The sequence below is a fragment of the Brevibacillus jepli genome, from assembly GCF_047229145.1.
Taxonomy (GTDB): domain Bacteria; phylum Bacillota; class Bacilli; order Brevibacillales; family Brevibacillaceae; genus Brevibacillus.
On the sequence record NZ_JBFEFW010000005.1, the window covers coordinates 230,686 to 288,356 of the forward strand.

Annotated in this window: 48 protein-coding genes (2 of these 48 only partly in view); 4 read left to right on the forward strand and 44 right to left on the reverse strand. The window is 50.3% G+C overall.

The window, feature by feature from the left end:
• On the forward strand, positions 1-707 hold the 3' portion of the coding sequence (locus AB1L17_RS08020) for an SDR family oxidoreductase (RefSeq protein WP_412846519.1). It extends 160 nt beyond the left edge of the window; the window shows 707 of its 867 coding nt (coding positions 161-867); its start codon lies beyond the left edge, outside the window; it ends in the stop codon at positions 705-707.
• Positions 708-985: 278 nt separating this feature from the next.
• Here AB1L17_RS08020 and AB1L17_RS08025 read toward each other — a convergent pair whose 3' ends face one another.
• The 20 genes from AB1L17_RS08025 to AB1L17_RS08120 all read right to left on the reverse strand — a co-directional run bounded on the left by AB1L17_RS08025 (position 986) and on the right by AB1L17_RS08120 (position 26,180).
• On the reverse strand, positions 986-1,723 hold the full coding sequence (locus AB1L17_RS08025; RefSeq protein ID WP_412846520.1) for a PIG-L deacetylase family protein: 738 nt from the start codon (positions 1,721-1,723) through the stop codon (positions 986-988).
• A gap of 10 nt (positions 1,724-1,733) precedes the next feature.
• Complete coding sequence (locus AB1L17_RS08030) at positions 1,734-2,750, reverse strand: N-acetylglucosamine kinase (protein WP_412846521.1); 1,017 nt, start codon at positions 2,748-2,750, stop codon at positions 1,734-1,736.
• The gene (gene argH, locus AB1L17_RS08035) at positions 2,750-4,258 is read right to left on the reverse strand and encodes an argininosuccinate lyase (protein WP_412846522.1); all 1,509 of its coding nucleotides are present in this window, start codon (positions 4,256-4,258) and stop codon (positions 2,750-2,752) included. Before argH ends, AB1L17_RS08030 begins: the two co-directional genes overlap by 1 nt.
• Positions 4,259-4,366: 108 nt before the next feature.
• On the reverse strand, positions 4,367-6,898 hold the full coding sequence (locus AB1L17_RS08040; RefSeq protein WP_412846523.1) for an NEW3 domain-containing protein: 2,532 nt from the start codon (positions 6,896-6,898) through the stop codon (positions 4,367-4,369).
• Positions 6,899-7,019: 121 nt separating this feature from the next.
• Positions 7,020-9,539, reverse strand: a complete 2,520-nt coding sequence (locus tag AB1L17_RS08045; protein WP_412846574.1) for an NEW3 domain-containing protein — start codon at positions 9,537-9,539, stop codon at positions 7,020-7,022.
• 53 nt (positions 9,540-9,592) lie between these two features.
• Positions 9,593-11,320 carry an ABC transporter permease gene (locus AB1L17_RS08050; protein WP_412846524.1) on the reverse strand — a complete coding sequence of 576 codons (1,728 nt, stop codon included), beginning with the start codon at positions 11,318-11,320 and terminating at the stop codon, positions 9,593-9,595.
• 14 nt (positions 11,321-11,334) lie between these two features.
• Positions 11,335-12,411 (reverse strand): ABC transporter ATP-binding protein, encoded by a 1,077-nt coding sequence (locus AB1L17_RS08055; protein WP_412846525.1) that lies wholly within the window; start codon positions 12,409-12,411, stop codon positions 11,335-11,337.
• 123 nt (positions 12,412-12,534) lie between these two features.
• On the reverse strand, positions 12,535-13,653 hold the full coding sequence (locus AB1L17_RS08060) for an extracellular solute-binding protein (RefSeq protein ID WP_412846526.1): 1,119 nt from the start codon (positions 13,651-13,653) through the stop codon (positions 12,535-12,537).
• Between the two features lie 24 nt (positions 13,654-13,677).
• Positions 13,678-14,856, reverse strand: a complete 1,179-nt coding sequence (locus tag AB1L17_RS08065) for an ROK family protein (protein ID WP_412846527.1) — start codon at positions 14,854-14,856, stop codon at positions 13,678-13,680.
• A gap of 779 nt (positions 14,857-15,635) precedes the next feature.
• Entirely contained in the window at positions 15,636-15,914 is a 279-nt protein-coding gene (locus AB1L17_RS08070) for a hypothetical protein (RefSeq protein WP_412846528.1), read from the reverse strand.
• Between the two features lie 129 nt (positions 15,915-16,043).
• The gene (locus AB1L17_RS08075) at positions 16,044-16,925 is read right to left on the reverse strand and encodes a LysR family transcriptional regulator (protein WP_412846529.1); all 882 of its coding nucleotides are present in this window, start codon (positions 16,923-16,925) and stop codon (positions 16,044-16,046) included.
• Positions 16,926-17,055: 130 nt separating this feature from the next.
• Positions 17,056-18,024, reverse strand: a complete 969-nt coding sequence (locus AB1L17_RS08080; protein WP_412846530.1) for a threonine ammonia-lyase — start codon at positions 18,022-18,024, stop codon at positions 17,056-17,058.
• A 16-nt stretch (positions 18,025-18,040) separates the two neighbouring features.
• Positions 18,041-19,186: a M20 metallopeptidase family protein gene (locus AB1L17_RS08085; protein ID WP_412846531.1), complete on the reverse strand. Its 1,146-nt coding sequence runs from the start codon at positions 19,184-19,186 to the stop codon at positions 18,041-18,043.
• Positions 19,187-19,202: 16 nt separating this feature from the next.
• Positions 19,203-20,618 (reverse strand): YfcC family protein, encoded by a 1,416-nt coding sequence (locus AB1L17_RS08090; RefSeq protein WP_412846532.1) that lies wholly within the window; start codon positions 20,616-20,618, stop codon positions 19,203-19,205.
• A 111-nt stretch (positions 20,619-20,729) separates the two neighbouring features.
• Positions 20,730-21,851: an aminotransferase gene (locus AB1L17_RS08095; RefSeq protein ID WP_412846533.1), complete on the reverse strand. Its 1,122-nt coding sequence runs from the start codon at positions 21,849-21,851 to the stop codon at positions 20,730-20,732.
• Positions 21,852-21,885: 34 nt separating this feature from the next.
• Entirely contained in the window at positions 21,886-22,935 is a 1,050-nt protein-coding gene (locus AB1L17_RS08100; RefSeq protein WP_412846534.1) for an ornithine cyclodeaminase family protein, read from the reverse strand.
• A gap of 130 nt (positions 22,936-23,065) precedes the next feature.
• Positions 23,066-23,797: an IclR family transcriptional regulator gene (locus tag AB1L17_RS08105; RefSeq protein WP_412846535.1), complete on the reverse strand. Its 732-nt coding sequence runs from the start codon at positions 23,795-23,797 to the stop codon at positions 23,066-23,068.
• A gap of 27 nt (positions 23,798-23,824) precedes the next feature.
• Positions 23,825-24,514, reverse strand: coding sequence for an amino acid ABC transporter permease (locus AB1L17_RS08110; protein ID WP_412846536.1), 690 nt, complete (start codon positions 24,512-24,514; stop codon positions 23,825-23,827).
• Positions 24,515-24,578: 64 nt separating this feature from the next.
• Complete coding sequence (locus tag AB1L17_RS08115) at positions 24,579-25,391, reverse strand: ABC transporter substrate-binding protein (protein WP_412846538.1); 813 nt, start codon at positions 25,389-25,391, stop codon at positions 24,579-24,581.
• 66 nt (positions 25,392-25,457) lie between these two features.
• Positions 25,458-26,180 (reverse strand): amino acid ABC transporter ATP-binding protein, encoded by a 723-nt coding sequence (locus AB1L17_RS08120; protein WP_412846539.1) that lies wholly within the window; start codon positions 26,178-26,180, stop codon positions 25,458-25,460.
• Between the two features lie 213 nt (positions 26,181-26,393).
• Here AB1L17_RS08120 and AB1L17_RS08125 point away from each other — a divergent pair, with 213 nt between their 5' ends.
• Positions 26,394-26,993, forward strand: a complete 600-nt coding sequence (locus AB1L17_RS08125) for a hypothetical protein (RefSeq protein WP_412846540.1) — start codon at positions 26,394-26,396, stop codon at positions 26,991-26,993.
• A gap of 263 nt (positions 26,994-27,256) precedes the next feature.
• Here AB1L17_RS08125 and ybiA read toward each other — a convergent pair whose 3' ends face one another.
• From ybiA to AB1L17_RS08150, 5 genes are all read right to left on the reverse strand, one after another.
• Positions 27,257-27,808, reverse strand: coding sequence for a riboflavin biosynthesis intermediates N-glycosidase (gene ybiA / locus AB1L17_RS08130; RefSeq protein ID WP_412846541.1), 552 nt, complete (start codon positions 27,806-27,808; stop codon positions 27,257-27,259).
• A 105-nt stretch (positions 27,809-27,913) separates the two neighbouring features.
• Positions 27,914-28,264 carry a DUF6463 family protein gene (locus tag AB1L17_RS08135; protein WP_412846542.1) on the reverse strand — a complete coding sequence of 117 codons (351 nt, stop codon included), beginning with the start codon at positions 28,262-28,264 and terminating at the stop codon, positions 27,914-27,916.
• A 25-nt stretch (positions 28,265-28,289) separates the two neighbouring features.
• Positions 28,290-28,487 (reverse strand): hypothetical protein, encoded by a 198-nt coding sequence (locus AB1L17_RS08140; protein ID WP_412846543.1) that lies wholly within the window; start codon positions 28,485-28,487, stop codon positions 28,290-28,292.
• On the reverse strand, positions 28,484-29,668 hold the full coding sequence (locus tag AB1L17_RS08145) for an ArsA family ATPase (protein WP_412846544.1): 1,185 nt from the start codon (positions 29,666-29,668) through the stop codon (positions 28,484-28,486). Before AB1L17_RS08145 ends, AB1L17_RS08140 begins: the two co-directional genes overlap by 4 nt.
• Positions 29,669-29,744: 76 nt before the next feature.
• Positions 29,745-30,221 (reverse strand): MarR family winged helix-turn-helix transcriptional regulator, encoded by a 477-nt coding sequence (locus AB1L17_RS08150; protein WP_412846545.1) that lies wholly within the window; start codon positions 30,219-30,221, stop codon positions 29,745-29,747.
• A 145-nt stretch (positions 30,222-30,366) separates the two neighbouring features.
• Here AB1L17_RS08150 and AB1L17_RS08155 point away from each other — a divergent pair, with 145 nt between their 5' ends.
• On the forward strand, positions 30,367-30,555 hold the full coding sequence (locus tag AB1L17_RS08155; RefSeq protein WP_412846546.1) for a small acid-soluble spore protein H: 189 nt from the start codon (positions 30,367-30,369) through the stop codon (positions 30,553-30,555).
• 70 nt (positions 30,556-30,625) lie between these two features.
• Here the strand turns inward: AB1L17_RS08155 and AB1L17_RS08160 are convergent, their stop codons facing one another.
• From AB1L17_RS08160 to AB1L17_RS08220, 13 genes are all read right to left on the reverse strand, one after another.
• Positions 30,626-31,645: an aromatic acid exporter family protein gene (locus AB1L17_RS08160; RefSeq protein WP_412846575.1), complete on the reverse strand. Its 1,020-nt coding sequence runs from the start codon at positions 31,643-31,645 to the stop codon at positions 30,626-30,628.
• Between the two features lie 78 nt (positions 31,646-31,723).
• Entirely contained in the window at positions 31,724-33,367 is a 1,644-nt protein-coding gene (locus AB1L17_RS08165) for a YcdB/YcdC domain-containing protein (protein WP_412846548.1), read from the reverse strand.
• Between the two features lie 128 nt (positions 33,368-33,495).
• Entirely contained in the window at positions 33,496-35,721 is a 2,226-nt protein-coding gene (locus AB1L17_RS08170; RefSeq protein ID WP_412846549.1) for a YcdB/YcdC domain-containing protein, read from the reverse strand.
• Between the two features lie 124 nt (positions 35,722-35,845).
• Positions 35,846-36,598: a hydrogen peroxide-dependent heme synthase gene (gene hemQ, locus AB1L17_RS08175; RefSeq protein ID WP_412846550.1), complete on the reverse strand. Its 753-nt coding sequence runs from the start codon at positions 36,596-36,598 to the stop codon at positions 35,846-35,848.
• A gap of 121 nt (positions 36,599-36,719) precedes the next feature.
• Positions 36,720-37,484 carry a glucosamine-6-phosphate deaminase gene (gene nagB, locus AB1L17_RS08180; protein ID WP_412846551.1) on the reverse strand — a complete coding sequence of 255 codons (765 nt, stop codon included), beginning with the start codon at positions 37,482-37,484 and terminating at the stop codon, positions 36,720-36,722.
• A 27-nt stretch (positions 37,485-37,511) separates the two neighbouring features.
• Positions 37,512-38,405 (reverse strand): MurR/RpiR family transcriptional regulator, encoded by an 894-nt coding sequence (locus tag AB1L17_RS08185; protein ID WP_412846552.1) that lies wholly within the window; start codon positions 38,403-38,405, stop codon positions 37,512-37,514.
• Positions 38,406-38,548: 143 nt separating this feature from the next.
• Positions 38,549-45,103 (reverse strand): carboxypeptidase regulatory-like domain-containing protein, encoded by a 6,555-nt coding sequence (locus AB1L17_RS08190; RefSeq protein WP_412846553.1) that lies wholly within the window; start codon positions 45,101-45,103, stop codon positions 38,549-38,551.
• A gap of 158 nt (positions 45,104-45,261) precedes the next feature.
• Positions 45,262-45,627 (reverse strand): YisL family protein, encoded by a 366-nt coding sequence (locus AB1L17_RS08195; protein ID WP_412846554.1) that lies wholly within the window; start codon positions 45,625-45,627, stop codon positions 45,262-45,264.
• 154 nt (positions 45,628-45,781) lie between these two features.
• Positions 45,782-46,786, reverse strand: a complete 1,005-nt coding sequence (locus tag AB1L17_RS08200) for a proline racemase family protein (protein ID WP_412846555.1) — start codon at positions 46,784-46,786, stop codon at positions 45,782-45,784.
• 42 nt (positions 46,787-46,828) lie between these two features.
• A complete protein-coding gene (locus tag AB1L17_RS08205) occupies positions 46,829-48,268 on the reverse strand; it encodes an aldehyde dehydrogenase family protein (protein ID WP_412846556.1) in 1,440 nt (479 codons plus the stop codon).
• A 14-nt stretch (positions 48,269-48,282) separates the two neighbouring features.
• Positions 48,283-49,167 carry a dihydrodipicolinate synthase family protein gene (locus tag AB1L17_RS08210; RefSeq protein WP_412846557.1) on the reverse strand — a complete coding sequence of 295 codons (885 nt, stop codon included), beginning with the start codon at positions 49,165-49,167 and terminating at the stop codon, positions 48,283-48,285.
• Between the two features lie 28 nt (positions 49,168-49,195).
• On the reverse strand, positions 49,196-50,221 hold the full coding sequence (locus AB1L17_RS08215) for a 4-hydroxyproline epimerase (protein WP_412848865.1): 1,026 nt from the start codon (positions 50,219-50,221) through the stop codon (positions 49,196-49,198).
• Positions 50,218-51,414 carry an NAD(P)/FAD-dependent oxidoreductase gene (locus tag AB1L17_RS08220; RefSeq protein ID WP_412846558.1) on the reverse strand — a complete coding sequence of 399 codons (1,197 nt, stop codon included), beginning with the start codon at positions 51,412-51,414 and terminating at the stop codon, positions 50,218-50,220. Before AB1L17_RS08220 ends, AB1L17_RS08215 begins: the two co-directional genes overlap by 4 nt.
• 205 nt (positions 51,415-51,619) lie before the next feature.
• Between AB1L17_RS08220 and AB1L17_RS08225 the strand changes: the two genes are divergently transcribed.
• The gene (locus AB1L17_RS08225) at positions 51,620-53,329 is read left to right on the forward strand and encodes a sigma-54 interaction domain-containing protein (RefSeq protein WP_412846559.1); all 1,710 of its coding nucleotides are present in this window, start codon (positions 51,620-51,622) and stop codon (positions 53,327-53,329) included.
• 240 nt (positions 53,330-53,569) lie between these two features.
• Here AB1L17_RS08225 and AB1L17_RS08230 read toward each other — a convergent pair whose 3' ends face one another.
• The 6 genes from AB1L17_RS08230 to AB1L17_RS08255 all read right to left on the reverse strand — a co-directional run.
• On the reverse strand, positions 53,570-53,866 hold the full coding sequence (locus AB1L17_RS08230; RefSeq protein WP_412846560.1) for a hypothetical protein: 297 nt from the start codon (positions 53,864-53,866) through the stop codon (positions 53,570-53,572).
• A gap of 120 nt (positions 53,867-53,986) precedes the next feature.
• On the reverse strand, positions 53,987-54,703 hold the full coding sequence (locus AB1L17_RS08235) for an ABC transporter ATP-binding protein (RefSeq protein ID WP_412846561.1): 717 nt from the start codon (positions 54,701-54,703) through the stop codon (positions 53,987-53,989).
• Positions 54,700-55,476, reverse strand: a complete 777-nt coding sequence (locus AB1L17_RS08240) for an ABC transporter ATP-binding protein (protein ID WP_412846562.1) — start codon at positions 55,474-55,476, stop codon at positions 54,700-54,702. Before AB1L17_RS08240 ends, AB1L17_RS08235 begins: the two co-directional genes overlap by 4 nt.
• Positions 55,439-56,446, reverse strand: a complete 1,008-nt coding sequence (locus AB1L17_RS08245; protein WP_412846563.1) for a branched-chain amino acid ABC transporter permease — start codon at positions 56,444-56,446, stop codon at positions 55,439-55,441. Before AB1L17_RS08245 ends, AB1L17_RS08240 begins: the two co-directional genes overlap by 38 nt.
• A 3-nt stretch (positions 56,447-56,449) precedes the next feature.
• A complete protein-coding gene (locus tag AB1L17_RS08250; protein WP_412846564.1) occupies positions 56,450-57,352 on the reverse strand; it encodes a branched-chain amino acid ABC transporter permease in 903 nt (300 codons plus the stop codon).
• 41 nt (positions 57,353-57,393) lie between these two features.
• Positions 57,394-57,671: the 3' portion of a branched-chain amino acid ABC transporter substrate-binding protein gene (locus AB1L17_RS08255; protein ID WP_412846565.1), read on the reverse strand. 868 nt of this gene lie beyond the right edge of the window; 278 of the gene's 1,146 nt are visible here — the last part of the coding sequence; its start codon lies beyond the right edge, outside the window; the stop codon is at positions 57,394-57,396.

A 57,671-nucleotide genomic window follows, 5' to 3' on the forward strand; every position in this document is an offset into this window, starting at 1 on the left:
ATTTCCTTCAGCCCTCCACCTATCCAGCAGCGCTCAAGGACATAAATAAAATCTTCTTAATACGCCCGCCCCAACTAGCAAAACCAAAAAAGGAAATGCTCCCCTTCCTGAAAGCTGCTAAATCGGCTGGAGTTGAGCACATTGTATTCGTATCTTTAATTGGCGTGGAAAAGAATCCTGTTGTTCCACATTACAAAATTGAAAATTTGATCCTTGAATTAGGCTTTACCTACACTTTTTTGCGTCCAAGCTTCTTTATGCAGAATTTGAATACCACACACCGTGAAGATATTACGATTCGCAACGAATTGTACATACCTGTAGGAAAGGCAAAGACGAGTTTCATTGATACACGTGATATAGGTGAAGCTGCTGCGGTTTGTCTTACCCGTACAGAACACGAGAATAAGAAATATGAATTAACCGGTCCCGAAGCCCTAAGCTATGATGAAGTTGCTACCATAATGTCTAGAATTCTAGGTCGGAAAATCGTATATAAAAACCCAAATGTTTTTTCATTTCGAAAAACAAGTATTAAACGAGGCATGCCAAAGGGCTTCGCAAACGTGATGACGATACTCTACACGATGACTAGGTTTGGTACCGCAAAAAAGATAACTCATGATCTAGAAAAAATTCTAACTCATCAACCCATCACCTTTGAACAATATGTTAAAGATCATAAAAGAGACTTCAATAAGCTGTAGATATGATGGAAAACACGGAGATTGTCAATACGTTAAAGTAATCACGCACAAAGAACTTGGTGGGAACGAACCATCAGCAGAGTCGAGAATCTCTTTTGGTCAAGAATGTGTGGCACTGTGGGGATACGACCTTGAATTTTATCGGAACCGTCCGTACAAGCGTCGTGACGATTTTTATCGGGAGTTTTGAGCTGATTAATGGAAATGTAGTCGGGAGTTGACAAAAAAATCAGGCTGACGAGCGAGAAGCATGCTGGTCAGCCTGATTTTTTTCTCGACTATAATTCAATGACAGGAATACCGCCAGTTCCACTCTCAGGATCGACAGACTTCCCCGCTGACCGCACCAAAGTAAAATACTCATAGCAGCCAATGACGCCAAAATCCCCATCGATAACTCCCGGGTAAGCGCGATTCACGGAATACTCCTGACTGAGGTGAGCCCGCAGCGCCTCTCCTTTTTGCGCCCGATAGCCCGAGATATCGACCTTGCCTGTAATCGGAACGGCCGGCTTTGGGCCATGATCCGGGCAATGATCGTAATAGTGTGGGATCGAAACATAGTACAAATCAGGATATTCCGCTGGAACCATGCTCGCCTCCGCTTGTTCGACCGCCCGTGTCGTCGCCTCGCACGTGACGATATGATCGGGATGACCCGTCACGCCATCCGGTGGAAACGTGACGACGACATTAGGCTTCCAATCTTCAATCGCTTTGCGAATCCTGTTCACCAGCTCATCCAGATCGGCATTTTGCAAGGAGCCATCCGGGTACCGGAATAAGTCGAGACGACTGATCCCGAGTACTTCCGCCGCTGTTTTCAGCTCCAGCTCTCGATGTTTTGCCAGCTTTTCTCTGCAATCGATATCGAATGGACCGCTGCGTCCTTTGCAGCCGGAGGTAATGCACAAATAACACGTTTCATACCCAGCGTCCTTGCACTTTGCCAACGTCCCCCCACAGGCAAAAGACTCATCGTCGGGATGGGGAAAGACGACCATCACTCTTTTCATTTCTTGCACCTCACTTACTGCCGGATTGGCGTTCTAAATAAGCCAATCCTTTTGCTATGACACCGTATATCGGATCGTTTTGCGCGTTTTCGATGACGACCTGCGAAGCGTACCCTCGGACGCGCTCTACGACGATCTCTCGCACGCGATCATCGTTTTGCAAAACGCCCCCCTGCATGATCATCAGAAACGGCTTGGCTTTCATTTGCAGCGTATCAATGACAGCCCGAGCAGCATCGAAAAGCTCTTCGCCAGCTACCTGCAGGATCGCTGCCGCCACCTTGTCTCCGGCAAGTGCCGCTTGACTGACCAATGGCGACAGCTCTCCTACCTTCTCTACGGAATAATGCTCACTGTACGTCCAGTTAAACAATTCATCTACACGTCCCAGGCCTACGTGAGGAAGGAGCAGCTCCTTCAATACAGTCGGTTCGCCGCGACCATCTGCTGCTTTTAACACCGCCATGATCGCTTGCTTCCCGATCCAATATCCACTACCCTCGTCACCAACCCGATGCCCCCAGCCTCCTGCACGAGCCGTTTCCTGTTCATCGTTGACACCAAAGGCAATCGAGCCTGTTCCTGCGATAACCAGAATGCCGGGCTTGCCTCCGGTTGCACCGAGCAATGCCGCAAATCCGTCGTTTTCCACTATCAGATGCTGGACGCGAATGCCGAGCTGGTGCAGCACCTTGCTCACCATTCGCGAGATCACCTGACGATCATACTCCGTGTCCAAGCCAGCGAGCCCGAACACCGCGCACTCAATTTCCCATTCCATTGAACCATTCGGAGTCGGAGTGCCGCTCACAAATGGGGCGACTGTATCACGAGCAATTGCATCGTCAAACGCCTGCTGGATCGCTGCGACCAATTCGCGAGCTGCGGCTTCCTCTCCGATCCCCTGATAATTGCATGAGCCGGAGCGCCCTGCACCGACTTCGTTTCTGGAGCGGTCCACCAGTACCGCCAGACACTTGGTGCCCCCTCCGTCCACTGCCAGAAGAGGTATTCGCACCACTGCCATTACCCCACACTCCATTCGGCTGTCATCTGATCTAGCCCTTTCATCACATTCGCAATCGCCTGCTTTTTCTCCTCCAGCCATTCTGTTTCCTTCTGGAGAACAGCTCTGCGCTCTGCGATCATGCGCTTGATTTCGTCTGGATTTGGCCCCCCAGGAAGCTTGCGGAGCATTACGAAATGTACCGGGTCAAGTGCCAATCTCAGCTCTTCTGCTGTGAGCGACAGCTCCCGGCCGATCACCTCCACTGCTGCACGGTTTACCAGCTCTAGGCTGATCTGATTCGCTGCAAGCTGCTCGCTCATCGCTTCTTTTACCACACGACTTACGATGTGATGAGATTTGCGGAAGGAGAGTCGATCCGTGCGCACCAATGTATCCGCCAGCTCTGTTACGGTAGCAAAGCTGCCTTTTGCCCGCTCCAGGAGTACGTCCTTGTTCACTTCCATCGTACCCACGACGCACGCCATCAAGCGGTACATCTGCTCCAGAACGCCCATACTGCGCCACGCGTAAGGCTGCATGTCATCTTCCGTATCCACGATGTCGCCAAAAGGCGTATTGTGCATCATCGTAAGTACAGTCGTCGCGTTACCTGCGGCACTGGACAACAGGGAACGCATATGCTCAAAGGAAACCGGATTTCGTTTTTGTGGCATGATCGAGCTGATCTGCACGTATGGACTCGCGACTTTCAATCCCGCGAATTCTTGTGTGCACCACAACAGCATATCTTGAACGGTACGCCCCAAATTAATCGCTGCCAATTGAACCGCTGTTGCTACTTCACCCAAATAATCCGCGCCGCAGACAGCATCATAGGAATTTTCCACCAACTCATCAAATCCGAGCAATTCACGCATCCGCTCCCGGCTGATTGCAAAGCCAGAAGTCGTCAAGGCTGCTGCCCCCATCGGTGAGCGATTGACTGTGTGATAGGCTTGGATCAGTCGCTTGATATCACGACTGAGCATGTCAGTAGCTGCCATGATGTAATGTGCCATTGTTGTCGGCTGAGCTTGTTGTGTGTGTGTGTAGCCAATCATGACCGTTTCAACATGCTCATTTGCAAAGAGGAGCAAATGCTCTTTCAGATAGAGGGCAGAAGCCAGGGTCACCAACAATTTTTCACGCAGCACCATGCGGTAAATCGTAATCCCCATGTCGTTGCGACTGCGTGCCAGATGCAGATTTCCTGCTACATCAGGGGCCAGCTCCAACAACCGGCTCTCTACCTGAAAGAACAAATCTTCAAACTGCCCGGTGTAATGCGATTGGCGCAGCTCTTCCATTTCGATCCCACACAATGCACCCGCAATTCTTTTAGCCTCATCGTCTGTGAGTAATTCTTGTTCGCGCAGCATGATCAGATGTGCCTTGTTAATCGTCATCATCGGATGCAGCAAATGATGCTTCGCTTCGTTAAATGCAGGCTCTAAAACGGCCTCCACGTATGTCTTTCCCGGGAAACTGGCTCCCTCTTGTTGAAAAATGCGATCTCTGTAATTCATCTCTTGCATCTCCTTCCTACCCATTCGTAAGCTGCTTCTATTTTTGCGTAAGATCTTCTTTAGAGTAGGGAGGCGACCGACGAACGATCGCCTTCCCTCTATCTATGATTACTGCTGCGGGCTGACCATATTGACAAACAAACGGATCGCCCCCGGTACGAGAGCCGGAATTTCGCGATACCACACGAGAGAGCTGTAGGTGTACGTTCCCCTTCCATACTTGGCAGTGAGGTACGTACCCGTAAATTCCTTCTCGCCTTCATCTCCATTGGAGATTAGCTCGGTGTATTCCTTGCCCCACTCGGATGGATTGTAAGCCGAGCGATCCTGAATCCAGTTGTCCCAATCTTCCTCTGTGATTTTGTTTGGCGCATTGAACAAGGCGTGATCAGGCGCCAGCACCGTCACTTTGGAATTTTCGTCTGTGACACGCCATTGAATCAGCGGTGCCCCGATTTTGATCGGATAAGGAGCCAGCTCCGGCTTCCATTTATCCTCAGGCTTGTGGTATTGCACGACCAGATTTCCGCCGTTTTCCACGTACTTCAGCAAGCGTGCATTCGAAGGAATCAACTCAGGTCGGAATCCATAAGCGCGAATGCCCAGAACAATCGTATCGTATTGATCCAGATCGCCAGACTCGATATCTTTTGCCGACAGATTGGTCACATCGACTCCCAATTGCGTCAAATACTGATCGATATTGTCAAAGCCACTGGATACGTAACCGACCTTCAGTCCTTCTGGCACCTTCAGGTCAAATGCCTGGATCGCAAGCGTTGCTGGTTGGACGAAATAAGTCGTGCCGATATGCGGGTAACGGATGACCTGTGCCCCATGTCGGCTCTCTTTGCCACTGCCCGACGCTACTGCTTTCACTGTATACTTATCCGGCTTTACCGAAGCGTCTGCTTTGACCGTAAAGGCAACCGACTTCGTTTCTCCCTTGGCGTCAAAGGAGAGCGGTGCTGCTTGTGGTTCTACGCTCCAGCCTTTTGGTACATCGAGAGAAATGTTCGTTTTTGCAGCACCCGGATTGTAGTTTTTCACAGTGACCTTGACTGGAATAGGCTCCTCTGGCTTCTGCGTATTCAAAACCGTCGCATTCGGACTCAGCACCATAGAAAAAGATGGAAGAACTGCAATGGCATCTGCTGGTGTCACATGGCTATTAGCCGTCGAGCCTGCGAAGCTGTAGCTAATGTCTGCCGTAATGGCTGGAGCGGCGTACGGTTGGAACAGAGCGGCATCAGAAGGAACTGTGACATCAAATGTCGTTTTCACCGTCTGATTGTATCCGAGTGATGAGAAGCTGGTGGTCGATTGCGGCTTGGCTTGCCAGCCTTTTGGTACATTCAGCGCGAGTTTGATCTTCCCGACTTTTGCTTGGCCGCCATTGTAAGCCGTGACCGTTACTTTCGTTGTTTGACCTGCTACCAGCTCAGTTGTCTCAGGCTTTACCTTCGTCACGAGCGAGAGTGCTTCTGCACTAGCTTTGTTTAGCTGAGATTTCTTCACTCCCAAACGATGGCGCAAGTCTGTTTTTGTGTCAGCTGGCAAGGAGGACGCTTGGACTGCTGCCGTCGCTTTTTCCACATCCGCCAGCATTTCATGCGCTTCCTTCGCTACTGTGGCAAAGCTTGGGTACGCAGCAATGACCTCTGCGGCATCCTTTTGCAGCTTTTTCAGTTCGCCAGCGACTTTTTCTCCACCAGACTGGCTGGCCACTTCCTTGGCCAAATCGTCAAAGGTATAGGCGATTCCCTCGAAAAAGTCTGCTTCTTTGTCTTTCGTCTCTACGATGGATTGATCCAGCTTGTAATAATTGAAGCTTTGCCCCTCGTCATAGTGGCGTCCCATGCCCTGGCTCTTGTGCATAAAACGGGATTCTTCACCTAGCTGGACGTAAGAGGCACCATAAATTTCGTCATAGTCCCCAACAGGCACCTTGACCGAGTAATCCTTTTCCTTTGCAGGCAGATACAGCTTCTTCACCTGCCAAGGCCCCAAGCCTTCCTTCCCATGCTGCGGAAAAACGTTTGGATCTGCGGCATCCTTGAATGCCCGTACCGTAATGACATTAATCGCGCGATGATGACCGTGAGTCGAAGGTTCGTTCAAAAATGCGGGAATCACGACATCGGGTCTCAGTGTCCGGATATGGCGGATGAGCTTTTCGTACGCTACATCCTCGCCCCACTTTTGCAGGGTTTCATCCGGGCTTTTGGAAAAGCCGAAGTCAAAAATCGGGTCGTCGATTTTTTCACTGAGGTTCTCCAGATGGATGTTCGTGATTTTGGAAGCTTCCTGCAGTTCGCGGGTACGAATGATCCCCAGCGCATTCCCCAGCTCGCTGCCGATCTCGTTCTGTCCTCCCTCGCCTCGGTTCGCAATGACACTGGATGTGTCCACCCCTTTGCCTAGCGACAAATACGCGAGCATCGAACTATGCTCGTCATCCGGATGTGCTCCTGTGTTCATCGCGCTCGCAACTGTGGTGAGCGGCTTGATCGCTTTCCACAGGTCGACAACCCCGCGGTCTGCATGGGCGGTCTCGGGTGCTACCGGCATAACCAGACTCGTGGCCAGCACCGCTGCAGTCGTAATCGTGTACAGCTTGGCAAGTTTCCCCTTACTCAATGAACAACTCCTCCATTCCATAATCAGATTGATGTCTATATCAATCATGGCGGTATGTACGTTTGCTTTTCATTGATGTAGCCATGGATCGACCCACGGTTGGCCCGGAGTGGATGGGGCATTACTGCTTCTGACTGATCATGTTGACGAACAAGCGAAAAGCGCCAGGGACTAGCTGTGGTATCTCGCGGAACCAGGCAAGCGAGCTGTACGTATACGTCCCTTTTCCATAATGCGCCGTGAGGAAAATGCCACGGAACTCCGGCTCTCCCGGATCACTTGTCGCAATCAGCTCGGTATACTCGCTTCCCCAGCGAGAAGGATTGTAGATGGAGCGCTCCTGCACCCATCCATCCCAGTCTGCTTGAGTGATCACGTTCGGCTCCTGAAACAATGGATGATCAGGGGCCAGCATACGGACATCTGATTGCTCATTGGTCACCCGCCAATCAATCAGCGACTCGCCAATAAAAATGGGGTATGGTGCCAAGTGTGGCTTCCACTTATCCTCCGGCTTGTGATATTGAACGACGAGATTTCCGCCGTTTTCTACATACTGCAAAAGCCGCTGGTTGCTCTCGATCAATTCGCGGCGGAATCCGTACGCGCGAATCCCGAGAACAATCGTGTCATACCGGGACAAATCGCCCGATTGTATTTCGTTTGCGTCGAGATTGAGGCAATTCACCCCGACCGCGCGCAAGTATTTATCCATATTGTCAAAGCCGCTGGATACGTAGCCGATCCGTTGGTTTTTCGGGATGGCCAGGTCAAAGGCTTGAACAGTCAGCGTAGCGGGCCGGATGAAATACGTGCGGCCGACATGCGGGTATTCAATGACCTGCACATCCTGCGCGATCTCTGTCACACCGTCTGTCCCTGCGACCGTAGCGCTGATCTGATATTTTCCATTCTTCACCTGCGGCTTGGTATGAACAGTAAAAGCGATCGTTTTCGTCTCGCTGCGGAATGAAAACGGAACATCGACAAAGGCTGGCTCCGCTGTCCAGCCTGCCGGGACAACGAGAGCGACCTTGGCCGTAGAGCTTCCCGGACGGTACTGTTTCAGTGTTACCTTAACCGGGATCGTCTCATCCGTATGCAGCGTGTTTCGCACTACATCTGACGGTGTCAGAGTCACGGCATACGGCGGCAATACAGCTACGCGGCTATCTGGCTCCACACGAATTGTACTGGCTGTATCGAAGGCGAAATAGAGCACCTCGACGTCGAGCACGGGCTGCTTGTAAGGATGGAACAGCTCCGCCTGTGCAGGAATCGATACCTCAAATACCGTGCATACCGTCTGGTTGTAAGCAAGTCGCGGAAACGCAGTTGGCGTGAGCGGTTTCGCCGTCCAGCCTTTAGGGACACGCAAACGCAGCTGTACATGCTCAACCTCTAGCGAGCCGCCGTTGTAAGCCGTAACCGTAACCGTGGTCGTTTGACCTGCCACCCATTCCCCTATCTCCGGCTTGATTTTCACAACCAGAGACAGAGCCTCAGCGCTAGCTCGATGCAATTGCGCTTCCTTGATTCCTAGGCGATACATCAAATCTATCTTGGTTTCTTCGTCGAGTGGGGCCTTGTGTACTTCCTGTTGTGCGGACGCAAGCAAAGCCTTCATGCGATGAACCCTTTGTGCCACCTCAGCAAAACGAGGGTAGGCATTCAATACATCCGTTGCCGCATCGTGCATAAGGTGAAGCACTTCCGCGAGTTCTTGCCCGCCTTTTGCAGCGACGCTCTGCGCCAGATCTGCAAAGCTGAAAGGCAGTCCGGAAAAAAAGTCTCGCTCTTTTTCCGGTGCAGCAGAGACAGATGCATCCAAGCGATAGTAATTGTAGGTCGGGCCTTCATCGTAATGAACACCCATGCCCTGTGTCTTATGCATGAACCTGGATCGCTCACCAAGCTGGACATACGAGGAGCCATAGATTTGATCGTATTCCCCAACGGGTACAGCGACATGGTAATCATCGTTGTCCATGATGGGCAAATACAGCTTTTTCATCTGCCACGGCAAAAGTCCAGCCTGTATATGCTCAGGAAAGATGTGTGGATCGGCTGCTTCATGAAAAGCTCGCTGTGTCAGCAACGTAATCGCCCGATGATGGCCGTGTGTCGTCGGTTCATTTTCAAAGCAAGCGACTACAACATCGGGGCGCAGCTCTCTGATTTTGCGGATCAATCGCTCGTAGACAACCTCTTCGCCCCATTTGCGGAAAGTTTCTTCGGCGCATTTGGAGAATCCGAAATCATGGATGGGATCATCCAGCTCCTCGCTTAAGATGCCAAGCGTCACATTGCTAAGGGAAGATGCTTCTTCCAGCTCGCGTGTACGGATAATCCCCAGCGCGGTACCTTGCTCGCAGCCGATTTCGTTTTGGCCGCCTTCCCCTCTCGTCGCGATCACACTCGTGGTATACACGCCTCTCCCCAGCGCCAAGTAAGCCAGCATGGCACTGTGCTCGTCGTCCGGATGGGCACCAGTGTTCATCGCACTGGCAATAGTGGCAAGCGGCTTAATTGCTTTCCACAGATCGAGCAGTCCGTGTTCCCCTTGCATGGTGCGAACGGATACGGGAATAGGGGGGCAGGGCAACCTGGTCGGCTGCACCGCCGGTAATTTCTTGTCCATCGATTCACTGACATCCACGTGAAGCTCCTCCTTTTTCACGAAGGCATCCGTCGCTACACGGCAGTTCCAGCCTTATCTCCGGTCAGTTTTCTGGAGATGAACAACACGATGATGATGACCACGATTTGCAAGACACCATAGGCGCAAGCGGTGCCGAATTCATTACTGTACATGCGTTGGAATACAGCGACAGACAATGGCGTCGTACTCGGTGTAAAGATCAGGATTGATGCTACGAACTCCCCGATACACTGAACAAAAGCCAAGAGCGTACCTGCGAGAATTCCTCCCAAAGCCATTGGGAACACGACCCGTCTGAAGCTGTACCACCAGGAAGCACCCAAATTCCGCGCAGCTTCTTCGACTGATGGGTCCATCTGCATCAAAGTCGCGGATGTAGAACGAAACACCAGTGGAAGATGCCGGACAAAATACGCCAACGGGATAATCCAGAAGGTTCCGATCAACACCTGTCCAAAGCTGAATGCATTTGGCTCGCTGAACGCTGCAATCAGGTTGATCGCCACAACTGTCCCTGGCAATGCCCACGGAAGCATGATCAGTACATCAAGAAGCGTTTTCCCGCGAAACTTGAGGCGAACCATGGCATAAGCCGCAGCTACACCGAAAATGACGATCCCGACCACCGCGATAGCCGACAGCTGCAAGCTATTGAGAATCGGGCGCCAGGTTTTGCTGTCTGTGAACAAATCCATGTAGTGAGATAAGGTATACTCCGGAGGCAATATTTGCACCGTCCAGGTACCATCCACCGAGAAGGAGATGAGTACCAATACGAGAATTGGCAACATCAGAATGACTGTACCGATAAAGGACAGCACAATCGTGGTGTAGCGTCCCGCTTTGCTCTTGATCTCGGTACGGTGCACGCTGACCCCTTTGCTCAAATTCTGGTAATTGCGCGCGCCTTGGTACCAACGCATAATCAAGAGAAAGGCAATGGATACAATCGAAAGAATCGTAGACTGTGTCGCAGCCATATCCAAATCTCCATTGGTGCGAGACAGATAGATTTGCATCGTCATTGTTCGGTCAATTCCGAAAATGAGCGGTGCGGTATAGGAAGCCATTGAAATCATGAAAACCAGGAGAGAAGACGCGACCATAGCTGGCGTGAGCATTGGCAAAATAATGCGTCGCCAAACGGTAAAGCGATTCGCTCCGAGACTGGCTGCCGCCTCTTCCAGGGACGGATCGAGTCCTTTGATTGCTGCTGTTGCTGTCATGTAGAAATAGGTGTACATCGTAAACGTATGAACGACGACCACACCCCAAATTCCTTTTAACGAAAAGGGAACCTGGGCAAGCCCAAACAGCTCTTTGATCGCCCTTGGGAAAATACCGCTCTCTCCGTACAAAAAGGTAAACGAGAGAACGCCAATCAGCGGAGGCAAAGCCATCGGAACCAAAGCCAGAACAGAAAGAATTTTTCGTCCTGGAAACTCATAGCGCTCCAATAAAAACGCCATCGTTACTCCGACGATTCCGCACGTAATCACACTGAGTACAGATATATAGACACTGTTCCACAACGCTTCCAGATTGGCAGTATGCTCCAGGCTGAAGAAGCGAATGTAGTTTTTCCACGTAATTTGCTCTTCGATTTTGATACTCGCGACGAACGTTTCAAACAGTGGGTAAATGATATAAGCCAACAATATCAAAAAGAGTGGCGATACCAGCACGTAGACGAACGCGGGTGAAGCGGTGATGGACTTTCGTCTGGCTGCTGTCGGCGCTTGCTGCAACTCTGCTCTCAAAAGCTTCTTCCCCCTTATCCGGCAAAATAAATGCTCTCTTTCGGTATATGTAAGCCGATGGAATCGCCGCGTTGTTTAATGAATCCTCCCAGATTGATGGACATGCTGCGCAAGCTTTCCGATCCTACTTCCGTGACGTAATTGACACACGCCCCTGTAAATTCAGACATGATAACAGAGCCTGTCACCACATTTTGTCCCTCGCTGCCTGTGCTCTCCTGAACGGACTCAGGACGAATGGACAATGTCACCTTCTCTCCGATTGACAGCTGCACACGTGGAGAGGCATTTTTCTTATAACCGCTGAGCAGTTGTCCGGAAGCCGTGCGAACCTGTACTTCATCTCCGTCAAAGCCTGTAACCGTCCCTTCCCACAGATTCGTCTCGCCAATAAAGGAAGCGACAAAACGGTTGACGGGACGATGGTAAATCTCATGCGGTGTTCCGATCTGCTGTACTTCGCCGCTCTGCATGACCATAATCCGGTCTGACATGGACATCGCTTCAGCCTGATCGTGCGTAACGTAAATCGTGGTAATCCCCAGCTCCAGCTGGAGTCTCTTGATCTCGAAGCGCGTCTCTTCTCGGAGCTTCGCATCCAGATTGGACAGCGGCTCATCCAACAGCAGAATCTGCGGCTCGATGACCAGCGCCCGTGCCAGTGCTACCCGTTGCTGTTGTCCACCAGAAAGCTGATCAATGCGGCGTTCGCCATAGCCTTCCAGACGGACCAGCTTCATAATCCGTTCTACGCGCTCTTTTGCTTCTGTTTTGTTAACATTGCGAACCTGCAAGCCAAACGCGATGTTTTCAAAAACTGTCATGTGCGGGAACAACGCGTAGTTTTGGAACACCATCCCGGTATTGCGCTTATGGGGAGGAAGTGATGTAACCTCCTGTGATCCAAAGCGGATATTTCCTTCCGTTGGGTAATAAAAGCCGGCAATCATGCGCAGGGTGGTCGTTTTGCCGCAGCCACTCGGACCGAGAAAAGTAAAGAACTCGCCTGATTCGATATGGATGTGAACATCTTCGACCCCTTTTGCCTGGCCAAACCTTTTGTAAACGTGATCTAGTGTTACGCTGCTCATCGGGTTGTGTTTCCTCCTTCATCGCAAGTCATTTCAAGCTGCGTCCGTATTAAAACAACTTCTATAAGTGACTAGACGGAAAGGACAACGCCTTCCCGCCTAGCTGCTTGGAAAATACCTTCCTTACTTCTTGCCTTTGCCCTTGATGTTTTCATCCCAATGCTGCATCCACTCTTTTTCTTTTGCAGCCATCACAGCCCAATCGAGTTCCATTGGCTTCAGCTCAAGATTTTTCATGAAGTCTGGCAATTCGTCCTTGCTGATATCGGTACGAGATGGGAACTGGAAGCGCTCCTTCGCCAATTGAGCGGCAATTTCAGGGCTCATCAAGAATTCCATGAACTTTTTCGCTGCATCCAGGTTTTTCGCGCCTTTTACCAGAGCCACACCGTCTACGAGAATCGGTGCACCGCTCTTCGGATAGATGAAGTCATACGGATGGTTGTTCTTTTTGCTTTGGATCAGTACGTCCTGCAGGTTCCACAAAGAGATAACGCCCTCTTGGCGGTCCAGCTTCAGGTACAGATTGGTCGGGTCTTGTGTGTACTCTTTTGTATTAGCATCGAGCTTGGTCAGCCATTCATAGCCTTTTTCAGGAGTATCCGCCCCTTGACGGAAGATCATTGCGGAATAAATAGTACGCATCGTGCCGGACGGCAGTACGTTTCGGATGACGATTTTGTCTTTGAATTTCGGGTCGAGCAATTCGTCCCAATCTTGCGGTGCTTCTTCTGGCTTCAGCACCTGCGAGTTGTACATGATGACTTCTGGCAAAAGCATTTCGCCGTACCAGCGATCTTGTGGATCTTTGTACAAATCAGGAATCTTGTCTGCAAAAGTCGGCTTGTAAGGCTCCAGCAAATCTTCATTGGCAGCTGTAGCTAGAGCAGATTGGGTACCGCCCCACCAGAAGTCTGCCTGCGGATTCGCCTTCTCTGCACGAACGCGCTCCAAAATTTGCTGGGCACCCATCTCGAGTGTATCCACTTCAATGTTCGGGTACTTCTCTTTGAATTTTGGCAAAACAATTTCAAAAATGTTTTTGTCCCGTCCGGTGTAGATAACCAGCTTTTGTGGTTCACCCGATGAATCTGCTGGTTGAGCAGCAGGCTGGCCGCCTGTGCTGCTGTCGGCAGGCTTAGCTTCCTGTCCCCCGCTTCCGCATGCGGCCACAGTCAGAGCCAAAGAGCTGACAAATACACCCTTCATCCATGTTTTCAGCTTGCTAGTTGTCTTCTTCAAAACGAACTCCCCCTCTTGTTCTTCTCACTCTTTGTCAAGCAGTCGTGTGAAAGGAAACGCTTCCAAAACACTATGGACAGCGCCAATCAAACCAGCTCGCTCCCCCAGACTCGCTTTTTCGAGACAAGGCACCTCAGGCACCCATTCTCTCAGCCATTCGTGAATTTGCTTCACCCCTTCTTCGTCGACGTGGACCATCTCCCCGCTCAGGATCAATATTTCCGGGTTCAAAATACTAATGATGTTCGCCATCCCGTACGCCCAGTGTCGATACACATCATCCAGAAGCTTCTTTGCTTCTGCATTTTGTTTGGCGTGCCGGATCAGCTCTTCTATGACACTCGACCCTTCCTGAAGGTCAGAGAGAAATCCCTTGGCCTGCTCTTGGATACCCGGAATCGAATAATGCGTCTCAAATACGCCTGACGCGCCATTCGGGCGATTATGTACCGGACCGATCATCATGAAGCCGATCTCGCCTGCTGCTTCACGACTCCCCCGATAAAATTGTCCATCCAGAATGATACCTGCCCCAATCCCAGTTCCCACGTACATGTAGACGACATTGGTATGGCCGACTCCTGCTCCACGGACGTACTCGCCCAGTGTCATCATATTCACGTCATTGTCGATAATGACGGGCAGTCCGAGTCGCGCTTCGATCGTCTGCAGGATCGGTGAGCCCATCCAGCCTGTGCTAGGTGAAAAGCTGACGGTTCCACTGCCACGTTGTGTGACCCCTTGCAAGCCGACCCCCATGCCGAGCAGTCGTTCTTGCGGGATGCCGCTTTCCCGAAGCAAGCGATCCAGTCCTGCTGCCAAATCCTCGATGACGGTCTCACCATTCGCTGGTTGTGCGAGTCGTTTCCGATAGCGAGCCAAAAATTCGCCCTTCATGTCCGCAATGGCCATGTCCAGTGTAGAGCCTTCGAAGATCGCGCCTGCAATTGCATAAGCCTGGTAGTTGTACTCCAACAAAATCGGCTTGCGGCCGCCTTTGGAATCGCCCATCCCTACTTCTTGCAGCAGTCCTTCCTGGATCATTTCATCCACCAGCGCGGAGACACACGGGCGGCTGAGCATGGCTTGTTTGGAGATGTCTGCACGAGAGATCTGTCCATGCGTGATGACCTGCTGAAGAATTTCTTCTTTGTTCAGTTTTTTCACCAGTTTACTGTTGCCTGTTTTTCTCGGAGCTTGCACGCTTCATCAATCACCGCCACACAGTTAGTTAACATTACTAACAAAGATAACCAAATTATAGGCTCACCCACGATCAATAGTCAAACAATTTACATTTGTCTTTCAGATATTTTTTGGGTTTTTAGTGTATATATCCCTTGTTAAAAAATACTAAAAATGTGGTCGTCACGCTGTTGTGGTGGGGAGGAAACAGGAGAAAACGCTCAGATTCTTGTCCCACCCGCTGAGGGGTTCACTGCCCGACTCCATGCAAAAAGCGAAACCGCGTCCAAAGTGGTCCATTCAGGAGGTGTCTCAGAGGTGGACGCTAAAAGCGTGTTTCTCTTTTTTTCATTGCGTCTCGGTCGGCGTCCCAAAGATCTTCGCTTATTTCTCCTGTTTCCTCTACGAGCTTTCCGTGTTAATCGGGCTTTAAAAGCATTGAAAGATTGAAGAACGTATTCAGTCACGCCAGAGAAGAATATTTCCAGACGTAGCGACTTGTGGAGTCCTACCGAGCGGAGAAGGGATTAGCGGGCAAAAGAAACGCAACGTGCCCATGCGATGAAGCGGCTACCACTTTTGCGGTTCCCCGCTAATCCCTTCGGAGCGGGCAGTCCATGCTTCCCCGCGGGACGGAGCACTGAGCCTAGTCTGGAAATATTCTTCTCCCCACCGCAGCAACTGTCTTTCAGATATTTTTTGGTTTTTTATCAAATAAAATAAAAGCACATCACCCTCTACAGGGGGAATGTGCTTGGGACACTACTCTTCTTTTCCTGATAACCAGACGTCCTCTATTAATCTATGTATCCGGCGATTCCTTTTTTAATCAAGTATTCCATCTCTACATCCAGGATCTTCTCGACGGTGATCTCATCCAGCTTCACATCTGACTTACCCATGACGTAATCTACGAGATCATCAAAATCAACGTCTACATCACCTTTTGCATCTGCCTTCGCACTGTTCATGTACGCTTGCTCATGCTTGAGTACGATCATGATTTTTTGCGGGTCTACTTTTGTTTTGGTAGCTACATGCATAACGAGTTCGGTTTCGTTTACTTGCTTACTCATTTGTTGTCATCTCCTATTTGTCTTACCTTCTGTCATTTTACAATATCATTGCCGTTCCACACAAAAACGAAACCGTTTTACGAGCTTCTTTACTTTTGAGGGACTTCTTAGGACAGCCCCTTGTCATGACTACTCTTCTCTTACGGATAACCAAACGTCTTTGACCAGTTCCATGAAGGTCTGGATTGCAGGTTCTTCTCTTCGACGATTCAGACAGACCAGCGATGTTTCTGCTTTCTTGGAAAAGCGGTACAGCTCGATTAGTTCGCCTGTTCGAAGCTCTTTTTCCACTAGAACCTTACTGAGCAGGGCTATGCCTGTTTGATTCAGGACTGACCGTTTGATTGTTTCTTCGCTGCTGCATTTAATGACAGAGGGTGGGATGTAGTTTAACTCCAACAGGCATTGGGTAATAAATTCATCGAGATTGCACCCCTCCTGATAGGACAAAAAAGGGAAGGTCACAAGTGCGTCTGCCAGTGCTTTTTCCTTCATCAAATCAGGAGAAGCAATCAAGGTGAATTGTTCCAAGTCGACGACGCTGGAATGGATACCCGGTTGTGCGGTGGTGCCCGCAATGATTCCAATGTCCGCCTCGTGCGCTTGGATTTTTTTCAATGCCTCCTGGCTGGTGCAAGAAATCACCTGCAGATTCACCTTTGGATGTGTCTCCACGTACGCTTTCAAAATTTGCGGCATGTATTGGATGCAATAAAACTCTGGAGCCGCTACGACCAGCGGACCTACAGGCATGTCTAAGTGATTGAGCCCCTCCGCCATGTGCTGGAGAACGTAGAAAAGCTGATCCGTATGCTGTTTCACTATTTTTCCTGCCGGTGTCAAAAACGTGCGCTTTCCTACCCGATTGAGCAAAGGATGGCCCAGCTCCCGCTCCAATGCTTGAATCTGGAGTGTAATCGTAGGCTGGCTGTATCCGAGTTGCTCTGCAGCCTTCGTCAAGTTCAAATGCTCAGCAACGACCTGAAATGTCTTCAGATTGCGTAACTCCATGATTGATTATCCACTCCCTCACCGAACGACACCATTTCTTCGTGCAAGTGCGTGTTCAAAAAGTCGGCCTCTTGAACAACCTTTGTTAGAAAAAGTGTAGCCGAGAGTGGCTCTATGTTCAACCGATATCCTATGCGTGCTTCTCTATGATCCCCGCCAACTTGCCAGCATCTACATTACTGCCGCTCAGAATCGTCAGTACTTTTTTCCCTGCCAGATCGGGTACCGTTCCCTGCATGAGTGCAGCGACTCCGACCGCCCCTGAGCCTTCCACCATCAGATGATGCTCCTTTGCCAGCCAACTCATGGCCCGGGCAACATGTTCTTCCTCTACGAGCAGGAAGTCATCGACGATCTGCAGGGCCAAATCCAGATTGCCTTGTGTAATTCCCCCATGAAGACCGTCTGCGAGCGAATCGCTGTATACCACATCAGCTAACCGCTTTTCGCGGAACGAGTAGTACCAGGGCGGAGACGCGTGTGTCTGAATCCCAATCACCTGCACATCCGGATTGATTGCCTTTGCTGCGAGGGCCACCCCGCAAATTAATCCGCCACCACCAGCAGGTACGAGAATGACGTCAAAATCCGGCTCCTCCAAAAGAGCTTCCAAGGCTGCCGTTCCCTGCCCTGCTATGATCTCGTTGTCTTCAAAGGCATGGACGAATGTGCGCCCTGTTTCTTTCGCCAGCTGATAGGCGTGACTTTCCGCGTCATCATAGCTGTCTCCATGCACGACCAACTCCGCACCGTAGCGTTTGATCCCCGCTTTTTTGGTCTCCGGTGCCGGTTTTGGCACGACGATTAAGGCCGACACACCTCGAAGCGAAGCCGCATACGCGACCCCTTGCGCATGGTTGCCTGCTGAAGCGGTAATAACGCCCCGAGCTAGCTCCTCTTCCGTCAAGGATGCAATTTTGTTAAGCGCACCGCGTGCCTTGAATGAGCCTGTTTTCTGATGGCACTCCAGCTTCATCCAGACATCGGCAGCTGCGATGGCAGACAGCGCGGGTGATGAAAGTAACGGGGTATGGATAACCTGCCCCTTTAGATTCTTGTGAGCTTTTACAATATCGAGAAAGGATACGGACAACGACATGAACGATTCCTCCTTGTTAAAATCTTTTCACTAATTGAATCAATAGTTCAACAGCGGTCGGAATGACATCCTCATCAATGTCAAAACGCGGATGATGATGCGGATAGCTGCTCTTTTCTCCACCCATTCCAATAAAAATAAAACTACCAGGCTTGCGCTCCAAATAGTAAGAAAAGTCCTCGCCACCCATAGCCGGCTCCACAATAGTAAGACGGCTCTCGCCAAATTGATCGGCTACGACGTCAGCAACGAATCGGCTCATCCGTTCATCGTTGACAACAGGCGGGGTCCCCCAATCTACCATGACTTCGGCATCTGCGCCCCATGCCGAACACAATGCTCCAATCGTCTGCTCCAGCTCGCGAGCCAAGAGCTGCCTCGTCTTTTCTGACTGCGCCCGCAGTGTTCCAAATAAAACGGCCTGATTCGGGATGATGTTATAGGTAGAGCCAGCTTCCATTCGACAGATGGAAATGACCGCAGGTTCGATCGGATTGACATAGCGTGCCACGATTCCTTGGATCGCGTTAATCACCTGACTGGCCACATAGATCGGATCGACTGTTTCGTGCGGCATCGAGCCGTGTCCTCCACGTCCGGTAATGACGATGCGCAGGTCATCAGCAGACGCCATCATCGCGCCTGTACTGATTCCGATCTTTCCTTTCTCTAGAGGCTGCCAGAGATGCAGCCCAAAGACAGCGTCCACATCATCAATCACACCTTGACGGACGATGGCTTGCGCTCCGCTAGGGAGCATTTCTTCTGAGGATTGAAATAGAAAAAGTACATTTGGTGCTACATCTGCGCGATTTTCCGAGAGCCATTTGGCTGCTGCTAGCAAAATGGCGGTATGTCCATCGTGACCGCATACATGAGCGACACCTTCATTTTTCGAGAGATAGGGCTTCTCTCCCTCTTCAACTATCGGCAGTGCATCCATATCTGCCCGCAACGCAATGGTTTTCTTTCCATCCGTCCCCCGCAAAATGCCGACCACATTCGGCGGCTCACATGGCAGCAGTTCAATTTTCCATTCCTGTAAATACTTCCGAACATAGGCCGCTGTCTGATACTCCTGACCAGACAGCTCTGGATATTGATGCAAATATCGCCGTTCATTGATGGCCCATTGGGCAAGAGTTGGTGTGCAAAGTGCCATTCATGATCTCCTCCCGTCAATATGGTCCATAGCCAATCAGATGCGCGACGACAACTGCGACTGTCGCAATCCCGTACTGCATCAGGATCAGCGGCATAATCCATTTCATCCAGCGTAACCACGGGATGCCAGCCAAAGCCAAACCAGCCATGAAATAGCCAGAGGTCGGAATGAAGATATTGGATATGCCATCCCCGAACTGATAGGCAAGAACCGCGGTTTGACGCGTGACGCCAACTAATTCTGCCAAAGGCGCCATGATCGGCATGGTCAATGCAGCCATTCCGCTGCCGGACGGAACAATGAAGCTGATCACGGTTTGGAGGACGAGCATGCCAAACGCTGTAAGAGCACCAGGCAATTGATTCAAGAGACCAGCCGAATAGTAAAGAATCGTATCGAGAATATGGCCGTCATTAAGCACCACGACAACGGCCCGTGCGACTCCAATGACCAAGGCCCCGGCTATCAGGCTAGCAGCACCTTTCATGAAGTTGTCTACCATTTCGTTGATGCCGAGTCTTCCCACGATTCCGATGATGATTCCCAGCAACAGAAAGATTCCGGATAGCTCGGTGAGATACCAGCCATATTGAATGACTCCAAAGACCAACACGACAAAGTTGAGAACAAAGCAAGCCAAGATTCCTTTATGTCTGGCCGTCAACTTCATATCTTCACGCAAAAGCTCAGCCGTGTTTTTCCCTTCGAACAATCCGAAGAAGCCCTGCGAACGGTCTTTTTTGACTTTGGACGCATAGCGCAGGACGAAAGCAGTCGATATGATGTACATCACGATAAAAACAACGATTCGATAACCCATTCCCGAAAAAGGAGGCAGCTCTGCGATGCCTTGGGCAACCCCCACTGTAAACGGATTCATTAGTGCAGATGTAAAGCCGACCGACGCTCCTACCAGCACAATGGCAGCGCCAGTCATTGCATCAAAACCAAGAGCAATCGCCAGCGGAATCATGATCGCGATGTAGGGCAATGTTTCTTCAGCCATGCCCATGAGCGAGCCGCCTGCCGCAAAAAACAGCATCATGATGGGAATCAGCCACTTCTCTTGATTCCTGAGTAGACGCGATAGTGTGACTATGAGAGCTTCAATCGCGCCAGTAGCCGTTAAAATACCGAATGTTCCGCCAATTATCAAAACAAAAAAGATAATACCTGAGGCTTCCACCAAACCGGTATGCACACTGTTTACCAGACCGAGCGGCTTGACTGGAGAGGACTCTACCCATTGAAACGACCCCGGATCAATGACGCTTCTACCGTTTACCTCGACCCGTCCATACTCTCCTGCTGGCAAGATGTACGTCAGGATGACTGCGACCGCAATCACGGCAAAAAGTAACGCAAACACATTGACTTCCCACAGCTTCTTCTGTTTTTTCGGCTGCCAATCTACATTAGGCTGACTCATGATATCCCTCCAGTTCGGTATCGTGATCAGAAATGCCAGAATGCGAGAATTTCAGGATAGGAGTGTCCCTTTGCTCTCGCCGAAAGGGCACTCCTCCTCCCGTTTCATCCGTTATTTGCGTGACTCCAAAAACTCCGATACTTTTGCCAGCCCCGCTTGAAGTACCTCTGTCGAGCAGGCGTACCCGATTCGTAGCCAGCCTTCCATGTCAAAGCAGCTGCCAGGTGTCAAAAACGCCCCCGTTGTTTTAAACAAGTCGATGCAAAACGCTTCCGACGGGATATCCAGCTCGTACTTGAGCATCGCGGTTGTTCCTGCCTGCGGCTTGACGTAAGAGACTAACGGCTCATTCGCTACCCATTCATCGAGAATCTGCAGGTTGTCCCGAACAATCTTCAGGTTGCGCTCCATGATCTTGTCGCGGTTTTTCAGTGCATGCACAGCCAGCATGTCATCCAGCATCCCGCAGCTGATGGTCGTGTAATCGCGGTGCTGGAAGCAGCTTTTGATCACATCCTGAGGTGCTGCAATCCATCCCAGACGCAAGCCCGCCAACGAAAACACTTTGGACATGCTACTAGTCGCGATCCCTTTTTCGTACAAGTCAACGATGGATGGCACCACAACCTCCGGGTCCTGGTGCAAATTGCGATACACCTCGTCACACAGAAGATAGGCATCAACAGAACGTGCGATTTCTACGATTTCTCGCAGAATCCCTTCATCCATCAAAGCACCAGATGGATTGTTTGGATTGTTGATACAAATCAGCTTTGTCTTGTCTGTAACGAGCGAGCGCAGCTCATTCAGATCAGGCAGAAAATCATTTTCCGGTAAAAGTCTGAGCAGCTTGACCTGCGCTCCGAACGACTCCGGTACTGAATATATTTGCTGATACGTCGGATGGACGGTAATCACTTCGTCTCCTGGTGCGACGAGCGAGAACAAGGTGAGAAAATTCGCTCCGATCGCCCCGTTCATCGCCAAAATGTTGTCCGGCTTCATCGTCTGATACATACTCGCGACGAGGCTACGGAATTCCGGCGAGCCTTCTATATGACCATACGTTAGCTTCTTGCGCGCCATCTCGCGAAAAAAATCATCCGGTTCATCGGAGAGGCGGATCAACTCTTCTACCGTCAGCGAATCTACGCATGTTTCGGCAATATTGTAAACGGCCTCCATCTCGTAGGCGTTCATCCATTCTTCTACTTTAAAGGGTGCAATTCTCATAGGTCGTTCCTCTCCTTTGTACTAGCTTTCGTTTCTACAAATCGACAATCGTACCTACACCGCGCTCATCCGCTACTTTCAAAATGTGGTTAGCCGTCAGCAAATCCTGGAGCGCGATACCCGTGCTATCAAAAATCGTGATCTCCTCTGTGCTCTGTCTACCACCTGCAAGTCCGAGGATCACATTGCCGATCTCCGCTTCAATATCGCTCTCTGCTATCAGCCCTTTTTTTACAGCTACCTTCGTCTCTCCCACGCTTACTGCCTGCCCAATATCATCCACAAAGACACGAGCTTTTGCAAAAAGCCGTTCATCAATTTCCTGTTTTCCTTCCATATCTGCTCCGATGCAGGTGATATGCGTCCCCGGCTTCAACCACTCCTCTTGGATCATCGGCTTGCGTGAAGGGGTTGCCGTGATGATGATGTCTGCTTGCCTTGTCGCTTCTTCGAGATTGTCCACTGCGATAAACTCCACGTCACAACGGCTGGCATACCGCTCGTACTCCTCTCCCGTATACTTGGAGACGAATTTGGTTATCAACTGATCTTTGATTTGGGCGGCAAAGCTTTGTGCCTTTTCTGCGTTCCGCGGATTGCAAATGTACACCCGCTTGATCTCTGTCATCGTCATCAAGGTCGCCATGATTTGAAAAGGAGCCTGGTGACCCGTCCCTACAATCAACAGGTTCTCTGATTCAGGGCGTGCCAAATATTTTGCACCGATACCCCCTGCGGCTCCCGTACGCATGCAAGTAATGTGCTCTCCACTCAAAATTCCCTGCGGTACGCCGGTTTGGCTGTCCAATACCATCACCGTTCCGACTAACTGTGGCAGACCTTTCTTCTCATTGTCACCGAACCACGAGACGACCTTGAGTCCAAATATATCGGCTTGCGGCAAATGACCGGATTTGATATCCATGTCGGCTCTACCCTCTACGAACTCATGAAAAATGAGCGGAAACAACGTCGCCTGCTGATTCGATTTCATTTGATAGGCTTGCTCGACCACTTCAATCACGCTGGCCATATCCAGCACATCTTCCGTTGTTTCCTGATTTATGACGCGAAATGGAAACATGTCTATCTCCCCTCCCCACTGTTTCTTTCACACTAACACAGTTTTTCAGGGCGAAAAAATTGAAAGATCCAATGGTTAACATTAAGAAAAGCAAACCCTCCACCAACAGATGCTGGAATGGAGGGTTTGCTTATGCTCCGCCGATTCTTGCCGAAATCGTCGCGGCCTGGCGCTTCACTTTTTCGATGAGCAGCGGCAGTCGATCTTCGGTTACCCGAAAGCACGGGGCGTTGATCGAGAGCGCTCCGACGAGTTGATTTCCGTAGCCGATGATCGGAGCGGCGACTGCCATGGTACCTTCCGTCTTTTCCTCGTAGCTGATCGCATAGCCGCTTTTCTTCGCTTCACTCAGCTGCTCCAAAAATGCGGGCTGCTTGTCTTGCGTAAGCTGGGTAGAAACGACTTTTGTGATCGCATCCGCCTTCAAATGCGCGAGAATCATTTTGCTAGGGGCGCCGATTGTGAGAGGAATCCGCTCCCCTAGATTCTCGTCTATGCGAATTTTCAACGGGCTTTCTACTTTTTCAATCGGCATTGAATCCCCTCCCGCCAAAACGTTGAGGAAGATGCTCTCCTCGACTTCATTCGCCAGCTCCTCCATGAACGGCCTCGCCACAGCCCGCAGGTTCAGCTTTTCATGCAGGATAAAACCGATTTCCATCCACGTATAGCCCGGCTTGTAATGCTTGGTGACTGGGTCTTGCTCAACCAATCCGAACTGGATCATCGATTCGAGAAAACGGTGGAGCGTACTGATTGGCAGGCCAGTTGCACTCGCTAGCTCCGAAATTGGCCAAGCAGGTTTTTCGTCTGAAATCAGCACCCGAATAATTTTCATCGCCCGTTCGACTGATTGAACCATCCTTCTTTCGTCCTCCATGACAAAAAGTTACGCTGCGACACTCGTGTTATCTTTCGTTTGTTTATTCGGTGCTTTTCCTCTGGCCAGCCTTGCTTCCAGCTTGTTCACGAAATACGAGAAGATCATGATCAATACGAGATAGTACAAGCCAACGACCATGTACGTCTCCAGCTGCTTGTAGTTGGAAGCTGCTTCACCAAGACCGGTTCCCCATAAATCTTGCATCCCTACGTACGCTACCAGCGACGAATCTTTCAATCCGATGATAAACTGATTGCCAAGCGATGGGATCGCCCGACGGAACGCTTGCGGTAAAATGATTCTGCGCATCGCCAACGGGTACGACATTCCGAGTGATCGGGACGCCTCCATCTGCCCACGGTCAATGGACTGGATGGCCCCACGGAAAATTTCTGCAATATACGCGCCATTATGAACTGCCAGCGCGATGGCCCCTGCCCAAAACTGCGAGAGCGTCACCAAATTTGCCAAGCCGAAGTACAGAATACAAATTTGTACGATCAAAGGCGTCCCTCGAATGACGGTAATGTAGACGTGTGCGATGTAGTTCAATACTTTGTTATCGGATATTCGGAAAAAGGCGATGACCAGACCGACCACACAACCGAGCATCAGCGCAACTGCCGTCAACTGAACCGTGAGCCATGTCGCTTTTAGAAAAAGGGGATAACTGGATAGAAAAATATCAATGATCACGTGCAATCCTCCTCACATGAAGCGTTAAAAGGGGGGCGTCCATCACGGACACCCCGTTGCCCACTTACTGTTTTTGCAGGATATTGCGGCCAAACCATTTTTGACTGATCTTTTCATAGGTGCCGTCTTTGACGATCTCGTCCAACGCCTTGTTGAGCCGATCCACTGCCTCCTGATCACCCAAGCGCACAGCGATTGCTTGCTCGTCAAAGCTCAGCGGTTCGCCTACGTCAATCACTTTTCCGCCGCCTTCTTTAATGAATCGCAAGCCTACTACCTGGTCGGTAATGACTGCATCGAGACGTCCTGTCGGCAAGTCGAGCAAAGCTGTGATATCGCTATCATATTGCGTGATTTTGTCTTCATCGGTCAGCTTTTTCGCCCAATCGAGGTAGTTGGATGCTTTTACTACGCCGATCTTTTTGCCTTTCAAATCCTCTTTGCTCTTGATCGTTGTATTGCCCTCTTGCACGAAAATTTGCGAACCGGAACGGTAGTATGGATTCGTGAAAAGAACGGCTTTTTGACGTTCAGGTGTAACGGTCAAGCTCCCGATGACAGCGTCGTATTTTTTCGCGTCCAGTCCGGGGATAATCGTTTCGAATGGATTGGTGATTGGCACCGCGTTCATGCCCATTTTTTCTGCCAGCGCTTGCCCGATCTCGACGTCAAAGCCAGTCAAATTCCCGTTTTCCTTGAAGCTAAACGGCTTGTACACGCCACTCATGGCGTACGTAAAATCTTTCTTTGCTCCGTCGCCAGAAGCTTGTCCACCCGCTGCAGGTGCGCTCCCCTGTGATCCACAAGCCGTGAGTAGCAACGAGCCCAACAGAACAGTAGACAACAAAATTCCCGACCATTTTGCACGTTTTTTCATCTGTGATTCCCCCTGTTTTTCATCTCTAATATTCGTGTTCAAAAGACGACTTTTTGAACTACCTTTTTAGCGGATACTGCCCAAAAACTGCTTGGTACGTTCATGCTGCGGATTCTCAAAGAATTCACTCGGCGGTCCCTGCTCCAAAATTTGTCCATCGTGCATGAACACCGCCCGATCCGCTACTTCACGGGCGAATCCCATCTCATGCGTCACAACGATCATCGTCATTCCTTCTTTAGCGAGCTGCTTCATGACCTGCAGCACTTCGCCGACGAGCTCGGGATCGAGTGCGGAGGTTGGCTCATCAAAAAGCATGATTTTCGGCTTCATCGCAAGCGCCCTGGCGATCGCAACCCGCTGCTTCTGTCCACCGGAGAGCATGTCCGGATAGACATCCGCCTTATCCTGCATATTCACTTTTTTCAGGAGCTCATACGCCAATTGCTTGGCATCTGCCGTACTCATCCCTTTGACGTGAACAGGTGCTTCGATCAAGTTTTCCAAAACGGTCTTGTGCGGAAACAGATTGAAGTGCTGGAATACCATGCCGACCTCGGCGCGGAACTGATTCAGATTCGTCTTGTGTGGATCAATCTGTTGACCGCCAATTCGAATCTCTCCGCCGTCATAAAATTCCAGAAAATTCAAACATCGAAGCAAAGTACTTTTGCCTGAACCACTGGCTCCCAGCAGCACGACCACTTCCTGTTCTTCCACCGTGAGAGTTACGCCCTTCAATACGGTTAACGGGCCAAAAGACTTGACAAGCTGCTTAACCTCAATCATCCTGCTATCCCCCATTTATCTCCCGGATGAATTGCGTATAAGTTTTTCCGAATACCGGAAATGATTTCTGATTTAAATTATAATTATTTATTTTCTGATATTCAAGAAAAATTTGTTTTATTGAATAAATATTCATAACATACCTATGGAATAGTTTTCCTTCTTGCGTGGAATGAATAAACGGTAGTGTTTTATACATCAAGGAGGGCCGTGATGAAAGTAGTAACGTACTTCTATGTAGGACTTGTCGTTATTTTTCTGCTCTCCGCCTGTTCGCTGCCAGGTCCACAAGCAGCACCACCGCCACAACAAGCACCTCCATCTGAACCTGAGCCAAAGGTCAAAAGACCGACAACAGATGAGGTCAAAGGTCGAACCATAAACAATCAGTTCACAGTGCCGATCCCGATCACCGAGACATTTGCTTTTACCATCCCTCCCTCTTGGAAAGGAAATTACATCGTAGAGGAGTTCTCATCCACTACCAAGCGTCCCCCTCGCCAACAGCCGCTTGAGGGCAAGCTGGATGTTCCGACGAAATACGAAGCGCATTTTATGTTCGCTCCCCATCAACGAAAAGAGGAGCAGTCCTCACTCCTCACCATTTTTGTCATGACGGTGCCGCATTGGAATCACCTGTCCAAAATGGAAGGACCGCCGCTGGGGGAGGTACTGGCACAAACACATGGACTTGTGTACGTCGTTTCCTTACCCCAATCCAATCCGTATGACCCAGCAACGTCAGACGGCAAGCTATATGACCAGATGGTTATGTCGCTTGATGAGGTAAAAAAAGCATTTTCGGTTCAGTAAACAAAAAAAGTGGTTAGCAGCGCAATGTCTGCTTAACCACTTTTTCGCGTAAATACAAATAGCTTCCCATCCGCGTTCAACACTTGTGTCCCTTGGGCAAGCTCGATCCAAGACCACCATTATCGCATCGTAAGCATCAGGGATATTCACCATTTCCCCAAAATAGATGGGCAACCAGCTCGGAACAACACCTTTGCCACCCGCTCCTGCTGCTAAAAAGGGAATCTGCTCGACGGGCTCTTCCCCGATCATCGTAATCCTGATCACGAACGAAGCTGCTCCCTGACTGCCATCAATGCAAAACCGAGCAAATTTTCTCCCCGCCACTTTTCAGGCTGTTCCGCATGCGGATGATCTTGGGCCATCCCGATTCCCCAAATCCGATCATAAGGACTCGCTTCAACAATAATCCGGTCACCTGTATCCAAGAGGAACGCTTGCAAATCGGCATGCTGACTGAATTTTAACAGGTTTGCCTGGCGGACAATCGCCTTCTTGTTCGCATTCCACACAGCCTCGTCAAAGGAATGAACCTTGCGTCCCAATTCCTTCGCTTGTTTTGGATGGCTTTTCCTGAGTATTTCATCACGGATGGCTAGATCACCAAACAGTTCAGCCTTTTTCGCCATCATGTAATGCTCAGCAGTCAGATACGTGATATCGTCCTCTACAAAAGCGGCCGGATACCATTGGCTGAAGCACGATTTGTCGATTATGCCTGACTCCTTTTGTGTATGCCCCCAAAAGAACAAGTATTTCACTCTCGTTTTTTGCGATTCTTTGAATAAGGTTTGGACGTCATGTATGCGCTCCATCGTGTTATCCCCATCTTTCATAACCAATCCCAAGCATAGAAACATATAGAAAATTTGTTAGATTCATTTTATCTGAACCATCTACCTAACCGCAAATTTCTTACATCACTTGCGAAGCAGGATGCCAGCCTGAGGAAGACCGAGCCAGAAGCCTGATACGGGCATGGCGATCACCCCAACCACGCAAATCGCAAGAATCGTCCACCCGAAGGCAGCTGGCGGCTCCATCTCCTTCTTTTTCATCAGCCAATCCGCCATATAACCGAGCAAAATCAGCAAAAAGCCCCACATCATAAACCAGAACGCACCATCCTCCTCTCGCCCAACCGCATTCCAAAAGCCATGTGCGACGATTTGCTGCAGGGGCTCCGCGTAGAAAAAGAGACCGACAACTGTATGCAGAAGTCCTGTCAGGATAAGAGTAAAACCCATTTGACGTTTCATACCACTTACCATGTCATTTCTCTCCTCTCAAATTGGCCTATTCTTTGGAAATGTTGATTTTGCGAGCATCACTCGGACTCTCCTGTTCTTGTTCTAATGTATCAATCAGGCTGTCTAATACTGACCGCGATGCGAGTAACCATTCTTTGCAAGCATTTTTCACATGTCGCTCGGTTCCATGCTGTTCCATGTTCCCGATAATCGTCAGCACCCGATTCAATCCCGTACGTCTCAATGCTGGGCAGCCCCTTCCCTTGCGCTAAAACGAATGATTAGCCGATCTTCTGCATATTTCGCTCCCGTAACCTGTCGTCCCATTAATACTCGTGGCAAGATGACTTTTCGCTTGTAGGCACCCGCATTTACGGTCAATTCATCCCCTGTTTGCGTTAAATCCAAGGCTGCTTTATCCACAAAAGGAATCATCAGCTCCAAATGCAGCTCGCCGTCCACTTCTCGAATCAGTTCCGTTCTGCCTTGATAAAGCTTGGCGGATGGGTCTTCTGTTCCAAAAACGATGTCAGCCAATTCTTCAAGAACGGGAAGCCCGATCACTTCTTTTGGCATCATCGGTGCTTTTAAAATCGGCAGTGGCTGAAAGTTTTCCACGATCTCGTTCTCATACTTCCGCTGCAGCTCTCGCCAGTGAGCAAAAAATCCCTCGCCCGCTTCATCCGGAAGCACCCGATTCACGATAATGGCGTCCGTATTGAAACCGAACAGATTCAAGTACGTGAACGAGCGCTTTGCTTCCGCTAACACCATTTTCTCCGGGTTCACCACGATCCGTACCGACGTAATCTCTGGGTCCAACACAATTCGCTGCATTTCCTCCAACCCCCGTGCGAGCTGCTCGACACTATCCAGTACGTCATCGGAAGGAAGCTCTACTTTGTTAACGATTTTGGCAACCGGGCGAACGAGCTTGATCAGCTTGCGCTCGGTCGGAAAAATTTTCTCCAACCACCAGTTCAATACGTTGGGATAACTGAGCAGCCGCAGTGTTTCCCCGGTTGGAGCACAATCGACTACCATAACATCGAACTGCCCGCTCATGGCGTGTTCTTTGATTTGTAATAAACTGAACAATTCCTCCATGCCAGGAAAAACGAGCATCTCCTCCGTTGTAATGTCTGACAGCTGCGCTTTGTCGAGTAAGCCCGTCAGCCACCCCTGGACTGCCCCCCAGTTGCGCTCTGTTTCCCGTAAACTGTTCACTTCCTGCCCCCACAAATTTTCGCTGATTGGAACGGGGTCTGGTCCAATCGCTGTGCCTAGTGAATCTGCCAAACTGTGTGCAGCATCTGTACTGAGAACCAGTGTCCTCTGTCCCTGCTTTGCGAGCTTAACTGCTGTTGCTGCCGCCACACTTGTTTTCCCTACCCCACCCTTGCCCGTGTAAATGATGATTCTCATCTCGAATCTCTCCTTCGCTATCCATTTAGTACGATTTCGTAGTAATTAAGCAAAAAAAGAAACAGGCTCGAACTGACTATTCCTCAATGTTGATCTTGATCGAACGAACCTTTGTTTCACGAGGCTTGACGGGCCCGCCATCCTGAAATACCTTCGCAGCCTTAAGTAAAAGCGTAGTGAATTGCTCCATTTCTTCTGGCGTGAATGCCTCCTGAAGCCTGCCGAGCATTGCCAGCATGAGTTGCTCCGATTCTTTTGCCAGCTGCATGCCTTGTTGTGTGAGCGTGACGAGCTTCACCCGCTGATCCTCTACAGAGGTAGCCCTCGCGATGTAACCTTTTCGCTCAAGTCTTTTCGCGATGCTGGTCATCGAACTAAGCGGTGCCCCCATTTCTTGCGCCAGCTCTGACATAGTCAAATCTCCGCGGAAAAGCAAAATGAGGAGCGTCGACAAATCTGAGCGAGTCAGTTTTTCTTCCAGCTGCATCGTATCGGACATAAAGGCAAACGGACGCAAACCGGTTTTCAGAAAGAGGTCGTATAGTTGATGCATACCGTTGTCTCCTTTTAGTACGATTTCGTAGTAATTTCCCCTTCAATTTATTACATATTTTAGGGAATGTCAACAGGCGTAAAAAGTATACCATCCCGTGCTCACGTACATATTATACCTGTTACAAATGACAGGGGGAGTCGGAATGAACAAGCAGCGCGCGAAAGAAATCGCCGCTTCGCCCGTTATGGCGAACGTTACCTGCGATGGCGTACCCATTTATATTCAGCATGTCGATGATGACAACGACATGGCGAGGATTTACCCGCTCGACCAGCCGGAACAGGAAATGAGTGTTCCTGTAACCAGCTTGCGGGAGCACCAAGAGTACTGAAATGGTACCAAGAAAAATAACAAGGGGACCTGTAGCGATACCGCTGGTCCCCTTGTTATTTTGCATCGGATTACGTGCCTTGCCTTGACTGCCTTGTTCCTTTTTTCTCCCCATCGCTTTTGCCTAGCTCATGCTTGATGAACAAATAGCTCTCAATCTCTCGAAGGAGGTAAAACAGCGAGGCACGCGTCTCGAATTCCTCTCTTGTCCGTGGTAGCTCGGCTGCCTTGATCTCCTCTTGCATCACGCGCAGTTGATCAATAAAACGATAGGCGGTATTGCCCGGATGAACCGAGTCACTGATTCGTTCGAGAAAATCCGCGATCCGATGGCTCTCTGTCACCTGATGATCCAGCGAAGAGACGATTGGCATCATCCGTTCCAATAGCTCGAACTGTTTTTGCCGCATGACAAAATACTCGTAGTACGAATCGTTGCGACGGCCCAATCGATTGTCCACGTCTCGTGAAGCCAAGCGAATCGCCGTTTCCAGCACGCCTGCTGTTTCGATCAATTCTTTCCCGTCCCAATCACTTTCTCCGTGACGCAAGTAGTAGCAGAATTCTCGCATGATTTTGCTGAACAGCTTCTCCACCTTTACTTGCATCCCTTTCAGCTCTTTATCGAGACTCGGCATGTACAGATTCACCAAAAGGGCTACTCCCACACCGATGACAAGCAAAGCGACCTCATTGAGCAGCAGCATCCCGTCGATTCTCTTGGAAGAATACAGATGCATGAGCACGACCATGCTGTTGACAAAGCCTTCCTGAATGCCAAAGCGTACCGCGAGCGGCAAGAAAATCAAAATGAAAAGGAGAATGGCAAGCGGTGTATAGCCCATGATGGAGAACAGGCAGACCCCAATTCCAAGCCCCAACAAGCTGGCCAGAATCCGATTCCACGCTGTTCGAAACGATTGCTTGACCGTCACCTGAATACACAAGATCGTAATGATCCCAGCCGAAGATGCATACATCAAGCCCAGCTGCTGGGCGATCAGAATCGAGATAGCCGTCCCGATGGCTGTTTTTAACGTACGATAACCGATTTTAAACGTGAGAAAGCCCAGACTTGTTCCCCTCCAGATGCCAAAATGCTTTCCTGTTTACTTTAACAAAAAGTGTCGGGGAACCAAAGACAAGGTTTCGTAAATTTTCAAAGGCATCTATTCCTGTTTGCGCTCTTCTGCATATCTGTGCCACGTGCCATCTGCTTGGACCAGCCCTTTCTCTCCTACATAACGATAGACGAGGAGTGGCTGTTCAAGCATTTTAGCATATCCATAACTCCTTGCTTTCGGTTGAAAGTAGGTGAGCATGAGTTTCTTGTTCTCTTTCATGACTTTCTTCGCCTTATTCACATCGATACTCTCTTCATTAATTGGGGGAAGAGATAAATGCTCCGGATATTCATAGTTATACATTTCCCATACCTCCCCTGTCTTAGGGTTGATATCGACTTGAAAGATGGAATTCTCTTCTGGTATACCGTTGACCAAATAGCCAAACTCGATCTCATACGGTTCGCCATTTTTCCAGATTTCTTTGATCCTTTCCTCTCGCGGAGCGTAATCGACCAAATAAATGATTCCTAACTGATCGGGGTATAAAGTTCGTACGAGCTCTGCTGCACTTTCTTGCGCTTGTGCCCAGGTAATACCCTTTTCTATTTTCTTGATATCTTCATCGAGCCTCCTTTTTTCATTCACAACGTAGTAGACTAATTGGCCACGGTCGTTAATCTTCATACCCACCAGATCTGACTCTTTGCCATCCCCTGGTTGCGAAAGAAACTCAAAATACCATTGCTTTTCATCAGATCCTGACTCCCTGATTTTTCCATTTGGTTGGTATGTACCGGGGAGCTTTTTGATATGTTGTTCTGCTATTTTTTGTGCCTCGTCTTTCGTTATGAGCTTTTGTTCTGTCGTGGTTGGAGGAACTGTATTCCCTAACGGCTGTATCTTCCTTTCTTTGGAAACCTGTCCGTACCAATCGAGCATTTTTCCTGTGATGGCATCAACAACCTGCGGATCGTTTTCCCGAAAATCATAAACGGGCTGGTATGATGCAGGTTCCTTACGAACGCGGGACGCCATATCCTTGTACAAAAATGATGGAAATGCCCCTTCATCCCATTTTTTCCCAGCTTCTGTTAACCCTATGACTTTCGAAGCATCTGGAAGTTTGCCCTCTGACCAGCGCCGCTCAAAATAGATCACTTCCCCATCGTTGCCCACTATCAGTCGAAACCCATTTTCCAGAAAAGGAATCCCGTCTTCGATACGAGTAAAGTTGACATCTATTCCCGGTCGATTAGGCGTAAAGAAAATGTCCGAATCAGGATATTCATTGGGCTTGGATAAACGGCTCCGTTCTTCTTCTGTCGCTATTTGCTTAAGAAATTGAGTCGCCACTTGGAACGCTTGATCTTCCGTGATTTTCTTTTGATTGGCCTCCCCTTCTCGTTCGTCCCCACGATACTCATATTTCCATATTTCCCCTGATGCTGCATCTTGTTGCAAACTAATACTTCCACCCTTTTCTTTATTCCATCTGCTATACCATATTGGTTTTCCCCATTGCATTTCGAAGCCGTCTACGAATTGTGCTTCTACCAGCTTATACTCACCCAGAATCGTCAACTGCTTCTTGGCAAGCGCGATTGCCTCTTCCTCCGAAAGTGTCTTCTCGGCAGCATGTACGACTGACGTCAGACTACCGCCACCTACTGAAGCGAATACAGTCGTCATCAAAATGGCAGATACCACGCCGAGTGATAGACCCCATGATGTAGTACGTCTCAACACGAATCAACCTCTCCTCTCTGTGTACAAACACCCTTATTTTACCATTAGAGAGAGGTTGTGGTATAAAAAAGATCTGCCGATGTGATGATCTCACACAGCAGATCTTTTGGAACGAATTTACGAGCCGATTAATTCTCGATTTGTTTCTGGTCGTAGATCATTTTCACCAGTTCAGCGACTTCTGCTCTGGTAACGGGCTTGTCCGGCTCAAACGTCGCAGCTGATTTGCCCTTGAGCAAGCCATGCCCTGAGAGGAGAGTAACCGCCGGGATATGCTTGCTTTGCACGTCCTGGTAAGGAGTTTTGAATAGCTCAGGCTTGTCAAGAAGATCACCATAACCGAGCAGTCTGGCAGCCATATCCGCCAGTTCAGCGCGTGTTATCGTCCGGTCTGGCTCAAATTTATTGCCTGTCTTTGGAATCAGTTTGTATTCGATATTTTTTTGTATGGCAGCGTAGTGTGGATGCGAAGAAGGTACATCAGCAAATTCATGGGTTCTCCGTTCTTCATCAATATCGAAGCGAGGACGCAAATTTCGGAATTCGATATCATTTGTCATCTGTGCGATGATCATGGCCATTTCCCCGCGCGTGACCTCTTTATCGGGTCCTAACTGGCCATCAGAGACCGCCATCCATCCCTTACGAACGATAAATTCAAGTGCCGCCTGCTGCGGATGCTCAGCGATGTCACTCGGGGCTTGCTGTTTTTGCGCCTCAACAAAGCTATACCACTCGCCCGATTCTGCTTTCACGACGCCATTGTCTCCGATCGAACGATAGACGAGCAGCGGATCAGACGCCTTCGCCAGTCTCCAATCCGACATAGGCTGGAAGTAAGTCAGCTGGAGCTTCTTTTGCTTTCGAAAAACTTCTTGCGCCGCTTTCGCATCGATATGATCAGCTACTGCCTCAGGGAGAGTCTGCACATCCCTGTCGCGCTTGTTCAACGAAATGGCCTGCCCCGTCTCAGGATGAACCTCGACCTCGATGCTTTCATCCTCAACTGGAATGCCATTGACAAGGACGCCGAATTGGATACCGTAGTGTTCACCCTCTTCCAAAGAGCTTTGCAGAGCCTCCTGCGTTGGCTCCTCCTCAATCAAATAGATTGCTCCCAGCTGATCGGCTAAGATGGTTTGGACGAGCTTGGTCGCACTTTCCTCTGCCTGCTCCCAAGTAAAGACCATCTTTTTGGGCGTTTCGTCAAATCGGCTGTTTGGATTGATGCGATACTCAACTAATTCTCCGCGATCATTGATATCCACTTCCACTTGGGTAGACTGCTTGGCATCTCCATTTTGTGGTGTGTAATCAAAGCTCCAGCGACGTATGGTTACGCCACCCGATGAACTGGAACCTCCACCGCTACTACCGTCAGAGCGATAACTGCCGGGCAATCTTTGCATGTATTGATCAGCAATTTTTTGCGCCTCTTCTTTTGTAATCAACTTTTTCTGTGTCGACTTTTTGGCTACGGTAGTCCCCAAAGGCTTGATTTTTTTCTCACTGGCAGCTTTTCCGAATAAATTGATCATCTCGCCAGTCGTCGCATCAACAAGCTGCGGATCCTTGTACTCGTAATCGTAGACGAGCTCGTACTCACCAGGTACTCGCTGATTGCTCGTCATCGACGCCACATCCTTGTAAATCAGGGAGGGAATCGCCTTTTCTCCCCATGTTTTCTCTGCTTCTGCTTGATCAATCACCTTGGAAGCATCAGGCAGCTTGCCATCATACCAGTCACGGTAAAAGCCTGCTATTTCCCCATTTTCTTCTACCATCAGCCTGAAACCGTTTCCAATAAACGGAATCCCCCCTACCATTCGAGTGAAATTGACTCTTTGTCCCTCATTTCTGAAATAGTAGCTATCCGGATCGACATATTCATTCGGCTTGGATAAATGACTCCGTTCTTCTTCCGTTGTTACTTTTTCCAGAAATTGTGTAGCTAGCTTGATTGTCTCTTCTTCCGTCAGCTTCGTCTTTGTACTTTTTACTTGATTATCTTCCAAATAGCTGTAATAGCGCGTCAATTTACCCGTTACCGCATCCAATGTCACATGAATGGTTCCGACCTTGCTTTTTTCCCAAGTGACATTCCAGTGAGCATTCCCCATTCCCGTGTAATCTTCTTCGGGATTTGATAATCTGGCACGTTCCAGCTTGTAGTCACCCGGAATCGTCACCCACTTCTGGGCTTGTCTGATTGCTTCTTCCTGCGAAATAGTCTTCTCGACGGCATGTGCGACCGGGACGAGTCCCTCGACACCAGCTGTAGCAAATACAGACGTCACCAAAATAGTAGATGACACGCCGAGTGAGAGCCCCCACGATGTTGTACGTCTCAACACGGATCAACCTCTCCTCTCTATTATTAAATATCACCTTATTTTACCATTAAAGTGAGAATGTGTAGGCAAAAAAAGATCTGCCCATGCGAATTTCTTCACACAGCAGATCTTTTAGGGTCATTGCTTATACTTCCAGCTTTTTCGCCAGTGTTTCTACGTTCAATACATTTCCTGTTTGGAAGCTGCCGAATTCACCGAAGCGTGCACTCACTTCGTCAAAACGCATTTCGTAAACGATACGCTTGAACTCCAACGGATCGTTGGCAAACAGGGTAACGCCCCACTCCCAATCGTCGAAACCAACAGAACCACCGATGATTTGCTTCACGCGACCAGCGTAGGAGCGGCCGATCAAGCCGTGGGAGCGCATCATTTCTTGACGCTCCTGCATGGAGAGCATATACCAGTTGTCTTGCAGATCACGCTTTTTGTTCATTGGGTAGAAGCAGATGTGCTCCCATTTTGGCAGGATCGGATAGAGGCGGTCACGCACATGCGGGTTCGCTTTTGGATCTTCACCTGGGTTATGTACATAGTTGCTAAGCTCTACTACGGATACATAGGAATAAGGCGCTTCTGTATAAGCAGCAAAGCGGGTTTTATTAAACGCTGTTTTGATCTCGTCCAGCTCTTGCATCGTTGGACGCAGGAACATGAACACGAGATCAGCTTTGTGTCCGAGGATGGAGTAGAAAGCTGTGCTGCCTTGGTTCTCGGCTTCATTCGCTTCCCATGTGCGGATCAATGCGTTCAGCTCGTCCAACGCTTCTTGGCGTTCTGCTGCGGACGCTGCTTTCCACTTTTCCCAATTGATGGTGCGGAAATTATGATACGTATACCAACCTTCTAATGTAAGCAACGCTTCGTTTGCGCTCATTCTAAATCAGCTCCTTTGAAAAATCTGGTGACCTCTCGCAACATTCCCAGTATAGCATAAGGAACGAGCGCGTATTCGGAACAGATTGGTGAACAAGCGTAACGAAAACCAAGCGGTGCCGTTAGCTGCCGCTTGGTTTCGTTCCTGCCAGTACGGAGGTAGTCAGCTTGCTCGCAGCGTCTCGGTCCACAATGACCGTCACATCCGCATGCATTTGCAACAAGGAAGCTGGTACATCTGCCGTAGGCTCACCCTCCACCATCAATCGCACTGCCTCAGCCTTAGCCGCTCCACTTGCGAGTAGAACGACTTTTTTGGCTCCGAGAATCGTTTTGATCCCCATGGAAACGGCCTGAGTCGGAACTTGGTCCACGCTATCAAAATAACGGGCATTCGCTTCGATTGTGCTGTCCGTTAGCTGGACGACGCGTGTCACTGATTCGGCAGGAGAGCCAGGCTCGTTGAAGCCGATATGTCCGTTATTACCGATTCCCAACACCTGTATATCTATCCCTCCCGCCAAGCGGATCGCTTCCTCATAGCGTGCACACTCTGCCAAATGGTCGCTTGTATCCCCTACTGGCACATGTGTCTTTTCTGCAGGAAGGTTGATGTGATTGAACAAGTTTTCCTGCATATATGAGCGATAGCTTTGTGGATGAGTAGAGGAAAGTCCGATGTATTCATCCAGATTAAAGCTCGACGCCTGCGAAAAATCGATGCTCTCCGCTTGAGACAGCTTGATCAGCTCACGGTACATGCCTACAGGTGTTCCACCAGTCGCAAGCCCCAAGACCGTCTTCGGATTTGCTTTTACTTCGCTTGCAAGCATTTCAGCAGCTTTTTTGCTGAGCTCCGCGTAATTTTCTACAATGACTAGCTTCATCTCCAAATCACTCCTATCCATTTCTCGTTAGTATTTTCTCTCCAGTACAGCCTTCGCTGTTCTCTCTTTATATAAAAGGGCCTTTTCCTTGTTGCGCATCGTAATGGTCGTACTGATGACATCCAGTACATGCAGCTGCGCGATTTTGGCAGCGAGTGAGCCTCCTTGAAGAGGACCTTCTTGTGCCGCAGTCAGCAGTGTGATGTCCGCTACATTGGTAATGGGCGAGCGCCGATAATGCGTGAGGCAAATGCAACTCGCTCCAGCCTGCTTGGCTACCTTCAGCGAGTCGATCGTGTCTTTCGTGCTGCCCGATACAGACAGACCGATCGCTACATCACCTGGTCCCAGTGTCGCCGCAGCCATCGCCTGTAAATGTGATTCATTAAAAGCATCTACACGAAGACCGATCCGTAAGAAGGTGTACTTGGCATCCTGGGCCGTTACCGCTGACGTACCTACGCCGTAAAAGTGAATCGTGTTTGCTTTTTGCAAAAGGTCAACGCAGCGTTCCAGCTGTTCCATGTGAAACAGTGCAGTCGTATCGCCAATCGCCTGTTGATTCGTTGCTGTTACTTTGTGCATGATGATGTCCAGCGAATCGTCTTCTCCGACTTCGCCGTGCAAGTTTTTGACCGGATTGACCAATTCTTGGGCCAATGCCAGCTTGAACTCCTGATAGCCGTGAAAGCCGATCTTTCGGCAAAAACGCAGAACCGTTGTCTCACCTACGCCCGCCTTTTCGGCAAGATCAATTACCGATGAATAGATCACACTGTCTGTCTGCTGTAACACGATATTGGCAACCTTTTGCTCCGATTTCGTAAAGGAGGGAAGGAGACTCTGAATGTGCAAAAGCGTATTTGTCTTCGAGATGGTTGCTGCCGGCGGATTGAACAGCTCCTCCTGCTGTTTCACCATATTGCTCGCTCCCCTTTATCAATAGCCAGGATGGAACAGCTTTTTATACCCAAAAGAAAAAAGCTGTATTTCTACAGCTATTATATCAAAAACGGAGTTATCCGCCATTATTTTTATATAAAGTGGAGTAATTCTCCAAATCATCAATTTTGGGTAAACAAAATCGACGGGCAATTTCTGACTCGCAAAAATCCGCACAGTACTGCTGGATTCAGGACCAAATCCAGGATGGCTGTATCTCCCGCTCCCAATGTGACTGTCCCTCTCCCTTCTCCAATCCCCATCCTATTGGCAACAACCAAGTAGGTGCCGGGAGCAAGGTCAGTTACCTTGTACCTGCCTAAGCCGTCTGTTTGAACTGTCACAATGGTTGTGTGTAGCTGATTCACCCTTTGCACATACACTGTGGCCCCTGCAACTGGCAGACCTGTCAAACCAGATCGAACGGTTCCTTGTATGGTACCCGTCTGAGAGAGTCGGATAATGATAAAGGTGGTTTGGTTCGGCAAAACGACTGCCTCGGCCTGACCGGTACCGATACCCGGGATCGATCCCACAACGGTATACGTACCCGGTGCCACATTGACAAAGTGGAACGTTCCATCGGGTTCAGCCAAAATGTTTTGCAAACGAATCTGGTCTGAATTGAAAAGCGACAATTGAATATTGTTTCCGCTGGCTTGGATACCGTCCGGCAACAGGACAATCCCGGATATTGTTCCGACGAATGGCAATAGCTCGACTGTCGTTACCGTCGTCTGCCCGCTTAGAACCGAAACTGTACGGTAATGCGTACCGAAGCCCTCTGCACTTGCAATGACATTGTACTCTCCAGCCGTCAAGCCATTCACATGAAATTGCCCGTTCTGATTCGTTACGGTGTTGGCAACAAACGAGCCATTGGAAAACAGCTGAATGGCAACAGCCGCCCCCGTGATAGGGAGTCCTGTCAACTGATTGGTCACCTGTCCGGAGATATTACCTGGGAGAGGAGGCATTGTGAGAATAACTCCGGTAACTGTCTGTCCTGCTGTCACGGTTATGCTTTGCGTTGCCGCTGCATAGCTGTCTTCACTTGCGCTTATCAAATACGTTCCAGGCGGCAGATTGCCAACAGCGAAATTGCCCAGATCATCCGTAATCGCACTGCCGAACAATGTCCCGTGTGAATCCTTCACCTGTATCAATGCGTTCGGAACAACACCTCCACCCCCGGACTGTACCTGACCTGTGACCGTCGCTGGAAATGGGGGAAGCCCTACGTCGATGACCGTCGTCTGACCAGAAAAAATCGTCGCGCCAACTGGCTGAGTCGTATAGTTGAGAGCACTGATTGCCAGCGTATAGGTTAGGGGAGCCAAGCCATCAATCGTAAACTGACCGAGACCGTCCGTAATCGCCCGAGACAGCAAGTTGTTTGTGCCAGGGAAAAAGAGTAGGACTTCCGCTCCTACCAGCGGGGTACCATCAAATTCATCCCTGACAGTACCCTGCAAAATTCCTGGATTCGGATTGAGCGGAATATTGACTGTAGCAGTTCCCCCAGGCGCTACATCAAAGGATACACTTTCCCTCTGATAGCTTTCGTTCCTTGCCAAAATGGTGTAGTTTCCTGCGACAAATCCATCAATGAAATAGATCCCCTGAGCGTCTGTCTGGGTAGAAAAGAGGATCGTGTTATTGTTGCCCAGCAAACGGACGAGCGTATTCGGTAAAGGTGTGGCGAGAAGTGCGTCACTAATTTGTCCGGTGACACTTGCTGGGAGACTTGGCAAGGAAAAATCGAGACCTGTAGTCGCTCCCAATCCGACCATAATTGTCGAGGCCTCAGCTGCATGTCCCGTAGCACTTGCGATTAGAGTATAACTCGCGGGTGAAAGTCCACTTACCATATATTGCCCTTGCTCATCAGCCTGAACAATGACAATGATCGTTCCAGATTGACTTCCCTGTCGAACCGTAATGACTGCACCCGAAATCGGCAAGGCCGTCCCATGCTCTCGCACTGTACCTACAACGGCACCGGGCAACCCTTGTAAGGCAAAACTCAAGGTGGACATCGCCCCAGCTTGGATCTGCGCTCCAGCTACATCGCTTACATAACCGGATGCATTTACATTGACGGTGTACCCTCCGGGAGCCAGCCTGTCAAACGAAAAGTTCCCCGTTGCATCTGTCAGCGCGGAACCTACCGCTGCACGTGTGTTGTCGTACACAATTACCGTTGCGCCTGCGATTGGCAAGCCTGTTTCCAGATCAATCACAGCGCCGGATAAACTGCCAGGATTAGGAGTCAATTGCTGCTGATAGTTGGTTGTGATGCCTCCTTGCAATATAACTGCCTGCGAGACGGATACAAAATTCGGGGCAGAAACAGCTACATTCACCACTCCCGGCGGAAGCTTTTCTGCCAGGAAATTACCTTGATCGTCCGTCAACAATTGAGCGAGCACAACCCCATGTTCATCCGTAATGAGCACTGTGCTCCCCGGAATCCCGAATCCCGTCATCTGATTCGTCACCTGACCCGAGATGGCCGCAGGCAAGTCAGGTAAAGTGACTGTGGCTGATGTTGCAGCATTGGCTGCCACGATCACGCCGATACTTCCTCCTGCATAACCAGGAGCTGAGGCGATGATGGTGTATACCCCGGGAGAGACACTCGCAAAGAAAAATACGCCCGATTCATTCGCCAGCAAGCTTTGTATGACTGCTTGATTGCCATCCATCAGCTTGACGTTGATTTCGCTTCCCGTAACAGGTACACCCAAGCTGTTTATGACACTTCCCACGATTGACCCAGGCAATGCCAAGAGTGCCACACTAGCCCCCGTCGTCTCCCCGCTGACTACATTGGCCCCAACTGATTGATCCGCATAGCTAGGCGCGCTAACCGTGACGGTATAAGCACCCGGCAACAGGTGTTCAATCAAATAGCTGCCCGTCTGGTCGGTACTTGCTGTAGCCACTACATTTCCGTCACTTATGGAACGAATCAGTACAACAGCCCCTGCAATGGTTATCGCGGGATTCGTCGCGTCCGTCACCTGTCCGCTAATCCCGCCTGCATTCGCCCCAAGAGTAAAGTCTACCCCGATTTTATTTTCACCGGGTCCAAGTGTAACACCAACCGAGCCTGTAACATATTCAAGGGCACTTGCCACCACGATAGATGAGCCAGAAGGCAGGTTGCCAATTGTATAGAACCCGGCTGCATCCGTATAGCCAAAGCCCAGTGTCGTCTCATTCAAGTCCAGAATACGGACTACCGCATTGACAATTGGCTGCATCCCCGTGTCTCTTACGGTTCCAGAAATGCTGGCCGGATTCGGCGTAAGCGTAAAAGAAACGTTGGCCGTTTGCTCTGGCTGTACGATCGCCCCAACGGATTGAACAGCGTAGCCGGTAGCCGTAGCTGTAAGGACATAAGAACCTGGTGCGATCCCTGAAAATGAAAATGCTCCGTTTCCATCTGCGACAACAGTACCAACCAACAGATTATTGATATCAAACAATTGAATGGTGGTTCCCGGTACGACAGGTGCTACAATACCGCTAATAAAACCGAAATCCTGATTGAGCTGAAGCTGGACAGGGGTAGTTGTATTCGCTAGCACAATGGCTCCGACATGATTGGACTGAAAGCCACTCGCGGAAAACACGATGACGTACTGGCCTGCAGCCAACCCCGTGATAACAAAGCTTCCTTGACTGTCGCTGTATACTGAATTCACGACGGAGCCATTGGAATCGAGTGCATTTATTCGTGCACCGGCAATTGGCTGCAACGTCCCTGCAGCGACCACCTGCCCCTGAATCTCACCCGGACTTGCGAGCAACGATAAGCTGACAGGCGTATTCGTATTGGCAAGTACAGTGGCGGAAGCACTGCTCGTTTCATAATTGGTTGCATGGGCCGTAACGGTGTAAACCCCGGGTGCCAGACCTGTGATCTCGTAATTTCCAGCCAGATCGCTATTTGCATGGGCGATGATTGCCCCGGCTTGGTTCAACACGCTAACCTCTACCGAAGCACCTGTTATCGACAGACCCGAAGTAGCATCGAGAATCGAACCCGAAATGCTCCCCGGCAAATCTGCAAGCTGTACATTTACCGTTGTTGTCGCAAGTGAGGTGACGCTTGCCCCTGTGATCACTGTCGTTTTATCTGGAGCAGATACGATGACGACATACGCCTGTGGCAGCAGATCAGGTACCACATACTGCCCGTTCCCATCCGTCAATACAGTAGCGACAACAGCACCTGCTGCTGTATTTTCCCTAATGATGACGGTAGCACCCTGAATCGGCTGATTGCCGCTGTCAATTACCTGTCCTGCGATTGCTCCCGGTGAAGCTTGGAGAACAAAATCCAGAAATGACATTTCCTGAGGTGCGACAGTTACACCCAACACAGCAGTGGAATAACCAGAAGCAGATGCAGTTACGGTATACGTATCCGGGGCCAAATGTGGGAAGGAAAAGGTGCCCGTGCTGTCGGTAATCGTCTGTGCAACAGGAACAGTTCCCTTCAGAACAACGACAACGGCATCAGCAAGCGGATTCATGCCTGTGTCCGAGACAGTCCCCATCAATACCCCTGCCTGTTTTTCCAACTCAAGGTCAACCGTCGTAGTAGCGCCAGCAGTGATTTCTACCCCTACTGTTTGGCCCGCATACCCCTCCGCAGCCGCCGTAAGGACATATGTTTCCGGACCGAGCAAGGATAAAGAGTAGTCTCCATTTACGTCGGTTAATGTCTCGCCTACAGTAATTCCTGAACGCGTGACTACCTTGATGCTCGCATTTGGGATTCCCTCCCCCGTTTGTACATCGGAAATGGTTCCACTTACCGTTCCAAATGCAGTCGTCAAAGAAAAATCAAGTACCTTGGCATCTCCCGCTTGCAGACTGATTCCAGCTAACTGAGTGGAAAAACCTGCGGCACTGACACGGATTTGATAAACACCCTCTGCGAGCTTGGTCAGGAGATACGCGCCAGCTCCATCTGTTGTCGTTTCCGTCAGTGTAACACCTGCCTGGCTAAGCACTTCCACCAATGCCCCGGTAATCGGTATGTTACCTGGACCTGTCACGAGACCTGAGAGCTGGGCGACTGATGCCTGGAGCACTACATTTTGTAAAGTCCCCTGGGCTCGAATGACATTGATTGCGACTGTTGCTGGCTGGAATGTATCCGCACTTACCGCAAGCGTGTAGGCACCCGGCACGACATTGGTAAACTGATAGGTCCCTCCTGCCCCTGTCACTGTCTGGTTTACGGTCACACCAGTCGTATTAATGAGCTTTACTACTGCACCAAAGATGGGTGCCAATCCCGTATCTGTTATCGTCCCGTTCACCTGACCCGGACTCGGAGGAAGCAAAATGTCCGCTCTTGTGGTCTGCCCTGCCAAAACGCTCACGAATTGAATTTTGGGGTCATAAGTTGGCGCTGTCACTGACAATGAATACAGACCAGGAGCCAATCCGGTAAATGAATAGGCACCATCTGTATCTGTTGTCGTCGTTCCGATTAGTACGGGAATCGAATCATACAGCTCGACCTGAGCACCTGCAACAGGCAAGTTCGTGGACTGGTCAAGCACCACGCCAGCAACACTTCCAGCCAAGTTTACCGTGATGACAATATGATTCTGAGCAGGAGAAAGCGTTCCACCAGAAAAGCTGTCTATGCCAGTGACTGTTACTGTGTTTAACCGCCGCGTTCCTCCTGGAGAGACCGCGAATACCCCACTGACCGTAAACGTCAAGCTGGCAGTAGTACCAGCGGCCAAGTTACCGATTTTCCAGCTGAGTACCTTGGTGAGCGGATTGTAGCTGACAGAGCCAGTACTTGTTGCGTTTACCGTAAAAGCTGTTACCTGATCCAGCTCGATCAGATCGTTGACAACGACTGTCGTTGCCTGGCTCTTCCCGGTATTGGTGACACTGATGGACCCCGCCCATTGCGATAGCTGTCCTGTGGTAACTACAGCTGGTCCTGCTGTTACCTGCTTGTCGACCGCAAGTCTGGCCCGTACGTCCCCTGCTGCTACCATAGTCGTATTGCTTAAGGAATTTACAAAGCTGAAGCCTTCACTGACTCGCAGAGAGTCCTTGTTGTAATTGTTGTCATTTGTTGCAGTAAAGGGCAGGAAACGAAGGGAAGTAAGCGAGGTAACCCCGATCGTTGAAAAAAAGGTAGAGGCCGGCATAACGAGATCAATGAAGTAATCCGGATTGCCGCTAAAATTTGAGCCATCATTCGTCAACCGCACACGAGCCGTGTCAAAATTGATAATCGGGGCTTGCCAGTTTGGCGCTCCATGACCGTTTGTTCCCTCTGCCGGATCGTTCCAGGAGTTGAATTCTACGACCGTATTTTGAATCAAGGCAATCCGATTGCGTAAGCCTTGCACACCCAACATCCACTGGTATGTGCCAGCTACTCCGGTTGTATTGATCAAATATCCCCACGCAAAATTTCGAAAACCCGTTTTTTGCGAATTTCTTGGATCTTCGTTGACTCTCATCCGAAAATAAAGATTCGTTCCATCGTACGCTAAAAAAGCAACAGGAAACGTAGAGTTTCCTACCATGTCGACAGAGCCGGGATTTTCATCGTTCGGGACGTCGCCGAATGGACTTCCCCCGAGCATAAATGGGATGAATTGACTGTCAGAAGGATAGGCCATTTTTCCTCACCTCTCCCCTCTAACATATGTGCATTTGGTGATATGGCCCCGCCTTCGCTTCTCCAATTGGCTCATCCGCATCCGTCCAAACAAAAAAAGGGCTTTCGCCCACAAGCAACTCTTGCGAGGAAAACCCTTTTTCTACTGGATTGCCTATCTTACATGAATACACGATAGCCAAGCAGAATTACCAGCACCAATACGATGATACAGCCGATGAAGAAGCCGATGCTGCCTTCTTGTCTCTTTGCTTTGCCCAAGGACATTTCCATCAAACCAAAGGCGATGATCGCGATGATGCCCTTCATGTAGTAATAGAAATCTGATGCGTGACCCACGAACAGCATCCAAGCTCCCGATACAAGAATAATGACCATCATGAGTCTAAGCAGCATATGTACGATCTTGCCTGCTTTTGCTTTGCCTACACGATACAGAATGTAGGCAACGATCAAGAGTACGAATGCAACTTCCCAGCTACCCACATGCGCTTCAATTAACGCTTTATACGGCACAAAATTCAACTCCTTTACTCCAGAATACAATCTTGTCCATTATACCAGAAGAAGGGGAAAAATGCTGATGCCCCAATGCGTGGCAGTATTGTGACCAGACTTTTGGCAGGATGAAAAAAGAGGCTGCCAAAGATCAGCAACCTCCCTTTTCTCGCGAACTCACTTATCGCAGTAAAAATCCGTCTTTCAGAGGGTCAGTAGGATCGACGACAAATTGATGCAGACCCGTTATGAACGCCTTTCCTTCTATGCTAGGAATAACAGCCGGATAGCTGCCTACCTCAGCAGTTCCCACCACTCTGCCGATAAACTGACTCCCGACAATTCCTTCATGGACAAACGGTTCTCCAACAGCCAGCTTGCCTCGCGCATGCAAGGTGGCTACGCGAGCCGCGGTACCTGTACCGCATGGTGAGCGATCGACCTGCTTGTCGGCGAAAATCGTCACGTTGCGCAGATCTGATCCTTCCACTCTTGGCTTATCCGAGATAATAACTCCGTAAATGCCTTTTAGCTCAGGCTCCAATGGATGAACGACCTCCATTTTCGCCTCGATCTGTTCTTTAATTCGCCTTCCCCACTCTTGCAACTCTGCCAATTGCTCCATTTCTACCCGGACACCGATATCTTCCGCCTGTACAACTGCATAAAATGCTCCGCCAAAAGAAATGTCCACTGGAAAAATACGTCCTCCCCACTCAATGGGAACGTCTTGTGCAAAAACAAAGGAGGGGACATTTTCAAACGAAACGGATTTAACCTGCGATCCCTCCACGTTGGCCTGTGCCATAATTCGTCCGGCGGGACTATCAATCACCATACGTTCTGTCGGGTCAGCCAGCCGAAGTATTCCCGTCTCAATGGCAGCCGTCACCACCGCGATGATTCCATGCCCGCACATCGTACTGTAGCCTTCGTTATGCATGAACAGCACCCCAAATGCTGCATCTGCACTGACTGGCTCTGTCATGACACAACCGTACATACCATGATGTCCGCGCGGCTCGTACATAAGCACACGGCGAATATCGTCCAGCTCCTCCCGGAAATAGCGCCGCTTCTCCAGGATCGTCTCGCCCTTGAGTGGTGGGATGCCGCCTGTAATTATGCGCAGCGGCTCCCCTCCGGTATGGGCATCGATTGTCGTAAACAACTGATTGATGTGCATGACATCCTCACCTTTTTATGCGATTGGCGAAAAGCTCGATGATCACCACGCGTATTTGATCGCACATGTTTTCGTTGCACTGTAAAACTCAAGTGCTGCCTGTCCCTGCTCTCTCGTATGTGAGCTGGACAGCTTCATGCCGCCGAATGGCGCCTGATATTCCACACCTGCCGTCTCTTGATTGACTCGTACCATCCCAGCCTGTGCTACATCCAAAAAGCGATGGGCACTCGCCAAATCCCGGGTAAACAACGAAGCGCTCAAACCGTATACAGACTGGTTGCACAGCTCCACCGCCTCGTCAAAACCGTCTACTGTCAAAAGCACAGCCAATGGTCCAAATACTTCCTCCTGAACGAGGCGATGATTGGCAGCGACACCCTCGACAATTTTGGGACGGATGAAATAGCCTTGGTCCTCTTTTGCATAAGCAGGGCTCTCTGCAATGACTGTTGCTTCATCGTTAGCCAATGCGATGTACTGCCCAACCGTCTCATACTGCGCAACCGAGGCAACCGGCCCCAGATACGCTTCCAGGTCGCTGGCATCCCCGACTCGGCACATCTCCATCGCTGCCTGCAGCCGCTCGACCAGTGGCTCATAGATTGCCTTTTGTACAATGATTCTGCTTGTAGCCGTACATTTTTGACCAGCAGAACGAAACGCTCCACTGAACAAAATCGGAACGGTTTTATCCAAATCAGCATCAGCCAGCACGACTGCCGCATTTTTTCCGCCCATCTCGGTTTGATACTTGATGTTTCGCCCTGCGCACGCGATGGCAATCTGCCTGCCCGTTTCAGATGAGCCAGTAAAGCTGACGGCATCGACTTCGGCTTCATTCGTGAGTGTATGGCCGATCTCTCGGCCCTTGCCAATCACCAGATTCAGCACACCCGCTGGCAGCTTCGTTTCTGCGAATATTTCAGCCAGCCGTGTCGCTGTAAGCGAACCATTTTCAGCAGGCTTCCAAATAACTGTGTTCCCGCAAATGAGTGCAGGGGCGATCTTCCAGATAGGAATGGCAACAGGGAAATTCCATGGTGTGATGACCGCCACGACCCCGAGTGGGACACGACGGCTGTATTGCAGAACGTTCGTATCTGATGAAGGAATCAGGTTGCCGTTGGAACGCATCCCTTCACCTGCATAGTAGCGCAAGAGACTGACCCCTCGAGCCACTTCTCCACGCATCTCTCCAAGCTGCTTGCCCATTTCCCGGCTGGCCAGCTGTGCCAAGCTGTCTGCATTTGCTTCCAATGCAGCAGCCATTTGAAAAAGGATTTCGCCGCGAGCCGCACCCGTTTGCTTGGCCCAGCCACTCTGCGCCGTGCGAGCTGCCTGCTCAGCCGCAAATACATGTGACCGATCAGACAGGTGCAGAACGCCGACCTCTTCTGTAATACGCGACGGGTTTTTGACCGGTAGTTCCTTCCCCGACGGCGTTATCCATTCGCCGCCAATCCAGTTTTTGCTGTGCATCACTCTCGCCCTCCTTATCGTCCGCTTGGAGCCCCGACAGCGTATTCAAACGCCTTTTTAATGCCTGCGTAGTATTCTTCGGTGAGCGGCAGACGCGGCGGACGAGTCGGTCCTACCGGGAAGTTGGCCAGCTCCATCATGTATTTAATCGACTGAACCAGCTGTGGGCTCGCGTCATAGTGGAACAACGGCAGTAGTCGACGATAAAGCGCCTGTGCCTCAGCCAGCTTGCCTGCTCGTGCAAGACGGAACAGCTCCACGCCTTCTTTTGGCAGCGCATTCGGCACACCTGAAATCCAGCCTGTCGCTCCGATCAAGCCGCCCTCCATAACGAGATCGTCTACACCGACCATGACTTCCAAGTCCGTCTGGGCGAGTATATCCTGCATGCGGCGTACGTCTCCGGAGAATTCCTTCACCGCGACTATATTTTCAAACGCAGCCAGTCTCGCCAAAATGTCCGGCGTCAGGTCGATTTTGTAATCATGCGGGTTGTTGTAGGCGATTATCGGCAGCCCGACTGTATTGAGTGCTTCGTAGTGGGCAAACACCTCATTTTCCAATGGCTTGTAGTTAATCGGAGGAAGGGCCATCACGCCTGCTGCTCCAGCATCCTTGGAGAATTGCACCCACTCCACTGCTTGACGGGTAGACGGAGCGGCAGAGCCAACAACCACGGGAACTCTACCTTTTGCGGCTGCAATGACGGTATGGATGACTTTTGCCCGTTCTTCCCCTGTCATCGTCGCGTATTCCCCCAACGAACCGGATGGAACCAGACCGTCTACGCCCTCCTGAATCAGCCAGTCACACAATTCTGTCAAACGCTTGTAATCCACCTCATAATCGCTTGTAAACGGCGTCACAATCGCCACGTATACCCCTTCAAATCGTGCCATTTTCATTCTCCTCTCATGGTTTCGTTTTTTAATGGTCGGTTGCGGCTGGTATGAGCAAGAAGCCATTCGCCAGCTCGTCTTCCGGATTGTAAAAAATCGTATGCTTGCCCATCAGCCAGGCAGAGCCTGCAATTCGTGTGATGACAGCAGGCAGCCCCCCTTCCTCCGTCGAGCGCAGCACACTGCCTGTAAACAGTGAACCGACGATACTCTCGTGCACAAACGGTTCGTCTATGCCGATTTCTCCCTTGGCATACAAGGTCGCCAGCTTGGCGGAAGTACCCGTTCCACACGGCGATCGATCAATTCCGCCCGGCGGTACGACGACGGTATTTTTCACGTCAGCTCCCGGATTATCAGGCGTCGTATAGAACTCCACATGTGTCAGCCCGCGAATAAATGGCTTTTCCGGATGAACGATCTCCACGGCCTGATTGATCGCTTTGCGAATGGTGACGGCCGTATCGACAATGGCGGAAGCATTGGCAGGCGTCAGTTCGAGATGGAGCTTGCTTGCATCCGTAATCGCATAAAAGTTTCCGCCGTACGCAATATCGCAGGTGACTGTCCCAATCCCTTCTACTTCCACAGTCAGATCTTGCTGGTAGAGGAAGGCCGGAATGTTCACAAAAGATACTTCCTTCGCCTTCCCCCCCTCTACCTGTATGTCTACCTCGACCAGTCCTGCTGGCGTATCGAGCTTGAGCGTTGTCACCGGCTCCGTTACGGGAATCATGCCTGTCTCCACCAACGCCGTACATAGACCGATCGTATCGTGGCCGCACATCGGCAAATATCCGCCTGTCTCGATATAGATCACCCCCACATCCGCATCCGGATGGCATGGGTCAACGATCAAGGCCCCGGACATCACATCATGCCCGCGCGGCTCATACATCAGAAACGTGCGAATCCAGTCGTACTCGTCCTTCATCTGCAGCATTTTTTCTCCCATCGTGGTACCTGACAGCTTCGGCAGACCACTGATGACCGTGCGGGTAGGGTTTCCCCCGGTATGCGTATCGATGGTCGTAAACACCCTTGTTGCTTTCATGGATGCAACACTCCTTTTTTCGTAAACCGGTCCAAACGCAGCGGCTCTGTCGGAATGATGGTATCTGACTGATCGACCAGCATCTCGGACACCAGCTTGCCTGTGACGGCTGCCAGACTGATTCCGTCTCCTTCATGACCAGCCGCGATGAAGTAACCGGGAACTTCTTCTACGCGAGAAATAATCGGCAAGTGATCCTCTGTCCACGGGCGCAGTCCGCAATACGTGCGAATGATAGCGAAGTCGGCGATCTTCGGATAAAAGCGCAGCGCTCTTCTCGCCATGCACCTGACGACATTCAGATCGATTCGGGTGTCGAAGCCGACGAACTGACGGCTTGAGCCAATCAAGAAATTTTGGCTCTCTGTCGGTTCAAATACAAGCGCGACTCCGTACTTCTCTGTCTCCTCGTCTACTTGCCGCACTCCGCCAAACTTCGAAATGAGATAGCCGAACTCCATCACCTTTCGCACGCCGACAGGCATCTGCCGTGAAGCAACGATCAAATGCCCTTTGCGCGGAACGATCGGAATATCCACCTCGACCATTTTTCCGATGACGGGTGCCCATACTCCTGCTGCGTTCACGACCTGCCTGGCCGTCATACTACTACCTGTGCCAGTCTCGATGTGAAACGTTCCCGTCGCCTGATCACGTCTGAGCGACTTGACCTCTGTGCGCCGCATGATCCTCGCTCCATGCTTTTTCGCTCCTTCAAACAGGGCGAAGGTCAGCATGTACGGATTGACGGTAGAATCGGTGGCACACTCCAAGCCTCCCAGCAAATCGTCGGCAAAGTAAGGCGATTCCTGCCGAATATCCGCTCGGTCCAGCATCCGAAACGGCAGTCCGGCTTCTTTTTGCCGCCTCACCCATTCATGGGCGGCTTCCATCTCGGCCTCCGATTCGCAGACGAGAATGCTCCCCGGTGCCCGATATTCAAACGTATGGTCCAGCTCCCGACTTAGCTGATCGACAAGCATCTGGCTTTTCAGGGACATCTGGCTGTCAAAGCCGGGGTCCTTGTCGATTGCCAAAATATTCCCGTCACAGCGCGAGGAAGTCCCAGATGCCAGCTCGCCTTTTTCCAGGACGACGATCTCTAATCCAGCCTTGGCAGCGTAATACGCAATCGCCGCGCCGATAATGCCACCGCCGATTACCGCAATCTGCGCATGAGTTTGTCCTGTCATGGCTGATTCTCCTCACATGCGTATTGAGTCTTCTTGACTGCTTCTCACCTACTCACCTACTCTTTTTGCAAAAGCCATGCCAATTGCTACTAGCACCATTCGCGAAATATTTCGTCTAAAATCTTTGACAGACATAAAAGCGTATGTATAATAAGTGAGAAAATGTTCAAAATTTTATACACTTGAACTACTTCTTGAAAAAGGAATGATCGGGTTGAATCACAAACTTCCTGCCTTAACTGAGTTGATGCAGACAAACATGCGGATTACCAAAGATCACGAGCTTCTCCCTCATCCATTGGAGGAAGACATTCCTGTTTTTGCCCATCGTGCGACCAGCTGGCATGTCGCCTGTTCCTCCCGATTAACCGCCAACTCCCTGATCGATTGCACACAGTCTCCTTGGGAACCAACGGCTGTGATCGCGCCTGATACAACACTTGCTGATGCCATTCGCTTACTTGCCACTTACAATTATCTCCTCATCGAAAAACAGCCCGGAGTCCCTGTCGGCTATCTCCACCGAGGTACCGTCTTACAAGCCATCTTTACCTCGTATGAAATCTTGGAAGCGTACTTCGAGACGATGATCAAAACCATGGACGCTTCCATATCTGTCATCGATGAAAAAGCACGCGTCATGGTTTGGACAGAAGGGGCAGAACGAATCTTTTCCTTGAAAGCCAAAGAAATGATTGGTCGCCCGATCACCGAATTTTTCCCGCTCGAAATGCTCGAAACACTCAAATCGCTCCAAACCGGACAATCGCTCTACCGTCATCAGCATCAGCCGCGGGAGGATCTCGTCGTGCTCATCAATACCAGCCCGATTTATTTGCATGACAAAATCATCGGTGCGGTCGCGGCCGAAACGGATATCACGAGCCAGGTCCGACTGAATCAGGAGCTGTTGAACGCCAATAAAAAAGTGAATCACTTGCAGCAGGAAATGGCGAAACTCAGCCCGACACCTGATCCTTTCGCGCAGATCAAGGGGACGAGTCTTTCCATTCGTCATATCAAGTCCATGATCCAGAAGCTCAGCGCCACACAAGCAACCGTCTTGATCACAGGGGAAAGCGGCGTGGGCAAGGAGCTGTTCGCCAAAGCCGTGCATGATGTGCGGGAAGGCTCCAACGCCCCCTTTATTGCCATAAACTGTGGCGCTATCTCGCCTACTTTGTTTGAAAGCGAGCTGTTCGGGTACGAAAAAGGTGCTTTTTCTGGTGCGGATCAAAAAGGGAAAAAAGGAATGATTGAGCTGGCACGTGGAGGAACGCTGTTTCTCGACGAAGTGGGAGAAATGCCGCTCGATATGCAAGTGAAGCTGCTTCGCGTACTTCAAGAGAAGAAGTATTATTCAGTCGGTGGGACCAAGCAAATTGAGGCAGACTTCCGTGTAGTTGCTGCCACGAATAAAAACCTGGAGGAGTTAGTGAAGGAAGGGAAGTTTCGCCAAGACCTTTTCTATCGGCTCAATGTCGTGACGCTGAAAATCCCTCCGCTTCGAGAGCGCATTGAAGATACGATTGAACTCGCCCACTTTTTTCTCTATGAATTCTCTTTACGTTACAATCGTCCCATTCATGCCATCTCGCAAAACGTGATGCAAAACTTGCTCCAATACGACTGGCCAGGCAACATTCGCGAGCTGCGAAATGCGATTGAACGTTTGGTGGTTTTTGCGACGGACGGGATCATCAAAGAAGAAGATTTGCCGTATTCTCTACAGGGGCAGACCAAGCAGGCTCCGGTCGAGCTCCCTCCCGATCTCTTTTCGCTGCAAGAAGAAATCGAAGCCCATGAACGCCGTGTCATATTGCGAGCCATCGAGCTTGCAAACGGCAACAAGCAAGCCGCTGCGAAAAGACTCGGCATATCGCGGGCTACGCTCTATAACAAATTGGGCAAATAAAAAACGTTGTCGTTCAACGATTGTGCACGGGGGAAGCCTTGCCACATGTTTTCCAGTCGCCTTTTTCCTCTCTTCGTTCGGGCGGTCTCCTTCCAAACATGTGACAAGGCTTTCGGGCGGTTAGGTGTTCTTCCTACTTTTCAAAGCGTTATTGGGTTGGTCAAGGTAGATTGTTTGTACTAGCTGATCATCTTGAGTTACGAATTGCGACTGTGAAGCATTTGTAGTTCGTTTTGAAGTTTAATGCTCGAAAGCAGCTGATTTTCCTTCTTGAATCGACTTGCAATCATGTTTTACATAAGCCGCGTAAGAAGAAGCGGATTTCCAGTCCAAGCGCCTCTGGAGCCCATCCCAGCGTAGGAATGAATGGCGGGGAATTTCAGCTTCACTCATGGAATACTTCTTCGAAGCTTCTACGTTTGAAGCGCTTCCGCCATTTTTTCCGAAGCGGCCAGTCAATCCCCCTTGCGGTGCGTAGGCCGAAGCGTAGACTGGAAATACGCTTCTTCCCCCACTACAGCCTCTTTCTACAACCAAAAAACGCACGCCACCTCGAACAAAAATCAGGAAACCTTCGCCCCTCTTTAGGCGGCAACACCTCAGACAAAATACGGATCAATTCCATGGTTGATTCCTCCTTTGTCATCGGGCACTCCCTTACGCGCCCAAATACGCCTTGACGATCGAATCGTCAGCACGAAGCACGTCTGCCTTATTTTCCATGACGATACGCCCTGTCTCCATTACATAGCCGCGATGAGCCAGCCTCAGCGCGGCCTTGGCATTTTGTTCGATCAAAAGGATCGTCGTGCCTTGCCTGTTTATTTCTCTGATTATATTCATGATCTCCTGCACAATGATTGGGGCGAGCCCCATCGACGGCTCATCTAGCATCAAGAGCTTTGGACGTGCCATGAGACCGCGGCAGATTGCGAGCATTTGCTGCTCCCCTCCGCTCAGCGTTCCTCCCATTTGTTCACTCCGCTCCTTCAATCTGGGGAACAGCGCGAAAGCCTGCTCAATCCCTTCTGCGATGACCGCCTTCTCTTTTCTCTGTGTAAAGCCGCCCAGCTCCAAATTTTCACGAACAGTCAATCCAGCAAATATCCGCCTGCCTTCCGGTACATGAATGATGCCTGCCTCGACAATTTGGTGTGGAGCCCAGCCTGCTACACTCTTTCCATGAAGCAAGACGTCTCCGCTGCTTGGTCGGACGATCCCCGAAATCGTTTTGAGTGTAGTGCTCTTGCCCGCACCATTGCTGCCTAACAGTGCGACAATCTCTCCTTCATGCACGTGCAGGTCGATGCCTTTGAGCGCCTCAATCTTGCCATAAAACGAACGAATGCCGCTAATCGTCAAAAGTGGCGTCACATCGCCTCCTCCTCCTTACCCAGGTAGGCTTCCACAACACGCGGATTGCTGAGAACCGCCTCGGGAGTTCCCTCTGCGATCTTCTGTCCGTAGTCGAGGACGATTACTTTTTCCGATATTTTTTTGATCAAACCCATGTCATGCTCAATGATCAGCACAGTCAGCTCGTAATGACTACGTATCCGCTTAATCAAAGCAATCAGGTCTTCCTTCTCCTCATAGTTCAGTCCTGCTGCAGGCTCGTCGAGGAGCAGCACCCGCGGCTGGGTAGCCAAAGCCCGGGCGATTTCCAGGTAACGCTGTGCTCCATATGGCAAGTTCTTGGCAATTCGCTCCTGACTGTCTTCCATGCCCACGAAACGAAGGCAGTCCAGTGCCGTATCCTCGATTACTTTTTCCTCCCGCTGCTGCGCCCGTGTCTGCCAAAGCGCTCCCCAGACGGTTTGGCTCGTGCGGCTGTGCATGCCTGATTTGACGTTATCCAATACTGTCAAATTGGGAAATAGCCGCAAGTTTTGAAACGTTCGCGCCATGCCGAGCCGCGTGATTTGACTTGGCTTTTTCCCCACGAGCTGATTGCCTTCCAATAAAATCTGCCCCGCAGTCGGGCGATAAAATCCGGTGATCATGTTAAAAACGGATGTTTTCCCCGCTCCATTCGGTCCAATGATGCTGGTGATCGAGCCTGGGCTAATGTCAAAGGACAAATCGTTTACCGCTGTCAGTCCGCCGAACTTAAGCGTTACATTTCTCACTGTCAAGCTTGACATCATCGCTGCCGCCCCCTTTCGTAGCCACCTCAGCCTCACCACGACTAGCGCCTCGATTCGATTCATAGCGGGCCGGCCACAGTCCTTGAGGTCGGAACAGCATCATCGCGACCAGTGCGGCACCGAAGATCAAATACCGCCAGTCTTCCACCGAGCGCAGCAGCTCCGGCAACGCAATGACCAGCACAGCCCCCAGGACGACGCCAGGAATGCTGCCCAAGCCCCCCAACACCACGGCCAGAAGGATCATGATGGACTGGGTAAAGCTAAAGCTGAGCGGCGCGATCGCACTCATTTTGACAGCAAAAACAGAACCGGCCAAACTCCCGATGACTGCTCCGATCGAATAGGCCAACAGCTTCATGTTGATTCGGTTGATGCCCATTGCCTCCGCTGCATCCTCGTCCTCGCGAATATACATCCACGCCCTGCCGATTCGGGATGTGCCCAACCGCTTCACAGCCAAGACCGCCAATACAGCAATGACCAGGATCAAATAGTAAAAGTCGATCTGTCCGCCGAGAACATAGCCCCCGATGGATGGGCGCGGGATTCCGTAAATGCCAGAAGCTGATCCCGTAATGCTCAGATTAATCGCCAAAATACGAATGATTTCCCCAAACCCGAGGGTGACAATTGCCAGGTAGTCACTGCGCAGCCGTAGTGTGGGTGCACCGATGATCACACCCACAATGGCTGCAAATACCATAGCCACAGGCAATGTCAGCCAGAACGACCACTGGTAGACCGTCATCAAAATGCCTGTCGTATAAGCGCCTACTGCAAAAAAAGCGGCGTAGCCCAAGTCGAGCAATCCAGCAAAGCCCACAACCACGTTCAGCCCCTGGGCCAAGACGACGTAGAACAAGGCAAGTGTCGCAACATCCAGCCAGTAGTTATTGGACAAAAACGGCAACACAAACGCGACGACGAGCAACAGGACGACAGCGATTTTTTTTGGAAATAAATTCATCCGCTACATCCTCTCTGTCACTTTCTCACCCATAATGCCCGTCGGCTTCAAAACAAGAATCAGGATCAGCAGGGAAAACGCCACGACGTCCTTCCACGATCCCCCGAATATAAACGTGCCCGCTGTCTCCATCATCCCGAGCAACAGCCCGCCCAGCATCGCTCCGGGTATACTGCCGATCCCTCCCAAAACAGCGGCCGTAAACGCCTTGAGCCCAATGATAAAGCCCATCATGAAATTGACGGTTCCGTAGTAAGCCCCTGCCATCGTACCTGCTCCTGCTGCCAGCGAAGCACCGATAAAAAAGGTCAAGCCAATGACTTTATGCACATGGATTCCCATCAAGTGACAAGCTGTCTGATCGAGCGCAATCGCTCGCATAGCCTTGCCGTACAGCGTCCGATTGATGAATAGATGCAGGCCAAACATCAAGATTGCCGAGATGATAACAAGCCCGATTTGAATAAAAGTGATTTTTGCCCCCAGCAAGCTGATACCGTCATGGGAGAGCTGCAAGGGATACACTTGATACTGCGCGCCCCAAGCAATCATCGAGCCATTTTCCAAAAAGAGCGAGACACCAATAGCCGTAATCAAGATGGAGAGTCGGGGAGCGAGCAGAAGCGGCCGGTACGCCACCCTCTCGATCCCCATCCCGATGACACCGACAATCACCATCGTCAGCAATAAGACAATCAATATACCCATCAAGCCTGCTCCAGAATTGTCGCCACCAAGCACGCTGAGTAAGGAATAGCCGACAAATGCACCCAGCATATACAGATCGCCATGCGCGAAGTTCAGCAGCTTGATAATGCCAAAAACCATCGTGTAGCCCAATGCGATCAGACTGTAAAAAGCACCGATGACCAGTCCGTCCGCCAACGTTTGGACAAGAATATCCATTCCTCCACCATCCTTACTAAAGGCAATATTTTACGTTTGGCCTACTTCGCTAACGTGAACTTACCACCTGTCACTTTCAGGACGGCGAAGTTGGAGGTATCCAGTGTATTTTGGGCGTTGAACGATATCGTTTGACCGAGCGCCTTGAAATCCTTTGTCTCTTTGATCGCTTTTTTGATGGCGTCACTATCCGTCGAGTTGGCTCGCTTGATTGCATCTGCCAGGAGATTGACTGCATTGTAGCTCAGTGCAGAGAAAGGACCTGGCGCCAGATTGTTGTAGGCTTGCTTGTACTCAGAAGTGAACGCTTCTGCTCCCT

Bases quoted from the DNA above. Each gene is read 5' to 3' on its own strand.
- AB1L17_RS08250 (WP_412846564.1), bottom strand. From the start codon at position 57,352: ATGGATATTCTTGTCCAAACGTTGGCGGACGGACTGGTCATCGGTGCT.
- AB1L17_RS08070 (WP_412846528.1), bottom strand. From the start codon at position 15,914: ATGAGTAAGCAAGTAAACGAAACCGAACTCGTTATGCATGTAGCTACC.
- AB1L17_RS08145 (WP_412846544.1), bottom strand. From the start codon at position 29,668: ATGAGAATCATCATTTACACGGGCAAGGGTGGGGTAGGGAAAACAAGT.
- nagB (WP_412846551.1), bottom strand. From the start codon at position 37,484: ATGAAGCTAGTCATTGTAGAAAATTACGCGGAGCTCAGCAAAAAAGCT.
- ybiA (WP_412846541.1), bottom strand. From the start codon at position 27,808: ATGGAGCGCATACATGACGTCCAAACCTTATTCAAAGAATCGCAAAAA.
- AB1L17_RS08185 (WP_412846552.1), bottom strand. From the start codon at position 38,405: ATGGTGAAACAGCAGGAGGAGCTGTTCAATCCGCCGGCAGCAACCATC.
- AB1L17_RS08055 (WP_412846525.1), bottom strand. From the start codon at position 12,411: ATGAGCAGCGTAACACTAGATCACGTTTACAAAAGGTTTGGCCAGGCA.
- AB1L17_RS08210 (WP_412846557.1), bottom strand. From the start codon at position 49,167: ATGGCACGATTTGAAGGGGTATACGTGGCGATTGTGACGCCGTTTACA.
- AB1L17_RS08225 (WP_412846559.1), top strand. From the start codon at position 51,620: ATGATCGGGTTGAATCACAAACTTCCTGCCTTAACTGAGTTGATGCAG.
- AB1L17_RS08080 (WP_412846530.1), bottom strand. From the start codon at position 18,024: ATGTCGTTGTCCGTATCCTTTCTCGATATTGTAAAAGCTCACAAGAAT.
- AB1L17_RS08115 (WP_412846538.1), bottom strand. From the start codon at position 25,391: ATGAAAAAACGTGCAAAATGGTCGGGAATTTTGTTGTCTACTGTTCTG.
- AB1L17_RS08220 (WP_412846558.1), bottom strand. From the start codon at position 51,414: ATGACAGGACAAACTCATGCGCAGATTGCGGTAATCGGCGGTGGCATT.
- hemQ (WP_412846550.1), bottom strand. From the start codon at position 36,598: ATGAGCGCAAACGAAGCGTTGCTTACATTAGAAGGTTGGTATACGTAT.
- AB1L17_RS08085 (WP_412846531.1), bottom strand. From the start codon at position 19,186: ATGGCACTTTGCACACCAACTCTTGCCCAATGGGCCATCAATGAACGG.
- AB1L17_RS08105 (WP_412846535.1), bottom strand. From the start codon at position 23,797: ATGGTTCAATCAGTCGAACGGGCGATGAAAATTATTCGGGTGCTGATT.
- AB1L17_RS08030 (WP_412846521.1), bottom strand. From the start codon at position 2,750: ATGGCAGTGGTGCGAATACCTCTTCTGGCAGTGGACGGAGGGGGCACC.
- AB1L17_RS08190 (WP_412846553.1), bottom strand. From the start codon at position 45,103: ATGGCCTATCCTTCTGACAGTCAATTCATCCCATTTATGCTCGGGGGA.
- AB1L17_RS08120 (WP_412846539.1), bottom strand. From the start codon at position 26,180: ATGATTGAGGTTAAGCAGCTTGTCAAGTCTTTTGGCCCGTTAACCGTA.
- AB1L17_RS08200 (WP_412846555.1), bottom strand. From the start codon at position 46,786: ATGCACATCAATCAGTTGTTTACGACAATCGATGCCCATACCGGAGGG.
- AB1L17_RS08045 (WP_412846574.1), bottom strand. From the start codon at position 9,539: ATGGACAAGAAATTACCGGCGGTGCAGCCGACCAGGTTGCCCTGCCCC.
- AB1L17_RS08155 (WP_412846546.1), top strand. From the start codon at position 30,367: ATGAACAAGCAGCGCGCGAAAGAAATCGCCGCTTCGCCCGTTATGGCG.
- AB1L17_RS08095 (WP_412846533.1), bottom strand. From the start codon at position 21,851: ATGAGAATTGCACCCTTTAAAGTAGAAGAATGGATGAACGCCTACGAG.
- AB1L17_RS08245 (WP_412846563.1), bottom strand. From the start codon at position 56,446: ATGAATTTATTTCCAAAAAAAATCGCTGTCGTCCTGTTGCTCGTCGTC.
- AB1L17_RS08125 (WP_412846540.1), top strand. From the start codon at position 26,394: ATGAAAGTAGTAACGTACTTCTATGTAGGACTTGTCGTTATTTTTCTG.
- AB1L17_RS08100 (WP_412846534.1), bottom strand. From the start codon at position 22,935: ATGTTTCCATTTCGCGTCATAAATCAGGAAACAACGGAAGATGTGCTG.
- AB1L17_RS08135 (WP_412846542.1), bottom strand. From the start codon at position 28,264: ATGGTAAGTGGTATGAAACGTCAAATGGGTTTTACTCTTATCCTGACA.
- argH (WP_412846522.1), bottom strand. From the start codon at position 4,258: ATGAATTACAGAGATCGCATTTTTCAACAAGAGGGAGCCAGTTTCCCG.
- AB1L17_RS08025 (WP_412846520.1), bottom strand. From the start codon at position 1,723: ATGAAAAGAGTGATGGTCGTCTTTCCCCATCCCGACGATGAGTCTTTT.
- AB1L17_RS08240 (WP_412846562.1), bottom strand. From the start codon at position 55,476: ATGATGTCAAGCTTGACAGTGAGAAATGTAACGCTTAAGTTCGGCGGA.
- AB1L17_RS08215 (WP_412848865.1), bottom strand. From the start codon at position 50,221: ATGAAAGCAACAAGGGTGTTTACGACCATCGATACGCATACCGGGGGA.
- AB1L17_RS08150 (WP_412846545.1), bottom strand. From the start codon at position 30,221: ATGCATCAACTATACGACCTCTTTCTGAAAACCGGTTTGCGTCCGTTT.
- AB1L17_RS08205 (WP_412846556.1), bottom strand. From the start codon at position 48,268: ATGCACAGCAAAAACTGGATTGGCGGCGAATGGATAACGCCGTCGGGG.
- AB1L17_RS08090 (WP_412846532.1), bottom strand. From the start codon at position 20,618: ATGAGTCAGCCTAATGTAGATTGGCAGCCGAAAAAACAGAAGAAGCTG.
- AB1L17_RS08075 (WP_412846529.1), bottom strand. From the start codon at position 16,925: ATGGAGTTACGCAATCTGAAGACATTTCAGGTCGTTGCTGAGCATTTG.